A 54,979-nucleotide genomic window follows, 5' to 3' on the forward strand; every position below is an offset into this window, starting at 1 on the left:
GCCGTAAACAACGGCGCCTGCCCCGAGCTCATGTCCAACTCTTCGCGCGGGGCATCGGTCTTCGTCGAAACGGTAAAACTCATCTGTCTCCGGGCGAAGGCCCGGCGCCCCGCCCAGCCCTCCACCGCCCGTGCCAGCACGAGGCGGGCAAACCTGTTCCTCCCGCCTTCGAACTACGAAGACGTTTTCGTTCTTGCTTTGTTCCAAATCCGTGCCATCCTCCCCTCATGAAGACGGCGATGAAGGGACGCGGCGCACGCTCCAACGACTCGGGCCGGTATGAAGCCGACCGGCGCGAGGAATTCGACGACGGCTGGACGGATCAGGACGAAGCGGCCGCGCCGCTGCGCACCACCCTCTCGCCGGAACACGCGCGCACCATCATCGCCAGGAATACGAGTCCCGACGTCGGCTTCGATCGCTCCATCAACCCTTACAAGGGCTGCGAACATGGCTGTATCTACTGCTACGCCCGTCCGTCCCATGCCTGGATGGGCCTATCCCCGGGTCTGGATTTCGAGAGCCGGATCTTCTTCAAGCCCGACGCGGCGCGTCTGCTGGAACAGGAACTCGCCAAGCCCCGATACGTCTGCAAACGCATCCACATAGGGGGCAACACCGACCCCTATCAGCCGGTCGAGCGCGAGACCCTGTCCACCCGCTCGATCCTGCAGGTCATGCAGCGGTTCCATCAGCCGTTCAGCATCATCACCAAATCGGTGCTGATCACCCGCGACGCCGACATCCTGGGGCCTATGGGGCGCGAGGGACTGGCCTCGGCCATGCTCTCCATCACCAGCCTGGATCGCGGTCTGGCCCGCGCCATGGAGCCCCGCGCCTCCACGCCCGCCAGACGGCTGGAGGCCATCAGCCGTCTGGCCGACGCGGGCGTTCCGGTCGGCGTCGGCTTCGCCCCCGTCATCCCCGGCCTGAACGACCACGAAATGGAATCCATCCTTGAGGCGGCGCAAAAGGCCGGCGCCACCTCGGCCATGTATGTGACCCTGCGCCTGCCGCTGGAGATCAAGGATCTGTTCCGCGAATGGCTGGCCGACGCCCGGCCCGAGCGCGCGGCCCGCGTCATGTCCCTGATCCGTCAGACGCGCGGCGGCAAGGACTACGACCCCGACTGGGCCCAGCGCATGAAGGGAACCGGCCCCGTCGCCGAACTGATCGCCGCCCGGTTCAAGGCGGCCGTCAAACGCTACGGCCTCGCCGCCCCGCGCACGCCGCTGGACGTGACGCAGTTCCGCGTTCCGGCGGCCTCTATCCGCCAGTTGGATCTGTTCGGCTAGAAGGGCGCCATGGCACGGCTGTGGCGGCGTCCAGTCGTCAGGCCAGGAGGAACTCGATGACCGGCCGCGCGAAGGCTTCGGGCTGTTCGACATTCGAAAGATGCGCCGCATCGATCTCGGCCAATGCCCCCTGGGCGACGGCGCGCGCCAGCCATGCGCCGTCCTCGACCGAGGTCGACGGGTCCTGCGTGCCCGCGATGACCAGGACCGGCGGCGTGATCAGGGACGCCGTCGGCCGCAGGTCCATATCCCGGATGGCGGCGCAGCAGCCGGCGTAGCCGGACGGGTCGCACGCCAGCAGCATCTCCCGGATCGGCGCGATGGCCTCGGGCGACCGCGACGGAAAGCCCGGGGTGAACCAGCGAGCGATGGACGCCTCGGTCAGCGGCGCCATGCCCTTGGCCAGAACGCCCGCGATCCTCGACTGCCAGCCCGAGGGCGGCCCCATGTAGGCCGAGGTGTTGGCCAGGACCAGTTTGCGGACCCGTTCCGGCGCACGCACGCCCAGCCACTGGCCGATCATGCCGCCCTTGGACAGGCCGCAGAAATCGGCCTGCTCCACGCCCACGGCGTCCAACAATTGCACCGCATCGCGCCCCAGGCGGTCCATCGAATAGGCCCCTGCGGGCGAGTCCGACCGACCGTGGCCCCGGCTGTCGTAACGCAGCACGCGATACCGCTCCGCGAAGGCCGCAATCTGCGGGTCCCACATATGCAGGTCCGTGCCCAGCGAGTTCGACAGCAGCAGCACCGGCGCGTCCTCGGGTCCGTCGAAGCGGTAGGCGATGCGGCAGCCGTCGTCCGTCGTGAAATGTTGCATCGCCATCAGACGCGCTCCACCGCCACCGCCAGCCCCTGCCCCACGCCGACGCACAGGGTCGCCAGGCCATAGCGGCCCTGTGTCTTCTCAAGCTGGTGCACCAGGGTCATCAGGATGCGTGCGCCGGACATGCCGAGCGGATGGCCCAGGGCGATGGCGCCGCCGTTCGGGTTCACCCGCGCGTCGTCGTCGGCGACGCCGAGGCCGCGCAGCACGGCCAGCCCCTGCGAGGCGAAGGCCTCGTTCAGTTCGATGGCGTCGAACTGGTCGATGGTCAGACCGTGGCGGGCCATCAGCTTCTGCGTCGCCGGGATCGGCCCGACGCCCATGATGCGCGGAGCCACGCCCGCCGAGGCCATGCCGATGATGCGCGCGCGCGGGGTCAGACCGTGGGCTTTCACCGCCGCCTCCGAAGCGACGATCATGGCGGCGGAGCCGTCGTTGACGCCCGAGGCATTGCCCGCCGTCACCGTGCCGTCAGGACGGACGATCGGCTTCAGCTTGGCCAGGCCTTCCAGCGTGGTGTCGGCGCGGGGGTGTTCGTCCGTGTCGACGACCGTGACCGCGCCCTTGCGGCCGACGATCTCGACCGGGATGATCTCCTCGGCGAAATAGCCCGAGGCCTGGGCGGCGGCGGCGCGCTGCTGGCTCCGCAGGGCGAAGGCGTCCTGATCCGCGCGGCTGACGCCGTAGTCGGCAGCCACGTTCTCGCCGGTCTCGGGCATGGAATCAACGCCGTAGGCCGCCTTCATCGCCGGATTGACGAAGCGCCAGCCGATGGTCGTGTCGTAGATATGGGCGGCGCGCGAGAAGCCGCTCTCAGCCTTCGGCATGACGAAGGGGGCGCGGCTCATGCTCTCCACCCCGCCCGCGATCATCACGTCGGCGTCGCCCGCCCGGATGGCCCGGGCCGCATCGCCCACGGCCTGAAGCCCGGAGGCGCACAGGCGATTGACCGTATTGCCGCCGACGCTGTCCGGCAGGCCGGCCAGAAGGGCCGCCATGCGCGCCACGTTGCGGTTGTCCTCGCCCGCCTGATTGGCGCAGCCCAGGATCACGTCGTCGACGACCGCCGGATCCAGCCCCGCATTGCGGGCGATCAGGGCGCGGATCGGCAGCGCCGCCAGATCATCGGCGCGCACCGAAGCCAGGCTTCCGGCGTAGCGGCCGACCGGGGTGCGGATCGCATCGCAGATGAAGGCATCGCTCATTTTGCGTCTCCTGTCGGCGCAGCCACGGACCGCGCCTGCTTGAGAAGGGTCATTGAACCGTCCCCGCATCGAAGGCCGCGCCGGTCTTCTGGCGCACTTCGTCCAGGGTCACGCCGGGGGCCAGCTCCAGCAGGGTCAGGCCGCCCTTCTTCTTGTCGACGGCGAAGACGCACAGGTCCGAGATGATCAGGTCGATCACACCCTGACCGGTCAGCGGCAGGGTGCAGTGTTCGAGAATCTTGGGCTCGCCGTATTTGTTGCAATGCTCCAGCACCGCGACGACGCGCCTGACCCCGGCGACCAGATCCATCGCCCCGCCCATGCCCTTCAGCATCTTGCCGGGGATGGTCCAGTTGGCGATGTCGCCGTTGGCCGCGACCTCCATCGCCCCCAGGACGGTCAGGTCGATATGGCCGCCGCGGATCATGGCGAAGCTGTCGGCCGAGCTGAAGAAGCTGGAGGTCGGCAGTTCGGTGATCGTCTGCTTGCCGGCGTTGATCAGGTCGGGATCCACCTCGTCGGCATAGGGGAAGGGTCCCATGCCCAGCATGCCGTTCTCGGACTGAAGCGTGACGTGCACGCCCTCGGGAATGTGGTTGGCCACCAGGGTCGGAATGCCGATGCCCAGGTTGACGTAGTAGCCGTCCTTCAACTCGCGCGCGGCGCGGGCCGCCATCTGATCGCGGGTCCAGCCATGATCCTGGGCCATTACGACGCCTCCCTCTCGCGCGTGGTCAGCTTCTCGATGCGCTTTTCGTTGATGGTCGAGAGCACGATCCGATCAATGAAGATCCCCGGCGTGTGCACCTGGTCGGGATCAAAGGTTCCGGCCTCGACGATCTCCTCGACCTCGACGACCGTGATCTGGCCAGCCGTGGCCATGTTCGGATTGAAATTGCGGGCGGTCTTGCGGAACTGCAGGTTGCCTTCCGGGTCGGCGCGCCAGGCCTTGATGATCGACAGATCGGCGCGCAGCCAGCGCTCGCGCACGTAAAGCTCGCCGTCGAACTCCTCGACCGGCTTGCCCTCGGCCACGACGGTGCCGACGCCCGTCCTCGTGTAGAAGGCGGGGATGCCCGCGCCGCCAGCGCGAATGCGTTCGGCCAGGGTGCCCTGCGGGTTCAGCTCCAACTCCAGCTCGCCAGACAGGAACTGGCTTTCGAACAGCTTGTTCTCGCCCACATAGGACGAGATCATTTTCCGAATCTGCCGGCTCTCCAGCAGCATCCACAGTCCGAAGCCGTCGGCCCCGGCGTTGTTGGAAATGACGGTCAGATCCTTGACCCCCGCCGCGCGGATTTCCGGGATCAGGCTTTCCGGGTTCCCCGACAGGCCGAAGCCGCCGGACATGATGGTCATCCCGTCGAACAGGACGCCCTCCAGCGCCGCGGCGGGCGACGGATAGATCTTGCTGGCCATTCGAAACTCCAGGTCCAGATGCGGCGACAAGCGCCCGCCGAGGCGGACGCTTGCTTCAACGTGGTCGTCAGGCCGCAGCGCGAACGCGGTGCGAGACTTCCTCTTCCGACTCGTCCTTCGTCGGATACATGACGAAGTCGAACTCGATGTCGGCGTACCGGCCTTCCAGCCCGTATTTCTCGGCCGGTTCGCCGCCTTCGCGATGGTTCACGGCGGGGATCAGGTCCTCACGCGTGGCGTAGGCGAAGTCGTCGCGCAGGTAGGGGTCGCCGTCGATGTTGATCTGGGTCGTCAGGTGACGGTGATCGTCCGCCGAGGCGAAGAAGTGGATATGCGCCGGCCGATGACCGTGACGGCCCAGTTGCTTCAGGATGCCCTCGGTGGAGCCGCCCGGAGGACAGGCGTAACCCGACGGCACGATGGAGCGGAAGGCGTAACGGCCGTCTGCGTCGGTGATGATGGACCGGCGCAGGTTGAAGTCGCTCTGCGTCTTGTCGAAGAAGGAATAGTTGCCCAGCGTATTGGCGTGCCAGACCTCGACCTTGGCGCCGGCCAGGGTCTTGCCGTTCACGTCGCGGACCTGGCCGTGCATGTACAGCAGTTCGCCGTGGTCCTCGCCGTCGTCCAGCCGGGCATAGCCCTGCTCGACCGGGGCGCCGGCGACATAGAGCGGCCCCTCGATGGTGCGCGGCGTGCCGCCCACGACGCCTGCCGCGGCGTCTTGCGCGTCGGCGCGGATATCCAGGAAGCGCTCGATGCCGAGGCCGGCGGCCCACAGGCCGTACTCCTGGGCGCCGGTCGAAGCATAGTTCAGGGCCTGCCAGAATTCGTCATCGGTGATGTCGAACTCTTCGATGGTGGCGAACAGGTCGCCGACCATGCGTTTGACGATGGCCTTCAGGCGCGGATCGCCGCTGACGGTGTCGGCGCCGCTCAGCTTTTCCAGAAGAGCTTGAACTTCGGGGGTATCAACAAGCCGCTCGGTCATTTCATTTCCTCTTATTGCTCTGGGCGGAACGGGGTGGCGACCGCGATCAGCGGTCGTCGTCATGGATCGAGGACGGGTGCCGGCACAGCGGCGTGACCTCGATGTTCATGAAGGGGAACAGCGGCAGGGTGCTGACGATGTCGTGCAGTTCCTGCACGTCAGCCACGTCGAACACGCTGACGTTCGAATACTGGCCGGCGATGCGCCACAGATGACGCCACTTGCCCTGTTTCTGCAGATCCTGGGCGCGCTCGCGCTCGATCCGCTTCAATTCGTCGGCGCGGTCGGGGTCGTAATCGACCGGGATGCGCACATCCATGCGAACGTGAAACAGCATGATCAGGCTCCTGCGATATGGGTCTTGCGGGCGGCGTCGCGGCGGAAGAAGGCGACCTTGTCGGCGTCCAGACGGACGCCCAGGCCGGGACCGTCCGGCACCTTCAGGCCGAAGTCCGCATAGGCCAGCGGCTCCTCCAGAATCTCCTCGGTCAGCAGCAAGGGGCCGAACAGTTCCGTCTGGAACGACAGATTGGCGAAGGTGGAAAACACATGGGCCGAGGCGGCCGTCCCCACGGGCCCTTCCAGCATGGTGCCGCCGTAAAGGCCGACGCCCGCCGCCTGAGCGATGGCGCCCACGGCGCAGGCCGCGGTCAGCCCCCCCGACTGGGCGATCTTGACCGCGAAGACGTCCGCCGCCGCGCTGGCGGCGAAGTCGAAGGCGCTGGCCGGGCCGGTCAGGGATTCGTCGGCCATGATGGGGATGGTGAAGCGTTGCGACAGACGCGCCATCGCTCCCCTCAGATGAGCATCGACCGGCTGTTCGACCAGGTCGCAGCCGATGTCCTCAAGCATGCCGATGCCGCGCGCGGCGCTAGCCTCGTCCCAGGCCCGGTTGACGTCGACGCGAACACTGGCCCGGTCCCCCAGCGCCCGCTTGATGGCGGCCACGTGGGCGACGTCGTCGACCACGGCGCGCTTGCCGATCTTGAGCTTGAAGATGTTGTGGCGGCGCTCGGCCAGCATCCGCTCGGCCTCTTCAATATCCTTGGCCGTGTCGCCGCTGGCCAAGGTCCAGGCGACGGACAGACGCTCGCGACGACGACCGCCCAGCAGTTCGGACACCGGCAGGCCGACCCTCTGGCCCAGAGCGTCGAGCAGGGCCGTCTCTACGGCGCATTTGGCGAAACGATTGCCCGCGATGGCCCGGCTCAACCGGTCCATCAGTTGCGCGGGCCGCGTCGGGTCCGCCCCCAGGACCAGAGGAGCGAAATAGGTGTCCAGCGCCAGCTTCATGCCCTCGGGGCTTTCCTCGCCGTAGCTGAGGCCGCCGATGGTCGTGGCTTCGCCGACGCCCACCGTGCCGTCCGAGCAGCGGATGGTCAGCAGCAGGATGGCCTGTTGCCGCATGGTCGTCATCGACAGCACGTGCGGGCGGATCGTGGGCAGATCGACCAGACAGGTCTCAAACGCGTCGATTGTCGTGGCCATCAGGCGGGTCCTTGATGCGAGGGGGCAGAGGCGCCGCCGGCGGCCCCATGGTCCTGGGTCTTGCTGGCGGCGGCGAAGGTTTTGACCTGGGCGCGGAAGCGCGCGAGCGTCGCCGAGCGGTTGTCGCGGCGATAGGACAGGCTGAGCCGGGTCATCGGCGCCGGCGCCCGCAGAGGCCGATATGACACGCCCAGACGCTGGCCGCCCTCGACGCTGGCGGGCACCAGGGAGACGCCCGCCCCCGCCGCGATCAGACCCAGGGCGGTCTGAACATCCATGGTTTCGTGGGCGATGGTCGGGGAAAAGCCGCTCTCGGCGCAGTGCCGCAAGATGGTGTCGGCGAAACTGGGACGCGGAAAACGCGGATAGAGGACGAAGGGATGGCGCGCCAAATCGCCGAGGGCGATCTCGCTCTGGGCCGCCAGCGAATCGACGTCGGGAAGCGCGACGATCAGAGGCTCCTCCAGCACGACCTCGTCAACCACCTCGGGATCTTCGATCCCGGGTCGCGCGAAGGCGACGTCGATCGTGCGCTCGATCAGACCGACCCGAAGCTCCGCGGTATTCATCGCGTGCAGCATCAGGTCGACGTCGGGGTTTTCGGTGCGAAAGGCGTTCAACGCCCGAGGCAGCAGGGAATAGGTCGCCGACCCGACGAAGCCGACATTGAGCACGCCGACGACGCCCTCCGCCGCCCGCCGGGCGATGCGCGTCGCCTCGACGATGCTGCTCAGAATAGAGCGAGCGCGCGGCAGCAGGGCCTCGCCGGCGACCGTCAGCCTGATTTGGTTGCGGGTGCGGTCGAACAGCGCCGCGCCGATCGCCGCCTCAAGCTCGGCCATCTGACGGCTGAGGGCGGGTTGGGCGATGCTGAGTCGTTCCGAGGCGCGGCCGAAATGCAGTTCTTCGGCGATGGCCACGAAGTAACGCAAGCGGCGGACATCGACGCCCGCGGCTTCGGCGAAAGGATCGACCACCTTCACGAGCGACACCTTCTATCGGTCGCTTCTGTGCGAACGGGTCCGGCGACGTGACTGGTCATGAAGTCGCTCCTTTCACTGGACCCTGCCTCTCTCAGCGCCGTGGAACACGCGCCGCATTGAGCAAAATCTGTATGCCGGGACTGAATTCCCAATAGCATTTCTCGAATACCTGATGCCGAAACGGCATGAAAGATCGGTCAACCATGCCGTTTCCTTCTGGCCCGCCGGCACAGCGCGCAGCTTCTCCGCCACCGCGCGAACGCGGGCCCGGAGAGGATCGTTCCTTCGCGTTCGCGGTCGCCCGAAAGGGATGCGCGCCGGCCGCGCTATCGCGTCATGCCGAAAAGATATTGGTCAGTCAGGTCCTCAACCCGAAGACTGAAAAGAAAAAAACGGAGGATCCATGAAGCATTCACCATCCCGCTACAGCTATGCCCTGGCGTTGACGATCGCGGCCGTCTCGCTGTCGGCGCAGACCGTGCTGGCGAGCGAAGCCGCCCCTGCTGCGGCGGAAACGGCCAAGGATCGTCCCGCCCTGCCGCCCCAGGCCGGCCTGGGGCCCCGCGTCGGCCCCTACTACCTGCTCCGGTTCAACGACACCTCGGCGCCGGAACGTCCGGCCGGGGCGCCGACGACCGGTCTGAACGCCTTGAAATATATCCCGCTCAATGCGGCTGGCGACGTGACCCTGTCGCTGAGCGGCATGGAACGGCTCCAGTTCAACAGCTATTCCCACGAGAGCCTGAACAGCCAGAAATTCAGCGATCAACTGCTCATGCAGTTTCGCCACATCTATGGGGCCGACCTGCATCTGGGCTCCCATGTCCGCGCCTATGCCGAACTGGCCAGCGGGCAGGTCGGCGGTCGCGACATCGGCCCTCAGCCGCCGCGGCAGCGCAACGACCTGGCGCTTCAGCAAGCCTTTGTAGAGGTCGGCGGGGCGCTCGGTGATGGACGGGTCAGTGTCCGCGCCGGACGACAGGAGATCTGGCTCGGCAACGGCCTTCTGATCTCGACCCAGCCCTCCGCCAATATCCCGCAGACCTACGACGGCGTCACCGCGCAATACCGCTCCAAATCGGCGCGCGTCGATATCATCGCCGTCGAGAACGTCGCCAACAAGGACGGGGTTTTCGGCGATTTCAGCAACAGCGGCCGCAAGATCTGGGGCGCCTATGGCAGTTTCGCCCTGCCCCGTTCGCAGGACGGCGCCGTCGCGCTGAACATCGATCCCTTCTATCTCGGGTTCAAATCCACCCGCCTGGCCATGGCGGGTCTGGTCGGCGACGACGAGCGGCATGGACTGGGCATGCGGCTATGGGGCAAGGCCGGCCCGATGCAGGTCGACACCACGGTCGTCCGCCAGGGCGGGACCTTCGCCGGACGCGATGTCGAGGCCTGGGCCTTCTATGGCGACGCCGGCTATGTAATCGAGTCCTCGCCGCTGAAGCCGCGCATCGGCGCTCGCTTCGACGCGATCAGCGGCGGCCAGGGCGACGACGGCAAGGTCCGCACCTTCAACCCCCTCTACACCGGTCAGCAATACTATGCGGCGAGCGGCTATCTCGCGGGCAGCAACTTGGTCGAGGCCGGGCCGACCCTGGCGTTCAACCCGAGCAAAGATGTGCGGGTTTCGGCCTATAATCGTTGGTACTGGAAACAGGACCGGGACGACGCCGTCTATGGCCGCGGCTTCACGCCCCTGCCCGGGACCGCCGGCGACACCGTCGGCTATGTCGGCATGCAACCCGACCTGACGGTCCAGTGGTCGATCAACCCCCACCTCACGCTGACGGCCGAAGCCGCCTATTTCGACGTGTCGGACGGTTTGAAACGCGCGGGCGGGCGCGACGTTTTCTACTCGCTCGTCGATCTGACTTTCATGTTCTGAGCCCCATCGAGAAACCCGGACCCCCGCCATGAAGATCGTGAAACGCCTGCTGCCGGCCCTTCTCGGCGGCGTCTCTCTCTTGAGCCTGTCGCCCGTCGCGCTTCAGGCCCAGCCTGCATCTGCGCCTGCACCGATGACGGCGCCCGCCCCGCAGCGGGACATGCGCCCCAATATCGTATTGATCGTCGCCGACGATCTGGGCTTTTCGGATCTGAGCGCCTTCGGCAGCGAGATCGCCACGCCCAACATCGACGCTCTGGTCGAGAGCGGCGTGCAACTGACCAATTTCCACGCCTCGCCGGCCTGTTCGCCGACCCGCGCCATGCTGATGAGCGGCACCGACAATCACATCGCCGGCGTCGGGACCATGGTCGAGGTGATCGCGCCCGAGCAAAAGGGCGTTCCGGGCTATGAGGGGGTGCTCAACGACACGGTAGTCCCCTTCCCCGCGCTGCTGAGACAGTCCGGCTATCACACCTTCATGGCTGGCAAATGGCACCTGGGGATGAAGGACGAGCAGAGCCCGCAGGCGCGCGGCTTTGAACGGTCCTTCGTCTTGCTGAACGGGGGGGCCGACCATTTCACCCAAGGCGGCACCATCTACGCCGCGCCCAAGGCCAGCTATCGCGAAGACGGCGCCCTGGTCGACCTTCCCGACAATTTCTACTCGACCGACTTCTATACGAACCGCGTGCTGGCCGACATCAACGGCATCACGGACGGCAAGCCCTTCTTCGCCTATCTCGCCTACACTGCTCCGCATTGGCCGCTCCAGGCGCCCGACGCCTATCTGGCCCGATATCGCGGCGTCTATGACGTGGGCTATGAAGCCATCCTGCGCCAGCGCATCGAACGGATGAAGGCCAAGGGCGTGATCGGTCGCGATGTCACCCCGGCCGCAGCCCCGGGCGTCTGGCCCGAATGGAGCGAGTTGTCGGCCGAGCAACGCGCCTCCGAGGCCCGCCGGATGGAGATCTACGCCGCGATGATCGCCAATCTGGACGACAATATCGGCAAGCTAGTCGCCGAGCTGAAGCGCACAGGACAGTACGACAACACCATCTTCGTCTTCTTCTCCGACAACGGCGCCGAGGGCAGCGACGCCGAAGACATCAGCGAGAAGAACCGCGAGTGGATCCAGGCGACCTTCGACAACAGCCTCGACAATATGGGGCGGCGCAACTCCTTCATCGGCTATGGTCCCAACTGGGCGCGCGTCAGTTCAACCCCGTTCCGCATGTTCAAGGCCTTCAGCTATGAAGGCGGCACGCACACCCCGGCCTTCGTCGCCGGCCCGGGCATCCTCTCGGGCCTGATGAGCGACGCCTATGTCGATGTGAAGGACTGGGCGCCCACCTTCCTGCAGATCGCCGGGGCGAAACATCCGGCGGACGAAGGCGCGGCCGTGCCCCCCATGCAAGGCTCCTCGGCCCTGCCCTTCCTGAACGGCCAAACCAATCGGGTGCATGCGGCGGACGAGACCATGTGTCTGGAGTTGTTCGGCCGCGTGGCGGTGCGCCAGGGCGACCTGAAACTGACCTACAGCAACAGGCCCTGGGGTACGGGCGCGTGGGAGCTTTACAACACGCGTAGCGACCCCGCCGAAGCCAACGACCTGAGCCAGTCTCACCCCCGCGAACTGGCGGCGATGCAAGGACAGTGGGAAGGATGCCAGAGAACCAATAATATCCTCTGGACCCCCTACATCGCCGGCAAGAACGACTATGGAAACACCAGCGTCCACTTCCCCGACCACCCGGTCGACGTTCGCACCAAGGACTGACCGCCCTTGAACCGGTTCCACGACCCCGTGGCGATGGCGGCCCTTCCGGCCGGTGATTTCGTCATGGGGTCGGACCACCACTATCCCGAAGAACGGCCGGCCCAGCAGCGGCGGGTCGATCGTTTCGCCATCGACACCGTGCCCGTGACCAACGCCCGGTTCGCGGCCTTCGTCGCCGAAACGGGCCACCGGACATTGGCCGAAAGTCCGCTGAACCCGGCGGACTATCCCGGCTTTCCCGCCGAAATGCTGGTGGCGGCTTCTCTGGTGTTCACGCCGCCGCCGGGGCCTGTCCCCCTCAATGACCCCCGCCAATGGTGGAAGGTGGTTCCCGGCGCCGACTGGCGACATCCCCTGGGACCCAACTCCTCGATCGAGGGACGCGACCAGCATCCGGTCGTCCATGTCGGTTTCGCCGACGCCCTCGCCTATGCCCGCTGGGCCGGCAAGACCCTGCCCAGTGAGGCGCAGTGGGAATACGCCGCCCGCGCCGGCGGCAGCAGCGAATATGTGTGGGGCGACATGCTTGAGCCCGAGGGCCGGCACATGGCCAATCTGTGGCAGGGCGCCTTTCCCTACCACAACAGCTTGGCCGACGGCTTCGATCGGACCTCGCCCGTGGCCAGCTTTCCGCCCAACGCCTGGGGCCTGTTCGACATGATCGGCAATGTCTGGGAATGGACGTGCGACGCCTATCAGCCAGACCACGCGGCCCCGCCCGCCAAAAGCTGCTGCGGCGCCGACATCCGGCCATCAGCCAACCATTTCAAGGTGCTGAAGGGCGGATCACATCTGTGCACGCCCGATTATTGCAGGCGATACCGTGCGCCGGCCCGCCTGCCCCAGGCGACCGATACGACCGCTTCCCATATCGGCTTCCGCTGCTGCCTGTGACCGGAAGCGGCTCCCTGGTCGGGCGTCCTGAGACCTAGCGACGGAAGACGCCGACCAGTTCGACATGGGTCGACCACAGGAACTGGTCGATGGGGGAGACCTTCTCCAACCGGAAACCCGCGTCGATCAGGATGCGAGCGTCGCGGGCGAAGGTCTGGGGATTGCAGGACACGCCGACGACGACGCTGGCCTTGGTGCCGCCGATCTGTCCGGTCTGTTCCAGCGCCCCGGCGCGCGGCGGGTCCATGACGATGGCCTCGCAGCCCTTCAGGTCATAGGGCGACAGCGGACGGCGGAACAGGTCGCGCGCCTGGGCCTCGATGGTGCGCAGGCCCTGGGCCGTGCCGATCCCCGCCTTCAGCGCCGCAATGGACGCCGCCGACGAATCCGCCGCCAACACCCCGGCGACCTCGGCCAGAGGGAAGGTGAAGGTGCCCGCCCCGCAGAACAGGTCGGCGACCTTCTTGGCCCCGCGCACCGCCTCGACCGCCCGGCTGACCATCGCCGCCTCGGCCGCAGGCGCCGCCTGCAGGAAGGCCGCGGGCGGAAGGGGCACCGTCGCCCGGCCGAAGGTGATGCGTGGCTGGCGCGCCATCACCAGGGTGTCGCCGTCCAGGCTCAGCCGCGCCAGGTCGGCCTCCGCCGCCGCCGCAATGGCCCGCGCCGTCATGTCCGCCGTCAGCCCGCCAGACTTCTTCTCGACCCCGGTCACATCGACGTCCAGGCCGGTGTCGGTCAGCGTCACATGCAGGGTCGGGGCCGATTTCGGATGCCCCAGGAAGGGCGCCGCCACCTTAGCCAACGCCGGCAGGGCCGCCGTCAGCGCCGGATCGGAAACGGGGCAGTCGGTCAGCTCGACCAGCCGCCACGACCGCCGCGCCTTGAACCCCAGCAGAACGCGCCCCCCCGGACCGCTGCGAGCATGCAGCGCCAGCCGACGCCGACTGGCCTGCGGCACGGCGACGGTCGCCTCGACCTCGGTCTCGATTCCCTCGCGCGCCAGGGTCTGGATTACGATGTCCCGTTTCCACGCCAGATAGGGCGCGTCCGCCCAATGCTGCATCGGCGCGACGCCGCACTCGGCATAGGTCTCGGAATGGATGGGGCGGCGATCCGGGCTGGCTTCGATCAGGTCGAACTGCTCGACGCGCCCGTCCTTCACCTCGGCCGAAATCACGTCGCCCGGCAGGGCGCCCGGCACGAAGACAAGGCCGTTGGGCGTCTCGGCGATCCCGTCGCCCTGGTGGCCCATGCGGGCGATGGTCAGCGTTTGCATCATGACGCGGCTTCTAACCGTTCCCGCGCCGAATCTGAAACCTGAACGAAGATGAACGGGCCGATCAAAAGCCGTTCAGCTTCGGGGCCCTATCACGGGATGCAACAGACAGGGGACCGAAGCCGTTCAGCATCGGGACCTGTCAGAGGAACAAGAACGATGATCGGTCATCTGTCCAAAAAGGCTTCCGCCGCTGCAGTCGCCGCCCTCGCCGTAGCCGGCACGCTGATGCTTCCCGGCGTCTCCAGCGCCCAGACCTATGGCTACGGCTACCCGCCGGCCTATGGCTACAACAACAGCTACAGCTACGGTCAGGGCTATGACCCCTGCGTCCGTGACCAGCGTGATCGCACGACGACCGGCGGCGTGGTCGGCGCCACCATCGGCGCCATCGCCGGTTCTCAGTTGGCGGCGCGCGGCCGCCGCACCGAAGGCAGCGTCCTGGGCGGCGTCCTCGGCGCGGCTATCGGCGCGGGCGTGGGCAACAACTCGGCCGCCTGCGACAGCCGCTATCCCTCGTCCAGCTACGGCTACGGCTACGATCAATCCTACGGCCGCACCTATGTCCCGCCGGCCTACGGCTACGACAACTCCGGTTACGATCGTGGTTATGACGACAGCTACAACCGCGGTTACGGCTATGATCGCGGCTACGTCCAGCCGGCGCCGGACTACCGCTATCAGAACACCGACCCATGCCGCCTCGCCGAGAGCCGCATTCGTCTGCCCGACGGTCGCAGCGAGACGCGCTACGTGCGCACCTGCCCCGACCAGAACGGCCGCTATCGCGTCGTCGATTAAGTTTCAGCCCCCCTGTCGATCGACGACGTGACGGAAACCGCCGGTGGAGAAATCCCCCGGCGGTTTCTTTAATTCTGGATGTACCACGCTCTCTCCCTCCCCTTCATGGAGAGGGTGGCTGAGCCCGAAGGGCGAAGTCGGGTGGGGGCGCTTTTACAGATCAAGCGCTGCGCTCTGTATCGCCACGCCCTCCCCACCCGGTCGCTACGCGACCACCCTCCCCATGCAGGGGAGGGAGAAGTTCAGGCCCGCTTCGCCCAGAGCAGGAACTCGATGTTGCCGTCACCGCCGGCGATCGGGCTCTCCGCCGTCTCACGCACGGACCAGCCGACGCTTTCCAGCCAGGCGCGCACGCCCTCGACCGCCGCCGCATGGGCCTCGGGGTCCTTGACCACGCCCTTCTTGCCGGCGTCCTTGGGGCCGGCCCCTTCGAACTGCGGCTTGACCAGGGTGATCAGGTCCGCGTCCGGCGTCGCCAGCGCCAGCGCCGCCGACAGAACCTTCGACAGGCCGATGAAGCTGACGTCGCAAACGACCAGCGACGGGGCGTCCGGGATAATCGCAGGCGTCAAATCGCGCGCGTCCGTCCGCTCCAGATTGACCACGCGCGGATCGGCGGCGACCCTAGCATGCATCTGGCCGAACCCGACATCCACGGCAAAGACCTGCGCCGCGCCGCGATCCAGGCAGACCTCGGTGAAGCCGCCCGTCGAAGCGCCGACGTCCAGCACCACCCGCCCCTCGACCGCAACCGGCCACAGGTCCAGCGCCCGTTCCAGCTTCAATGCGCCGCGCCCGACCCAGCGGTGGGCGGCGACATAGCCGACCTCGGCGTCATGGCCGACGGACTGCGAGGCCGACTTGGCCGGCGCGCCGTCCACGGTGACCCCGCCGGCTTCGATCGCCGCCCGGGCCTTGGCCCGGCTTTCCGTCAGGCCCCGCGTGACCAGCAGTTGGTCCAGTCGAACCTTCCTCATGCGCCGGCCATCGCGTCCAGACGGGCCAAGGCCGCCTGAAGCTTGACCTTGCCCTCTTCGGCCTCGGCCAGTTTGGCGCGCTGCTCGTCGACGACTTCCGGCGCCGCGCGGGCGACGAAGTTGGGGTTGCCCAGCTTCTTGTTCACATGGCCGATGTCGCTGTCGAAGGCATCGATTTCCTTCTCCAGACGCGCGCGTTCGGCGGTCAGGTCGATGATCTCGGCCAGCGACAGGGCCGCCGTCGAGCCGCCCGAGACGAAGGTCACGGCCCCGGCGGGCGCGGCATCCGCCGAACCCACCTCGGACACCCGGCCCAGGGTCAGGATCAGGTCGCGGTGGCGGGCGATACGCTCGGCGGTCGTCGCGTCGGGCGCGATGAAGGCCAGGGGGGGCTTCGCCGACGGCGGCACGTTCATCTCGGCGCGCAGGCCCCGAATCTCGCCGACCAGATCGACCAGCCAGCCAATCTCGCCTTCCGCCGTCGCATCGATGAAGGCGTCAGGCAGGACGGGCCATTCGGCGCCGATCAGCAGGCTTTCACGCGCCGGGCCTTCCTTGCCCAGTTCGGCCCACAGTTCTTCGGTGATGAAGGGCATGACCGGGTGAAGCAGCTTCAGCGTCTGGTCGATAGTCCAGGCGGTCATGGCCCGCGTCTCGGCCTTGGCGGCTTCATCCGCGCCGTTGAACACCGGCTTGGCCAGTTCCAGATACCAGTCGCAGAACACGTTCCAGACGAAGCGGTACAGCAGGCTGGCGGCGTCGTCGAAACGACCGCCCTCGATGGCCTCCGACACGGCGCGCTCGGCCTTGGTCAGTTCGCCGCGGATCCAGCGGTTGATGGTCTGCTCGACGGTGGCGGGATCAAAGCCCTCGACGCGCTTGGCTTCGTTCATCTGGCTGAAGCGTGCGGCGTTCCACAGCTTGGTGCCGAAATTGCGATAACCTTCAATGCGCTGCTTCGACAACTTGATGTCGCGCGTACCCGACAGGATGGCCATGGTGAAGCGCAGCGGGTCGGCGCCCAGCTCGTCGATGATGCCCAGGGGGTCGATGACGTTGCCCTTGGACTTCGACATCTTCTGGCCCTTCTCGTCGCGGACCAGGCCATTGATGATGACCCGCTTGAACGGGACTTCGTCCATGAAGTGCAGGCCCATCATCATCATCCGGGCGACCCAGAAGAAGATGATGTCCGCCGCCGTGACCAGATCGCTGGTCGGATAGAAGCGCTCCAGGTCCTCGGTCTTCTCGGGCCAGCCCATGGTCGAGAAGGGCCAGAGAGCCGAACTGAACCAGGTGTCCAGAACGTCCTCGTCCTGCGTCAGCGCGACCTCGGAATCATAGTCCGCCATCGCCAGTTCGCGGGCGTCCTCTTCCGTCTCGGCGACGTAGATCTCGCCGTTCGGGCCGTACCAGGCCGGAATGCGGTGGCCCCACCACAGTTGGCGCGAGATGCACCAGGGCTCGATGTTGCGCAGCCATTCGAAATAGATCTTCTCGTACGACTTAGGCTCGAAGACCGTATCGCCCTGCTCCACCGCCTTCAGCGCGGGCTGGGCCAGGGTGTGGGCGTCGACGTACCACTGGTCCGTCAGCCGCGGCTCGATGACCACGCCCGAGCGGTCGCCGTGCGGGACGACGTGCTTGGTCTTCTCGATCTCGCGCAGCCAGTTCTCTTCCTCGGCGCGGGCGACAATGGCCTTGCGCGCGGCGAAGCGATCCAGACCGACCAGTTCGGCGGGGATTTCCGGCACGTCGTCGTTGGTGATGCGCGCGAAGGCGTCCATCACGTTCAGCGCCGCCAGACCGGCGCGCTTGCCGACGCCGAAGTCGTTGAAGTCGTGCGCAGGCGTGATCTTCACCGCGCCCGAACCCTTGGTCGGATCGGCGTAATCGTCGGCGACGATGGGGATGCGACGGCCGGTGATGGGCAGGATCACGGCCTTGCCGACCAGACCCGCGTAGCGCTCATCCTCGGGGTGAACCGCGACGCCGGTGTCGCCCAGCATGGTTTCGGGCCGCGTCGTGGCCACGACGATGAAGTCGCGCGTTTCGAACTCGGTGGCCTTGCCGTCCTCGTCGAAGGCGACCGGGTGCTCATAGGTCACGCCGTCGGCCAGCGGATAGGCGAAGTGCCAATAGTGGCCGTCCTGCTCGCGCTGCTCGACTTCCAGATCGGAAATGGCGGTCTGGAAATGCGGATCCCAGTTCACCAGACGCTTGTCGCGATAGATCAGGCCGTCCTGATGCAGCTTGACGAAGACCTTGCGGACGGCGGCGTTCAGCCCCTCGTCCAGGGTGAAGCGCTCGCGCGACCAGTCGCACGACGCGCCCAGACGGCGCAGCTGGCGCACGATGGTGCCGCCCGATTCCGCCTTCCATTCCCAAATCTTGTCGACAAAGGCGTCGCGGCCCATGTCGCGGCGTCCGGGGCTGCCCGCAGCAGCCAACTGGCGCTCGACCACCATCTGGGTGGCGATGCCGGCGTGGTCGGTGCCGGGCAGCCACAGCACGGCCTTGCCCTTCATCCGGTGATAGCGGGCCAGGATGTCCTGCAGCGTATTGTTCAGCGCGTGCCCGATGTGCAGCGAGCCCGTCACGTTCGGCGGCGGGATGACGATCGAATAGGCGTCGGCGGCCCCATCGGTGGCCTTGGCGGCGCGCGGCGCGAACAGGCCGCTCTCTTCCCACTGGGTGTAGAGACGCGGTTCGGCGGCCTGGGGTTCGAAAGTCTTCTCGAGCATAGGAATGTCGTTTCTTGGAATGCAAAAGGGCGGCCCCGCCGGAGCCGCCCTCAGTGACTTAGTGTCTGGTGAAGCGAAGGGCTAGCCGGCGTTGCGGGCGATGCGTTCTACTTCCTTGCGTACCTGGGCCTCGACGATGCCGGGCAGGTTGGCGTCAAGCCAGTCCTTCAGCATGGGGCGCAGCATCTCGCGGACCATGGCCTCGACCGTATTGCCGCTCATGAAGGGCAGGTCCTGCGGCGCAGCGGCGGCGGGGACTTCCGGCTTCTGGAAGGTGGCGGCCAGACCGGCGAAGGCCGAGGCGGCGCTGGCGGCGGCGCTTTCGCCGACCAGGGAATCATGGACGGGCGTCGCAGCGGGCTCGGACGGAGGCGCCGGTTCCGCAGCCGGGAACGGCGCGACATCGGCGACATCCAGATCACCGATGGACTGGGCCGCGGGCGCTTCGTAGCGCTCGGTCAGCTCCAAAACCTCGTCCTCGATGATCGTCGGTTCTTCGGCCACGGGCGCGGCCTCAACCACAGGTTCCGGCTCCGCCGCGATCTCGACGACCGGCTCAGGCGCTACGGCGGCGGTTTCGGCCGGGGCGTCGTCTTCAGAGATGATCCGGCGAATCGACGCCAGAATCTCTTCCATCGTCGGTTCTTGGGCGGTCTGGTCGGTCATGGCGAACCTTGGGCGAGCGGGGCTGAACCTTGGAGGACCGCCGACAGGCGCCAGGCGGCGCGCGACGATCAGGGCCGGGCAAACAGACTCGCCCTCCCCTTGCACCTGTCGTCGCACCAACGCTCGTCGGAATCAACGAACGTTTTTCGCCTGTCAGGCTAATATCGCCTCAGTTGCGAGGCGCGGTGCGGACGATTTCGTTCTTCAGCTGGGCGTCGATCGGGGCGTCCTCGGCGTCGGCGGCGGGAACGATGCCGGGCGACGCGACGCGGTCCAGCGCCTCGACCACGCCGTCCCACGGCAGGGCGCCGCGGTTGCGGACCGCGTTGTAGTTGGCCTCGGCGTCATAGGCGTCGATCGAGGGATCCAGGTTCGGCCCGCCCAAGCGGCCCATGGCGGCCAGCAGCTGAGCCTGAGCGACGTATTGATTGCGATAGGCGCTGGCCAGGGTCACCTGGGCGTTGCGCAGCTCCAGCTCCTGGTTCAGCACGTCCAGCGTGGTGCGCAGACCGACCTGGGCCTCCTGACGCACGCCCTCGGCGGCGACCGAGGCGGCGCGGACGGCTTCCTGGCCGGCCTGAAGCGAGGATTTGGCGGCGACGGTCTGGGCGTAGGTCGAGCTGACGGTCTGCAGCACGCCGCGACGTTCGCCCTCGACGCCGATCTGGGCGGCGTTGGCGCGCTCCAGCGCCTGGGCCACGCGCGAACGGTTCAGACCGCCGGTGAACAGGGGCACCGACACGGTCGCGCCGGCGGTGAAGCTGGTGCGGTCGGTCAGGTCAAAGCCCGACAGATCGTTCGCCGTGCCGCCATAGGAGGCCGACAGACGCGCCGACGGCAGATACTCGGACCGCGCCGCCGCGACGTTGGCTTCGGCCGCCTGCAGGGCGTAGGTCGCGGCCAGGACGCCCGGGTTCTCGACCAGAGCCACATCCAGCGCGCCTTCGAAGTTGGTCGGCAGGCCCGGCAGGACCGGCAGGGCCTGCATATTCGTCGGCGCCTGGCCGACCACGGCGGCATAGGCTGCACGCGACACGGACAACTGGGCCTGGGCGTTGGCCAGATCGGCGTCCGACTGGGCCAGACGGGCTTCAGACTGGGCTACATCGGTGCGGGTGATCTCGCCCACTTCGAAACGGGCGTTGGATTCGTCGAGCTGGCGGCGCAGGACGGTGACGTTCTCCTGACGAACCCGCAGAATTTCCATGTCGCGCACCACGTCGGCGTAGGCTTGAACGACCGAGGCCATGACCTGCTGCTCGATATCGCGCAGGTTTTCGCGACCGGCGCGGACATTGGCCTCGGCGGCGTCGATGCCGCGCGCCGTGCGGCCGGCGGTCCAGATATTTTGGGCCAGGCTGACGCTGGCGTTGGCGCCGTCGGTTTCCGTCACGCCCAGACCGCCGGCATCAATGCGGGTGTAGCTGACGCCGCCGGAGGCGCTGATGGTCGGACGCAGGCTCGAGCGAGCCTGGACGATGGTCTCATCCAGAGCCCGCTGATTGGCGCGCTGGGCCAGCAGGGTCGGGTTGGTGCGATAAGCCAGGCCGATCGCTTCCTGCAAGGTCTCGGCCCCGGCCGGAGCTGCGCCCGCTCCCATGGCGAGGGTGACCAGAGCGACCGAAGCGAGCGCGCGCGAGCGTTTCAACATGAACCTGTTCCTGCCTGACGCCCCCGACGGGTGCGCCTGTGGTGCCTTGAACGGCGTAGTTGGAGGCAAGCCTCGCCTTACGCCAGTTAAGTTTTTTTCACGCAGGCGACGCCGAACTCCGTCGCCCCTTCCCCATACTCACAACGCGAAGGCGGGAGCCGGAATCAGTTCGGTCAGAACGGGCGGCGTCGCATCGAACAACTCTCGACGCGAAACCCCGTCGCGACCGCGCACATAAAGCACCGCCTTGCCCACCGGGCCCGAACGCTCGACCACTGCCAGACGACCGCCGGGACGCAGCGCAGCCAGCCACGATTCGGGACGCGCCGGCACGGCGGCCTCGCTGACGATCAGGTCATAGCCTTCGCCTTGCGGCTGGCTCAGAGGCGCGACGACGGTCGAGACGCCTTCGTCGGCCAGGGCCGCGCCCGTGACCTCGAACACGGCGGCGTCCGAATCCTGCACCGTGACGGTCAGACCCATGCGCGCCAGGACGGCGGCGGCGTAAGGCCCAGCCAGAACCAGCGCCTTCTCTCCAGCGCGGGCGTCCAGCGCCTGTATCAGCTTGCCCAGATCGCGCGGCAGCATCAGGCGACGGTCGCCGGCCACTTCCGGTTCAATATCGGCGTAGGCGGAGAAGGCGCGGTCGGCGGCGCAGAAGCGCTCGCGTTCGACGGCGCCGAAAGCGGCCTGCAGGTCACGGTCCGTGACGTCGTTCACCCGGACTTGTGAGTCCAGCATGACCTTGCGCGCAGCGGCGAAATCCATGGTTCCGAGGTCCTTCAGGTCGGCGTAAGCGAATAAATCTGCGGCGCTTATAGGTCCGTGCGTTGCAGCCGACAATCCGATCTGATAGCTGACGCCCCTCGCGATGGTGCAGCCCACAGATTTGGGGCTCAACGGCCTGATGGCGGAGTGGTGACGCAGAGGACTGCAAATCCTTGCACCCGGGTTCGATTCCCGGTCAGGCCTCCATCGCGACAAACAGTCAGCCGCCCTTCGGGGCGGCTTTCTTGTTTCTGGTTTGCAGATTCGTTTGCAGCGCCCGCTCTCGACGCTAGCCCCCACGCTTCCAGTCGTCGTCCTCGCGCGCCCTAGCGATCTCTTCCGGCGATGGGTCCGGCTCGCCATCGGCGTCCCTATCCGTGAACCGCCGGGGCTGGACGAAGGCGAATCCGGCGCCCGCTGCCACAAAGGCCAGCACGGCAATCAAAAGCAGCGTCGCCAGGTTGCCCATGACCGTCTCCTCGGTTCAGAAAGCCAACGCCTCGCCACGCCTTTCGCTCCGGTGCCTCAGGGCAGGTCTTCAACCCTCAGGCCGTGGTCAGGTGGTGCAGCGCCACCGCGCTGGTCGTCGCGACGTTCAGGGAATCGAATCCGCCCGACATGCGGATCGCCAGCGGTCGACAGCGCGCGATAACCTCGGGCGACAGGCCCGGCCCTTCCGACCCCAGCAATATCGCGGTGCGCGGCGCGGGCTTCAGTTCCGCCAACGTCTCGGTCGCCGACGGCGTCAGGGCCAGGACCTCGAAGCCGCGCGCCTCCAGCGCCTCGACCATCGCCGCCGCCGTCACCCCCTCGACGAAGGGGGTGCGCAACACCGCCCCGACCGAGACCCGGATCGCCTTTCGGTAAAAGGGATCGCAGCAGGTTTCGTCCAGCAGCAGGCCTGCGGCCCCAAAGGCCGCCGCATTACGGAACAGGCCGCCCATATTGTCGTGATTGCCAATGCCGCAGGCCCCGACCACCACGGCGCGCTCGGGCAGCGCGTCCAGAAAGGCCTCCAGCCCCAAGGGCTCCGGCTTGCGCCCCAGCGCCAATATCCCCCGGTGCAGATGGAAGCCGGCGATGACGTCCAGCACATCCTGCGGCGCCGTATGGACCGGCACGTCACCTGGAAGACGCTCCAGCGCGTCGCGCAGCGCCTCCAGCCGCTTCTCCGCGATCAGGACCGCAACCGGCGCGCAGCGCGACGCGGGCGAGGCCAGCACGCGCAGCACCACCTCGCCTTCCGCGACGAACAGGCCCTGGCGACCGGTCAGGTCGCGCTCCTTCACATCGCGAAAGGCTGAAATGCAGGGATCGGCGGGATCAGAGACAGGGATCAGATTCATGCAGAGCCTTTTAGCCTGACCCGTTGAATAAATTTCGGCGTTTTCTGCGTTTTAGCCGTTGCATGAATCAAAAAGGCGCTGCTATACGGCGGCCTCCCCCGAGGGGATGTTCCGCGGTAGCTCAGTGGTAGAGCAGCCGACTGTTAATCGGCTGGTCGTAGGTTCGAATCCTACCCGCGGAGCCACTCGGGGTGATTATCTTGTTGTCACTGACAACTCGGCAAACTCCCCCAGAGCTATCCAGAACATCGGCGCTGACGGCATGACTTGGCCGTCTCATCCCGCCCCTCGGAAAAGCGCCGTAATCCGAGCGCACCTCAAGCCATGACCCTGCTTCAAAAGACTGGCGGACGTCTCAAGCGTCCCTTGCAGGTCGTTGGATTCGTCGTCGGCGCCAGCTTGGTCGCTATCCTCGCCTACGCCGCGGTGCTGATGGCCACGGGCAATTTTCATACCGTCGTCGCCGGCGAGCTGTATCGCTCGGCCCAGCCTTCAGGCGCCTCCATCGCGGCCTATCAACGCGAACACGGGGTCCGCGCCATCCTCAACCTTCGCGGCGAAAACCCCCACGCCGCCTGGTATCGGAACGAAGTCGCCGCCGCCCGACGCCTCGGCATCCAACATATTGATTTCAGGATGTCGGCGCGGCGAGGCATCACGAAGGAAGAGGCCTGGCGGCTGATCGACGTCATGGAACAGGCGCCCAAGCCCCTGCTGATTCACTGCGAATCCGGCGCGGACCGCAGCGGCCTGGCGTCAGCCCTGTATCTGGCGGCCGTCAAACGCTACGGCGAAGAGATCGCCGAGCGGCAACTGTCCATCCGTTACGGCCACATCGCATCGCCGGCCGCCAAGGGCTGGGGCATGACCGTGACCTTCGAGGACATGGAGCCGTCGCTCGGCTTCCCGGAAAGCTGACCCCCGCACCCGCGCGGCGCAAAAAAAAAGGCCCGACGCATTCGCGCCGGGCTTAAAGTCATTCGGTGATGGTGGGTGTCCTCGAAGAAAAAGAAGACGGGGCATTTGATCGGCGTGTTTGGTTAATCAAACGTAAACCCTCCGCCAGCCGCCCCTTCAGGCATCGGGAAACCAACTGGTCTGCCGCGCTGTCGCGGACAGGGCGCGGGTCAGTCGCCACCCCTTGCCCGCGCGCACGACCTGGCCGTCAGCCGAGGCCGCCGGCCCCGGATAGTCGAACGCGACGTCGCCGATCTCGAGCCTGAGCGGATGGTCGCCCGCGCTCGACAAGCCTGCGGTCCAGCGCCCGTCGTCGCCGGCGACGACTTGAACGGCGACGCCCGCGGCCCTTACCGTCACCCTTGCCCCGGGGTCAGCGCGCCCCGACACGACCAGGCCACGGCCGTCGCCGTCCACGGCATCAAGGGCCGGCGCAAGACCCAGCCTGCGACTGGCCCCGCCGTCGGACAGCAGGGCCGCCAGAGGCGCATCCCCGCCGATCAACAAAAGCTGCTCACGCCCTGGCGTCCGCGACTGCCCCGACTGAATTTCGGGAATCAGAACCAGGGCGGCGCCCGGCGGCGGCATCCGGATCTCAAATCGCCCGGCTCGGTCGGCGCTGGTGGCGAATCCTGCATTCTGACCCGTTCGAAGGACCACCCGCGCGCCCTGCGCCGCATGACCGCGAACGATCAGACCATCCGCTCGCCGTTCGACGCCGGTGACGAGAGGCGGCGTCACCCATCCCCCATCCTGCGGCGCTTCCTCGCCCGCCGTCCGCTTCTCGGAGGGGCTGCACGCTGTCAGCAGCAGCCCCGCGGCGAGCGTTCCCGCCAAGGTCGCCGCCTGCAACATGACATTCCGACGTTTCATCCTGCCCCGCGTAGCGATATGCCTGTCGCATCAGATAGCGCGGCCGACGCCGCCCTGTCTCCCTTCCTATATCGAGGCCCCATGTCTTTGCCGCCCGCCAACATCGCTCCTTTCGACGGCCGTTCGGTCTGCCTGTTCTGCGGTTCGTCCGACGGCGCTGATCCGCAGTACGTCCAGGCCGCCAGCGCCTTTGGCAAGGCGGCGGCCGAAGCTGGCTGGCGCCTGGTCTATGGCGGCGGCGGCGTCGGCCTGATGGGGGCCTCGGCCCGCGCCGCGCACGAAGCGGGCGGCCGGGTCGTCGGCATCATGCCGGCCTTCCTGCGCAGCCGCGAACGCCTGTTCGACGACGTGGAGACCGTGGTTGTCACCTCGATGCACGAACGCAAGCAGCTGATGTACGATCAATCCGACGTCTTCGTCGTGGCGCCCGGCGGCATCGGCACCCTGGAAGAGGCCATCGAGCTGCTGTCGTGGAAACGGCTCGACCTGCACGCCAAGCCGGTCATCTTCCTGAACCTGAACGGCTTCTGGGAAAACTACTTCGCCCTGATCCGCCACAGCGTCGAAGAAGGCATGACGCCCGCCAGCTTCCTGGACGCCTACATCAGCGTCGACACGGTCGAAGAAGCCGTCGCCGTCATGAAAATGGCCGAGGAAACGCCCCACTTGAAACATGATCGTCGGTAAGTAATCGTGGGTCACTAAACGCCGATCCGTTATCGACAGAAGGCTGCGTTGACAGTTTTCTAAAAAAATGGACTATGGCGCCGCTGGGCCGTGCGCCCGCCCCATTTTGGAGACTTGCCTATGCGTGCTCTTCTCGCCGCCGCCGTCCTGTTCGTCGCCGCGCCTGCCTTCGCCGCCGATGCCCCGGCCACCAGCCTGACGCTCGCGGATGCGGCCAAGGCCCCGGCTGGCCGCGTCATCGTCGACGGCGCCGCCTGGCGCTGCGAAGGCGCGGCCTGCACCGCCACGGGCGGAACCAGCCAACCCGCCGCGCGCGCCTGCCGCCGCGTAGTCGCCAAGCTCGGCCCGGTCACGGCCTTCAGCTACAAGGGCGAGGCCTTGGATCAGCAGGCTCTGGCCGTCTGCAACGCCGGCTGATCCAGCCTCCGCGCTGAAAACGAAAAGGCCGCCTTCGCAGGAAGGCGGCCTTTTTTGTATCCGACTGAGGCTTGGGTTAGCCCGCATCGCCCTTCAAGCGTCGCACGATGGCCTCGCGCCCGATCAGGGGGGCCATGGCCGCCATGTCCGGTCCGTGCGCCTGTCCGGTCAGCGCCAGCCGCAAGGGCATGAACAGGCCCTTGCCCTTGGCGCCGGTCTTTTCCTTCACCGCCGCCGTCCACGCCGACCAGGCGTTGGCGTCGATGACCTCGGGCAGGACCTCCAGCGCCGCGGCGGCGAAGGCGGCGTCCTCGATCACCGGCGTGACCGGGCCGGTGACGATCTTCGCCATGTCAGCGACGTCGGCGAACTTGTGCAGGTTCGGCTTCACGGCCTCCCAGAAGCCTTCACCCAGATCGACGCCCAGCGCCGCCAGACGCGGCTGGGCCTCGGCATAGGTCAGACCGTGCAGGGCCTGGGCGTTCAGACGGTCCAGGTCGGCCGTGTCATAGCGCGCCGGCGAACGGCCCATCTTGGAGAAGGCGAAGGACTGACCCAGAGCCTCGACCGAAGCCGCGATCTCCAGATTGTCCGAGGTGCCGATCTTGCCCAGGTGGCTGGTGATGGCGATCGGCTCATAGCCCTGATCGCGCATGTCGCTGATCGAAAGCGAGCCCAGGCGCTTGGACAGGGCCGCGCCGTCGGCGCCGACCAGCAGCGGCATGTGGGCGAAACCGGGAACCTTGGCGTCCAGCGCTTCGAAGATCTCGATCTGCGCGCCGGTGTTGGTGACGTGGTCCTCGCCCCGGATGATGTGGGTGATGTCCATGTCGATGTCGTCGACGACCGACGGCAGCGTATAGAGGAACAGGCCGTCCTCGCGGACCAGCACCGGGTCCGACATAGAGGCGGTGTCCACCTCGGCGTGACCACGCGCCAGGTCTTCCCAGGCGACGCGCTTGCCTTCCAGCTTGAAGCGCCAGTGCGGACGACGGCCCTCGGCTTCGTAAGCAGCCTTCTCGGCCTCGGTCAGTTCCAGCGCGGCGCGGTCATAGATCGGCGGCAGGCCGCGCGACAACTGCACCTTGCGGCGGCGATCCAGCTCGTCAGAGGTTTCATAGCAAGGATACAGTCGGCCCGACGCCTTCAGGCGTGCGGCGGCTTCCTCATAGCGGTCGAACCGCTTGGACTGGTTGTAGCGCTCGTCCCAGACCAGACCCAGCCAGGTCAGGTCGGTCTCGATGCCGTCCTCGAACTCCTGGGTGGAACGGGCCAGATCCGTATCGTCGATGCGCAGAACGAACGAGCCGCCCTGCCCCTTGGCGAACAGCCAGTTGACCAGAGCCGTGCGGACATTGCCGACGTGCAGCTTACCCGTGGGCGACGGAGCGAAACGAACCTTGACGGACATGGGGGATCAACGACCTCGATAGGAAGGCGGCTTGGTCGCGCCGCCGCCCGCTCAAGTCAAGCCGATCCGCCCAATCCGAAGCGATCCGGCGCGATCAGTCGTCGCGATGGACCCGTTCGCGGCGCTCGTGCCGCTCCTGGGCCTCAACCGACAGGGTCGCCGTCGGCCGCGCTTCCAGCCGGCCCAGGCCGATCGGTTCCCCGGTGTCCTCGCAATAGCCGTAGGAACCGTCCTCGATCCGGCGCAGCGCATCGTCGATCTTGGAGATCAGCTTGCGTTGCCGGTCGCGGGTCCGGAGCTCCAGCGCCCGGTCGGATTCCGACGAGGCCCGGTCCACCAGATCAGGATGGTTCTCGGTTTCGGCTTTCAGATTGACCACGGTGCCCTTGGACTCGCGAAGGATCTCATCCTTCCACGCCAGAAGCTTGGCCTTGAAATAGGCCAATTGCCGCTCATTCATAAACGGCTCGTCGTCGGTGGGCCGGTACACGACCGACTCCCCCTCGATCACAGACGCTAATGCGTTCATCGCACTCACGCTCAAATATGTCTGCGCCCCCCTGCGGCGCATGGGCCGTATAGGCAAGCGCGAGAGTCGCGGCAATGGCGTTCGCGAGTCCGTGATATCGTTAAGCTTCATTAACGCCGCGTCAGTGTGGCAAATTGTCCTCACCTGACGGTCGAAACCGGGATTTCGATTGCGTTTCTCGCGGCTTCTAGACCGCCGCGCGGGCAGTTTCCGCCTTGGCCATTTCCACGGCGGCACGCAGGTCGATCTGATCCAGCACGCCTTTCAGGCCCGGATCGGCGTCCTCCGGCCGCTCTTCGCGCAAGGTGCGCGCCAATCGTTCCAGGGCCGCCGCGCCGTCCTGGCCGTTCAGCAGGGCCAATTTCAGCTCGTCCAGCCGGTCCAGCAGCCCGCCTCCGCGTCGAATCGCCCGGCGGCGGCGCTCGGTCGCGTCCTCCACCCCCTGCAACGCCATCAGGGCGGACACCCCGGCGACGCTGGATGCGGACGAGGTCGCGTTGGCCGAGGCCGGTCCAGAGGCCGCGCCGCCGGCCGGCAGGCTGAAACCGCCCGCCGCGCGTGCGGGGCGCTGGCCTTGCGTCGATGTAGGGCCTGAGGGGCCGGTGACCTTCATGATCAATGCTCCCGATCAATCCCGACCATCGGTCAGGAGCGTCACCGCTTGGTTAACGCCCCGGCAGATTCTGCCGCCAGGTGATCGGCGCCCACGAGCCACGCATTGAATTTACGCATCTTTTCAGGCGGCACGAACTTCGCATGGTTAATCGCGAACGCCTCAACGGGACGTCTTTCGTATGCAGAAGTTGCTCACCGCCCTCCTCGCCTCCGCTTCCGCCGCGCTGATTCTGGCCGCGGCGACGACGGCGGCCGAGGCCCAGTCGCGAATCAAGGACATCGTCTCCATCGAGGGCGTCCGCACCAACCAACTGGTCGGTTACGGCCTTGTGGTCGGCCTGAACGGCACGGGCGACAGCCTGCGCAACTCGCCCTTCACCCGCCAGTCGCTGGAGGGGATGATGGAACGCCAGGGCGTCAACATCCGCGGCGCCAACCTGAACACCAAGAACGTCGCGGCGGTCATGATCACCGCCGATCTGCCGCCCTTCGCCACGCCGGGCTCGCGCCTGGACGTCAGCGTCTCGGCCATGGGCGACGCCAAGAGCCTGCTGGGCGGCACCCTGCTGGTCACTTCGCTTCAGGGCGCGGACGGCGAAATCTATGCGGTGGCTCAAGGTTCGGTCCAGACCGGCGCCGTCTCGGCCTCGGGCGGCTCCGGCTCCTCGGTCACGCGCGGGGTGCCGACCGCCGGCCGCATCGCCTCGGGCGGCGTGGTCGAGCGCGAGACCGGCTTCGACCTGTCGGCCATGCCCGTCGTGCGCCTGACGCTGCGCAACCCGGACTTCACCACGGCCCAGCGCGTCGCCGCCGCGATCAATCAGTCCTATCCCAACAGCGCCCTGGCCGAGAACGGCACCGTCGTCGCCGTCCGCTCGCCCCAGAACCTCGGCATGGCGGGCTTCATCAGCCGGGTCGAGAACCTGCCGGTCCGCGTCGACGCCCCGGCCAAGGTCATCATCGACGAGGTCAACGGCGTCATCGTCATGGGCGAGGCCGTTCGCGTCTCCACCGTCGCCATCGCCCAGGGCAATCTGACCGTCTCGGTTCAGGAAAACCCGATGGTCAGCCAGCCCGAGCCCTTCAGCCGCGGCGGTCAGACCGTGGTGGTCCCCCAGTCGAACGTCAGCGTCGATGAAGAAACCGGCCGCCAGATGCGGATCGTCAACGGCGGGACCTCCCTGTCCACCCTGGTCAACGGCCTGAACGCCCTCGGCGTCAGCCCGCGCGACATGATCAGCATCCTCCAGGCCATCAAGACCGCCGGCGCCCTGCAGGCCGATATCGAGGTGATGTAATGGACGCCCTCTCCGTCTCCCCCGACCTGCTGCGCCCGACCGCCGCGCCCGCCAGGAGCGGCCAGTCGCCCGAGCAGATGCGCGAAACCGCCGAGGCCTTCGAGGCCAGCTTCCTGTCGCAGATGCTCAAGCCGATGTTCGAGGGCCTGCAGACCGACGGCCCGTTCGGCGGCGGCGAAGGCGAAGCGACGTGGCGCAGCTTCCTGATCGACGCCATGGCCAAGCAGACCGTCAAGGCCGGCGGCGTCGGTCTGGCCGACAGCGTCGTCTCCCAGATGCTGAAGATGCAGGAACAAGCCGCGTGACCGCCGACGTCGAAACCTCCACTCTCCGCGCGCGCCAACTGATCAACCTGACCCAGGCGCTGACCGAACGCCTCGGCGCCGAGCGCGACGCCTTCCGCGCCCATCGCCCCCAGGACGTCGCCGCGGGCATGGCCGAGACGCAGGAACTGGCCAACCTCTATCGCCGCGAGTCGGCCCAGGCCAAGGCCGCGCCCGCCTTCCTGTCCGTCATCCCCGCCGCCGACCGCAATGCCCTAATCGAGGCGACCCAGGCGTTCGAACTCGTCCTGGCCGACCACGCCCTGACCGTCGACGCCGCCCGTCAGGTGTCCGAGGGGCTGGTCCGCACCATCGCCGCCGAGGTCGCCGGCGCCCGCGCCCAGGGCGTCGGCTACGGGTCCTCCGGCCGCGCCACCGAGGGCGACGGCCGCGCCGTGGCCTTGAACCGAAAGGCCTGATCGGCTCGAAAAATCTTCGGACGATCCGCGTTTTCTTAACGGCCTTGGCCGCAAGGACAGGCCATGAGCCTGAAATCCCGTCTTCTTGGAATGGCGTTCGCCGCCGCCGACGCCCTGGTCGAGATCGACAAGGATGGTCAGATCACCTTCGCCCTCGGCGCCGGACCCATAGCGGGCCAGGCCTCGACCGCCTGGATCGGCCAGCCGCTGGCCGACCGGCTCGCCGTCGCCAGCCGCCCGGCGGTCGCCGAGGCGACCCGCGCCCTGAGCGCCGGCGGCCGCTGCGACGCGCTCGAGGTGCTGGTGGATTGCGGCGACGGGCGCGTCCGTCGGGCCGTGTTCCGCGCCTTCATGCTGCCCGAACTGGCCCCGGCCGTGTCCTGCGCCCTCACCTATGCCGGCGCCGCGTTTGAAATGAGCGCTGCGCTCGGCGCAGCGGAAATCGCGGACGCGGCGGGCTTCATGGAGCACGCCCGTAAGAGTCTGAGCGACCAGACCGGCGCGGCTCTGCAACGGCTGGCCCTCGCCTTCATCGAGGTTCAGGGCCTGACCGCCGCCAATGACGCCGCCAATGAGCGCGTCGCCGTCCGCCTCGGCGCCCGGCTGCAACTGGCGTCCCATGACGGGGTCAGCGCGGGGCGTCTGACCGGCAATCGCTATGCCCTCGTCAAGGAAGCCGGCGACGGCCGCGACCTCCAGGCCGAAGTCCGCGAAGCCGGACTGGCCGAAGGCCTGGACCTGACCTCACGGTCCAGCGAAGTCGCCGTTGGATCCGACGCCCTGTGCGCCCTGCGCGCCATGCGCTTCGCCATCGAGGGCTGCCTCAAGGACGACGCCGCCCAGCCGGAACTCAGCTTCGCCGACTCGCTGTCGCGCACGCTGAAGGACGCAGACCGGTTCCGCGGCATCGTCCGCGACAAGGAGTTCGCCCTCTTCTATCAGCCCATCGTCGACCTGAAGACGCGGGCCGTTCATCATTTCGAGGCTCTGGCGCGGTTCGGTCAGGCCGGCGGCCCTGCCCCGGCCATCCGCATGGCCGAGGAACTGGCCCTGATCGAAGGCTTCGACCTGGCCGTGGCCGAAAAGATCGTCCACCGCCTTCGCCAACCCGGCTCGGGACTGCTCAAGGTCGCCATCAATGTCTCCGGCGCCTCGCTGGCCAATGACGCCTATGTCGCGGCCCTGCTGCGGATGACGGCGTCCGAACCCGACAACCGCCGCCGCCTGATGTTGGAAGTGACCGAAACTGCTGCTCTGGCCGATATCGCCGGCGCCAACCGTCGCCTGGGCGCGCTGCGCGACGCGGGGATCAAGGTCTGCATCGACGATTTCGGCGCCGGCTCCGCCGCCTTCGACTATCTGCGCGGCCTGTCGGTCGACGCGGTGAAGATCGACGGCGCCTTCGTGCGCGGCATCGACAGCGACGCCCGGACCCGCACCCTGATCGGCCATCTGGTCGACCTGTGCGGCTCGCTGAACCTGACCACGATCGCCGAGATGATCGAGACCGAGGACGCCGCCGGGGCGGTCCAGGCCCTGGGCGTCGGCTATGGCCAGGGCTGGCTGTTTGGCCGCCCCGAAGCCGAACCCGTCACCGTGGCCCCCGCCGCCCCCCGCGCCCGCCGTCAGGGCGTGGTCGAGGCCTGGGGCTGACTTTCCATCCAAATCCGACGCGCCGATCCCAATGAATTCCAGGGATTGCGAACGCCTCGAAACGTTTCGCTCGCCTTGGTCACGCCGTGCGCCACACTAGGGACGGTCTTTGACACGTCGATTATAGCGAACCGCCCCTCACACTCCGCTCATCCCGGCGGACGCCGGGATCCAGCGCTTTGGCTTCCAGCCGCCGGGATCAACGGAAAGTGCGGCGCTCGGCGATCTCACTGGGTCCCGGCGTCCGCCGGGATCAACGGGATCAATCTAGCCCCCCTGAAGTCCGCGCATTGCACCAATTGCACTGTTTTTTTCACCGCACCGTGCAATCGGCCCGCTCCAGCCGAACCTCCCAGCCCACCCCCACATTACCCAGAAAGTCCCGGTCGTGGCTGACCACCACCAGCGCCCCGTCGTAGGCCTTCAGCGCCGCCTCGATCGCGGCGATGGAATCCAGGTCCAGATGATTGGTCGGCTCATCCAGGATCAGCAGTTGCGGCGGCCGCGCTCCGGTCATCACACAGGCCAGCGCCGCCCTCAGTCGCTCACCGCCTGACAGCGTCCCGACCGTCCGGTGCGCCGCCGTATTCCTGAACAGGAACCGCGCCAGCGCCGCATGGGCCTCGTTCGGCGTCCCTTCCGGGTTCAGCCGCCGCCAGGCCTCGATCAGGGTCTCGTCGAGCTTCAGGATCGCCGCCGCCTGATCCAGCAGCGCCGCCGTCACAGGCCGTTCGATCCGCCCCGCCGTCGGCGCCAACTGGCCCGAGATCAGCTTCAGCAGCGTCGTCTTGCCCGCCCCGTTCGGCCCCGTGATCGCCACCCGTTCCGGCCCGGTCAGACGCAGCGACAGCGGCCCGACGATCCCCTGGCCCTCAGTCGTGGCCCATTCCACCCCGTCCAGCGCCAGCACGGCCTTGCCCGCCGCCAGCCCCGTCGTGGGCATGGGCACCGACAGCAACCGCGCCCGTTCCACCCGCTCGCGCGCCTCAACCAGTTGCGCCTCGACCTCGGCGCGGCGACGTTCAGCCAGCCGCCCTTCGCGCGCCCCGGTTTCCTCGGCCCGCTGGGCCTTGGCGTCCAGCAGGATCTTGGGATCGGACGTCCCCGCCCGGTGCGCCCGCCCCGCCTTGTCGCGCTTCGCCTTCTTCTCCAGCGCCGTCTGCGCCTCGCGCGCGACGCGTCCGACCTCGCGCTCGGCGCTCTCCAGATCGCGCTCCGCCGCTGCCCGCTCAGAATCCCGCCGCTCGACATAGAGGTCCCAGCCGCCGCCATAGACCCGCGCGCCCAGGCTCGACAGCTCCACGATCCGGTCCATGCGCCGCAACAGCGCCCGGTCATGACTGACCGTCAGCACCCCGCCCGGCCAGCGCCCCACGACATCCGCGACCAAGGCCCGCGCCTCGGCGTCCAGATGGTTGGTCGGCTCGTCCAGCACGATCAAGTCGGGCGCCGCCAGCATCAGCCCCGCCAGCTGCAGCCGCGTCTGTTCGCCGCCGCTCAGGCTCGCCGTGGGCCGATCCAACGCCAGCCCGGCCAAGCCGACCTGGGCCAAGGCCTCATCCAGCCGCGCCTCCAGCGTCCAGTCCGCTTCGGCCATATCCTCGACCGAGCCGTCCCCGGCCAGCACCCGCGCCAGCAAGGCCAGCGCCCCCGCCACGCCCAAGGTGTCAGCCACGGTCTCACCGGGCGCCGGCTCATAGGTCTGGGCCAGCCAGCCGACCGTCCCGGCGCGGGCCACCGTCCCCTCTGCGGGCGCGGCCAAGCCGGCGACAAGCCGCAGCAGCGTGGTCTTGCCCACCCCGTTGCGGCCCACGACGGCCGTGCGCTCGCGCCCGAAGGCGAGGCTCAGATTATCGAATAGGGGGTTTCCGTCAGGCGTGCGGGCCGCGACGCTGTTGAGCGTCACGATAGGTAGCCTTGGCGCGGATGCGGACGGGTTGTGGCTTGGGTTGAGCGAGGACAAGGGCGAGCACCAGCAGCGGAGCGGAAAGGGCGAAACCGATTTCCAAAGCGCTGATCATGATCGTCGTGCCTCCTCGTCAAATACGTTGGCTGGAGGAAGGATGGGTGCTGATCTTTCGCAGCGCAACCCCAATTCTCCGGTCCCGCTTTTGCGTTGCGGCGCCGAACGCCTATCTTGGCCCCATGACCGCGCCTGACCGAACCATCGCCTTCCGCATCGACAAGCCCGCCCCCGACCGCGCCGAGGCCGCCGCCCGCCGCGCCGAAGCCGTGGACCGCATCCGCGCCGAGACCGGCATCGACGAGGCCCTGATCGACGCCCTCGTCGAAGGCTTCTACGCCCGCGTCCGCGACGACGACTTCATCGGCCCGATCTTCGCCGACCGGATCGACGACTGGGGCCCGCACCTCGAACAGATGAAGCTCTTCTGGTCCTCGGTCGCCCTGTCCACCGGCATCTATCAGGGTCGGCCCATGCCGAAACACCTGCCCCTTCCTATCGACGCCCGCCACTTCGACCGCTGGCTTGAACTCTTCGAGGCGACCGCCCGCGACCTCTGCCCGCCCGTCGCCGCCGACCATTTCATCAGCCGCGCCCGCCAGATCGCCCAAAGCCTGGAACTGGGCGTCGCCAACGCCAACGGCGTCCTGGTCGGCCCCGGCGAGCGCTACCGCCGTCCCGAACCCGCCTGGACGCCCGAATCCTGAACGTAAGTTCTCATATTGTTCTTGCTGTTTCGGGCGAATTGATCCCCATATAGCGTCGTCGCCCCGACCGTTTTGGGGCCTCCCGCGTTCCCGCTTACCGTTTCCGGGCCCATGACCGAAAAGCACAACTTCATCCGCGTTCGCGGCGCTCGCGAGCACAATCTCAAGGGCGTCGACGTCGATATCCCGCGTGAGAAGCTGGTCGTAATGACCGGGCTGTCGGGGTCGGGCAAATCCTCGCTGGCGTTCGACACCATCTACGCCGAGGGCCAGCGCCGCTATGTCGAGTCGCTCAGCGCCTATGCGCGTCAGTTCCTGGAACTGATGGGCAAGCCGGACGTGGACCTGATCGAGGGCCTGTCCCCGGCCATCTCCATCGAACAGAAGACGACGTCGAAGAATCCGCGCTCGACCGTTGGCACGGTCACGGAAATCCACGACTACATGCGCCTGCTCTGGGCGCGCGTCGGCGTCCCCTATTCGCCCGCCACCGGCCTGCCGATCGAGAGCCAGACCGTCAGCCAGATGGTCGACAAGCTGACCGCCCTGCCCGACGGCGAGCGCCTCCTGCTGCTGGCCCCGGTCGTTCGCGGCCGCAAGGGCGAGTACAAGAAAGAGATGGCCGAGTGGCAGCGCAACGGCTTCCAGCGGCTGAAGATCGACGGCGAATTCTACGCCATCGAGGACGCGCCGACGCTCGACAAGAAGTTCAAGCACGACATCGACATTGTCGTGGATCGCATTGTTACCAAAGAAGGTCTTGAGCCACGCTACGCCGACAGCATCCAGACGGCGCTGAACCTGGCCGACGGCATCGCCACCGCTGAGTGGGCCAATGCGCCCGAAGGCGAAACCCCGCGCAAGATCGTCTTCTCCGAGAAATTCGCCTGCCCCGTTTCGGGCTTCACCATCAGCGAGATCGAGCCCCGGCTGTTCTCGTTCAACAACCCCTTCGGCGCCTGCCCGACCTGCGACGGCCTGGGGGTCAAGCTGGCCTTCGACGCCGATCTGGTCATCCCGGACCGCGACAAGACCCTGCACAAGGGCGCCGTCGCCCCCTGGGCGCGCGGCCCCTCGCCGCTCTACACCCAGACCCTGCAGTCGCTGGCCCAGCACTACGACTTCTCGATGGACAAGGCCTGGCGCGACCTGCCGGAACAGGCCCAGAAGGTCATCTTGCAAGGCTCGGGCGGCGAGAAGATCAAGTTCGTCTATGACGACAACGCCCGTAAATACGAGGTCTCCAAAGCCTTTGAAGGCGTGCTGCCCAACCTGGAACGCCGCTGGCGCGAGACCGACAGCGCCTGGGTCCGCGAGGAACTGGGCCGCTATCAGTCCGAAACCCCGTGCGAAGTCTGCGGCGGCAAGCGGCTGAAACCCGAGGCCCTGGCCGTCAAGATCGGCGGGGCCGACATCGCCGACGTCAGTTGGCTGTCCATCTCCAAGGCCTATCTGTGGTTCTCGACGCTGGAAGAGCACCTGACCGACAAGCAGAAGGAAATCGGCCGGCGCATCCTCAAGGAGATCACCGACCGGCTGCGCTTCCTGAACAATGTCGGCCTGGACTACCTCAGCCTGTCGCGCAGCTCCGGCACCCTGTCGGGCGGTGAGAGCCAGCGCATCCGCCTGGCGTCGCAGATCGGCTCGGGCCTGACCGGCGTCCTCTATGTGCTGGACGAACCCTCCATCGGCCTGCACCAGCGCGACAACACCCGTCTGCTGGAAAGCCTCAGGGGCCTGCGCGATCTCGGCAACTCGGTCCTAGTGGTCGAGCATGACGAGGAGGCGATCATGACCGCCGACTATGTCATCGACATGGGCCCCGCCGCCGGCGTCCACGGCGGCGAGATCTGCGCCCAAGGCACGCCCGCCGAGGTCATGGCCAACCCCAACTCCCTGACCGGCCAGTACCTGACTGGCGCGCGCGAGATCGAACTGCCGCCCGAGGGCCGCCGTCCCGTCGACCGCAAGCGGATGCTGAAGATCAGCGGCGCCACCGGCAACAACCTGAAGAACGTCACCGGCGAGATCCCCGTCGGTCTGTTCACCTGCGTCACCGGCGTGTCCGGCGGCGGCAAGTCCACCTTCACCATCGAGACCCTGTACAAGGCCGCCGCGCGCCGCCTGCACAACGCCTCGGACGCCCCCGCCAACTTCGACCGGATCGAAGGGCTGGAGTTGTTCGACAAGGTCATCGACATCGACCAGTCGCCTATCGGTCGCACCCCGCGTTCAAACCCCGCCACCTATACCGGCGCCTTTGGCCCGATCCGCGACTGGTATGCAGGCCTGCCGGAGTCCAAGGCGCGCGGCTATGGTCCCGGCCGGTTCAGCTTCAACGTCAAGGGCGGCCGCTGCGAGGCCTGTCAGGGCGACGGCCTGATCAAGATCGAGATGCACTTCCTGCCCGACGTCTATGTCACCTGCGACGTCTGCAAGGGCAAACGCTACAACCGCGAAACCCTGGAAATTGTCTTCAAGGGCAAGAGCATATCCGACGTTCTGGATATGACGGTTGAAGAAGCGGCGTCCTTCTTCAAGGCCGTGCCGCCGATCCGCGACAAGATGCTGACCCTGGCCCGCGTCGGCCTCGGCTATGTCAAGGTCGGCCAGTCCGCCACCACCCTGTCGGGCGGCGAGGCGCAGCGCGTAAAGCTGTCCAAGGAACTGTCCAAACGAGCTACCGGCAAGACCCTCTACATCCTCGATGAGCCGACGACCGGCCTGCATTTCGAGGACACGCGCAAGCTGCTGGAGGTGCTTCAGGAACTGGTCGAGAGCGGCAACACCATCGTCGTGATCGAGCACAATCTGGATGTCATCAAGGTCGCCGACTACCTGCTGGACTTCGGTCCCGAGGGCGGCGACGGCGGGGGCGAGATCGTGGCTGTCGGCACGCCTGAACAGGTGGCGGACAACGCCGCCAGCTGGACCGGCAAATATCTGAAGGAAGTGCTGGATCGCCACGAGGAGCGTCGCAAGGCGCGCGTCGCCGCCCTGCCCGAGGCCGCGAAAGCGCCCGCCAAACCGGCCCGCGTCCGCAAGAACGCCTGACCGGATCGGTCAGGCGTCTAAGACGCGGGCCGTCAAACGCGGGGCGCGTCCTTAAGGTGCAGGTAGGCGGCCGAGAACGGCGCGTACATGATGGCGATCTGCGCCGCCGACAGGATGGCGTTGACCACCAGCGACACGGCCAGCGCCGGCCCGGCCACGCGCAGCATTTCCGCGATGCCGGCGCCCTCAAGACCCGCCAGACGGTCCATGCCGCCGACCAGCAGACTGAGCGGCGCCGCCACGGCCGAGCCCAGCACGGCGACCAGCACCGCCATGATCCAGGCGATGATGCCCATGCCCAGGATCGGCCAGAAAACGCCACGCGTCAGGGCGAAGGACTCCTTCACCGCAATCCGCCGCTCGGCGAAGGTGATCGGCACGGCCAGGCTGAGCCGCACTGACAGCCAGACGATCAGCGCCACGGCGGCCAGGGACAACAAAATCACCACCAGCCAAAGAGCGGGGACGGTCATGGCGAGGCCAGCGGCCACGCTGACCACCATGAACGCCGCCATGGCGGTCAGACCGGTGATCAAGGCCACGATCACATTGACGGCCAGGACCCGCAGTTCATCCTTGCCCACCCGGAGATAGCCGAACCGCTTGTCCTCGGGTCGGATCACCGAGCGGGCGATGGCGGTGTTCAGCACCGCCCCGAGCAGGATGGCCAGGGGCACGCCCCAGGCGAACATGACGCCGTAGGCCTGCATCAACGGCTGCATTTCCTCGATGGAGGGATTGGCCTTCCCTTCGAGTTCTTTCATCAGCGACATCATCGTCACCAGATGCGGCCCGGCGACCAGGAAGAACAGGACGAAGAAGACCGCGTAGGCCAGCGCCCAGGCCAGCAGGGCCTGTGGCGCGCGCCGGGTCATCCGGAAGCCCTCAAAAGCGCAATTGGTGGCAGGAAAAGTCATGCGGATCGTCCTCGATTCCCGGTCAGCCTAGAGCATTTTCTGGATTCTGACTGGCTGCGTACGTCAGGACCGATTTGGCTCTAGCGCAACCGGGCCCGGTTCGTCCTGCGGCCCCTGCGCCAACAGCCAACGGCAGGCCTCGGCATAGGGGGCGACCATGACCGTTATCAGAAATCCCTGCAGCCACGACAGGGGCACGAAGGCCGCCAGCCCCCAACCGACGAGAGCGCCCCAATCGATGTCGGGCGGCGGCCCCTGCTCCAGCATCGCGGCCAGACTGAAGACATTGACGCCCGCCGCCAGGAACAGAACGACGGCGGCCGCCATCAGCAGTGCCAACTCGATCGCGATCACGACCACGATGATCGCCAGACTCATTCCCAGCAACCTCAGCACCTGTCCCTTGGTCAGCTTCCAGCCCGGCACAAAGGCGAAATCGCCCAGCGCCACGCTGGCCGGCATGATCAGCGACGCCCGCAGCATCACGCCCCATATGGCCAGCCCCGCCACCACGGCCACCAACAGTCCCAGCGTCACCGCCGCCACTTCCGACACGAACCACAGCGCAGCGCCGACCGCGAAGGCGATCAGCCCCACGACAATGGCGGCGGCGTAGAAGGCGACGATCATGCCCAGGCCGACGACGGCTATGCGCACTTCGTCCATGCCGACCTTCAAACCGGCGAAACGAACGCTTCTTTCGGGAAACAGCACGGCTCGGAAAATCGCTGCCGCCACGACCACCCAGATCAGGGCCTGCAGGACGTTGGCCAGGCCCGACCACGCCTGAAACTGCACCATCTGGGCGATCAGCGTGGCGGGCGGCTCCTCCGCCGCCAGTTCTTCCACGGAGATCGCGCCGAACAGCCGCAGCATCAGGGCGCCGAACATCAGCGACGGGGCGGCCAGCACCACGCCCCACGCCCAGACCCGCAGCGGCTGGCGCCGTGTCAGCCTGAAGCCGGAGCCCAGGGCCTCGCCGATTGAAAACGCCGTGGTCATGACTGGTCCCTCCGAACCGCCGTCTTAAGCCAGACCATATAGCACGCGCCACCCCGCCGCACCCTTGGTGCGCATGACAGGCTGACGGAAGCCTCCGGGACGGCTAGAAGGCCGCCATGTCGAACGCAGCGCCCTCCACCAAACCCATTCACGTCATCGGCGGCGGCCTCGCCGGCTCCGAAGCCGCCTGGCAGATCACCCAGGCCGGCGTGCCCGTCATCCTGCATGAAATGCGCGGTGTGCCGGGCATCAAGACCGACGCCCACCATACCGACGGCCTGGCCGAACTGGTCTGCTCCAACTCCTTCCGTTCGGACGATTGGGAGCATAACGCCGTCGGCCTGCTGCACGCCGAAATGCGCGAACTGGGCTCGATCATCATGGCCGCGGCCGGCGATCATCAGGTCCCGGCGGGCGGCGCCCTGGCGGTCGACCGCGACGGCTTCTCGCAAGCCGTCACCGCGCGGCTGGAAGCCCACCCCCTGGTCACCATCGTGCGCGAGGAGATCGCCGGCCTGCCGCCGGAAGACTGGGACAACGTCATCGTCGCCACCGGCCCGCTGACCTCGCCCGCGCTGGCCGAGGCCATCCTCAAGCTGACGGGCGAGGAAAGCCTCAGCTTCTTCGACGCCATCGCCCCGATCATTCACGCTGACTCGATCGACTTCGACATCGCCTGGCGTCAGTCGCGCTATGACAAGGAAGGCCCGGGCGGCGACGCCGCCGCCTACGTCAACTGCCCGATGGACAAGGCCCAGTACGAGGCCTTCATCGACGCCCTGATCGACGGTCCCAAGGCTGAGTTCAAAGAGTGGGAGAACGTTCCCTATTTCGACGGCTGTCTGCCCATCGAGGTCATGGCCGAACGCGGCCGCGAGACCCTGCGCCACGGCCCGATGAAGCCGGTCGGCCTGACCAATCCGCGCGACCCGCAGGTCAAGGCCCACGCCATCGTCCAGCTGCGTCAGGACAATGCGCTCGGCACCCTGTTCAACATGGTCGGCTTCCAGACCAAGCTGAAGCACGGGGCGCAGGCCGAGACCTTCCGCATGATCCCCGGCCTGCAGAACGCCCAGTTCGCGCGCCTCGGCGGCCTGCACCGCAACACCTATCTCAACAGCCCGCAACTGCTGGACAAGCAACTGCGCATGAAATCCATGCCGCGCCTGCGCTTCGCCGGCCAGGTGACGGGGGTCGAAGGCTATGTCGAAAGCGCCGCCATGGGCCTGCTGACCGGCCGCCTGGCCGCCGCCCAAGCCCTCGGCCGCGACCTGTCGGCCCCGCCGCCGGAAACCGCCATGGGCGCCCTGGTCGAGCACATCACCGGCGGCCATCTGGAAGGCTCCAAATTCCAGCCGATGAACATCAACTACGGCCTGCTGCCGCCGCTGGAAGCCCCCAAGATCGACGAGGACGGCAAGCGCATCAATCCCAAGGATCGCGGCCGCGCCAAGAAGCGCCTGCAGAGCATCCGCGCCATGGCCGCGCTGAAAGCCTGGCGCGACGCGGGTTAAGCCTTAGGGCCGGGTCGCCTCAGCGCAGCTTGGGCAGGCCCGGCCGGAACCCCAGAACCATCACGCCCAGCCCGACGACGCCGACGCCCATCAGGACCCAGGCCCCGGTCAGGTCGGCCATGTGGTCGCGCAGCAGGCCGGCGGCCAGCGGCGACAGGCTGGCGATGATGTAGCCGCCGCCCTGGACGAAGGCGAGCAGGTCGCCGGATCGCGCCGGGTCGTCGATCTGATCCATCGCCAGGATCAGGGTCAGGGGGAAGACAGCCCCCACGCCCAGACCCAGGGCCATGACGACCGGAACGGCCAAGCCGACCGGCGCCAGCACCAACCCCGCCAGACCGATCAGGGCCAGAACCAGCGCCGCCAAGATCGGCCCGCGCCGGTCGGGGAAACGTCCGATCAGCAGCGACACCAGGATGCCCGCCGCCACCTCGGCGCCGGTCATACCGCTGAGCAAATAGCCCGCCGTCGCCCTCGCCTGCCCCAGATCGACGTAGAAGGGCGGCAGCCAGGCCAGCACCAGCGTATAGGCCGAGGTCCCCAGCCCCATGATCAGGATCAGGCTCCACGCCCGCCCCTGACGCCAGAAGGGGATTTCAGGATGGACCACCTCGACCACGGCGCGCCGGTCGGGCTCCTCCGCCGCCGGATCACGCGCGGCCAGCAGCCAGACGACCGCCGCGACGCAGGCAGGCACGCTCCACAGCGCCAGCGTCCCGGCCCAGCCGACCGCCTCGGCCAAGCCCGCCGCCGTGGCCGCCGCAATGGCCGCTCCGCCCATGATGCCCGTAGTGTAGAGCGCCATCACCGTGCCGAACCGCGTCGGGAAGGCCCGCTTGATCACGACCGGCGCCAGGGCCTGGATCAGCGCCACGCCGACGCCGACGACCGCCGCGCTGGCGATCAGGCCCGCCGTGTCCTTCAGCGCCGCCCGGATCAGACAGGCCCCGCCAATCAGCAGCGCGCCCAACAGGATGCCGCGCCGCTCGCCCAGCCGCCGACGCAGCGGCCGAATCGACAGAGCGCCTAGGCCGATCATCAGCACTGGTAAGGTCGTCAGCAGGCTGGCGGCGGTGGAATCCATCCCCGTCGCGCCCTCGATCAGGTCCAGCAGCGGCCCGACCGCCGCCATCGCCGGGCGCAGGTTCAGCGCCAGAGCGAAAATGGCCGCCAGCAGCAGCAGCTGGGACGCGCCGCGCGCCGGTTCGGCTTCGGACCGTGCGGTCATGACAGAGGACTCCACTGGGCAATCGCGCTACTCTCTCGCCCTCAAGTATCTCGACGTCAAGATAACCTATGTCCGACAGAGCCGCCCGCGCCGCCGCCCAATGGGCCGTCCAGCGCCCCGACCTCGACATGCTGCCGATGGAGGTGCTGGGCCGGCTGAACGAGGCCTCGCAACTGGTGGTGCGCGAGCGCCAGACGCCCCTGTTCGCCCGCTACAGCTTGCAGCATGGAGAGTTCGACGCCCTGGCGACCCTGCGCCGCTCGGGCGCGGCTGAGGGCCTGACGCCGACCGCCCTGTTCGAGGCGGCGATGATGTCGTCCGGCGGCATGACGGCCCGCATCGACCGCCTTGAAAAGGCCGGTCTGGTCGAACGCCGCCCCCACCCCACCGACCGCCGCGCCACCCTGGTCCGGCTGACCGACAAGGGGTTCGACCTGATCGAATCCATCATGCCCCGCCATGAGGAAACAGCGCGCGACATCCTCTCGCCGCTCTCGCTCGATGAACAGAAAACCCTGAACGCCCTGCTGGCTCGCCTGATCGGCGGTCTCTGCGACTAGACGCGGCCGCGCAGGACCGCCCACAGCAGCCGAAGGCGCTTCACCGGTTCCGGGTGGTCAAAGCCCGCCAGGGCGGCGTGGGCCGTTGCCGGGAAAGCCGCCGCAGGCAGGTTCCTGAGCGCCTTGTTGGCGGCGGGGCGCAACGCCCTCGCCTCGTCCGCCCGACCGGTCTGCGACAGAGCCCACAGACGCCCCGCCGCCTCGACGGCTGCCTCGTGCCCCTCGCCCGCCAGCATCCGCACGGCGACCTGCATCGGAGCGATGTAGAAGGCGTCCAGGTCATGCGGCTCGCCATGCACCCGGCCGATGTGAGCCTCGATCAGGGCGTCGAAGGGCCCGCGGACCAGCCCGTGACGGGCGACGGCGGCGGTCAGGGCCTCCAGCACGGGATGGCCGACGCGCGGGGCATGGGCGAAGACGCCCTCCATCTGCTCGGCCCACCATGCGTAGCGCATCTCGGCCAGCATGGGCTGGGTGACGCGGGTGGGAATGGCCAGAAGCTCCGCCTCGAAGGCGTAGAAAGAGATCAAGTCCGCGCGCGCCTGTTCGTCGGCCACGAACCGGCTGGACAGCCAGCGGTCGGGGTCGGCGGCGCGGACCTGGGAGTCGAGATCAACAGTCATCCCGCAAGGCCATCGGCCATTGCGGCCCATACCTCAAGGGTCTGGGGTGCAAACCTCAGCCGAACAGGGTCTGATACATGGCCATCGAGGTCAGCATCGGCAGCGACAGCAGCAGGTTGGTGCGGCTGCCCAGCATGGCGATCCGCGCGGCCTTGGCCTTCTTGTCATCGTCAACGACGACGATGCCCAGGGCGCGCTTCTGGTTCGGCCAGATCACGCCCCAGACGTTCAGGAACATGACGATGGCCAGCCAGACGCCGATCCCCATCAGGGTGAACTGCTGGTCGCCCGCCTTAAGACCTCCGGCCAGGCCGAAGCTCAGCACTTCGTGAGCATAGGCGTGGCCGCGCAGGAACATGACGGTCAGACCCGCCAGCACCGTCACCAGGGCCGACCAGCGGAACCAGAACAGGGCTTCAGGGGCGATGTACTTGCCGACGGCGGGCTTCAGCTCGGCCGGGATCGACGGCATGACCCGGATCTGCACGAAGTTGAAATAGTAGAGCAGGCCGATCCACAGGATGCCCGCCACGACGTGGACCCAGCGGGCGCTCGCCTGCCAGAAGCTCATGTCGAAACCGCCTGGCGCGATACGGCCGAAGGCGAAGATCATGACGCCCGCCAGCAGGATGCTGAGCAGGAAAGTCGTTCTGAAGTTTGAAAGCAGTTTGGCCATGCGCCCCTCCCCGGGTCGGAATCAGGAAGCGTGACCTTACTCCTCCCTCCCCGTCCGGGGGAAGGAGGAGCATTTTCAGGTAGAATCCAGCCTTAAGGCCGGCTGGCCATGCCGAGCTTGATCGGCTTGGCGTCCTCGTCGATGGAGCCGCCGCGCCTGACGCCCCACAGCAGGATGATCGGCGCGCCGACATAGATCGACGAATAGGTGCCGATGACGATGCCGGCCATCAGGGCGATGGAGAAGCCGAACAGGGCCTCGCCGCCGAAGACGGCCAGAACGGCCAGAACCGCCACGGCGGTGACGCCGGTGATGATGGTCCGCGACAGGGTCTCGTTCAGCGACAGGTCGATGACCTCGCGCAGCGGCATGGTCTTGTACTTGCGCAGGTTCTCACGCAGGCGGTCGAACACCACGACCGTATCGTTCATCGAATAGCCGATGACGGTCAGGATGGCGGCCACCATGTTCAGGCTGAACTCCAGCTTGAACAGGACGATCAGACCGAAGGTCAGGATCACGTCGTGGACCAGACCGGCCACGGCGCCGAAACCGAACTGCGGTTCGAACCGGAACCAGATGTAGGCGAACATCAGGGCGATAGCCGCGCCCAAGGCCATCAGGCCATTGGTGAACAGCTCGCCCGAGACCTTGGAGCCGACGACGCTGACGCCCGAGAAGGCGACCTTGCCGACGGCGTCGGTGATGCCGCCCTGGACGCGCTGGACGACTGCGGTCTGGTCTTGGTTGTCCGGAACCTGGAAGCGGACGATGGCGCGCTGGTCGCCGTCGATGTTCTGAACCTGGACTTCGCCCAGATCGAGGCTGTTCATCGCCTCGCGGACCTTGCCCGCGTCGATCGATTGTCCAGCCGGGGCGGTCATTTCCATGACGGCCCCGCCCTTGAAGTCGATGCCCATTTCAAGGCCGGGATAGAAGCAGGCGACGATCGAGGCGACGCACAGCACGACGGAAAGGATGCCGGCCGGCACAGCGTACTTCACGAAATGGAAGTTCGTCTTGTGCGGCAGCACTTTGATGAGAGGCCATCCACGCATCGCCATCACTCCGCGATCGGCAGTTTCTTGGGCTTGGCGACTTTGAGCCAATACCCGAGCAGCACCTGGGCGACCATCACCGAGGAGAACATGGAGGTGAAGACGCCGATGGTCAGCGTCCAGGCGAAGCCGCGCACCGGGCCGGCGCCGAAGACGAACATGATCAGCGCCGCCACCAGGGTGGTCAGGTTGGCGTCGATGATAGTGCCCATGGCCTTGTTGAAGCCGGCGTCCATCGAGGCGATGACCGAGCGGCCCGCCCGCGCTTCGTCGCGCATCCGCTCATAGATCAGAACGTTGGCGTCGACGGCCACGGCGAAGGTCAGCACCAGACCGGCGATGCCCGGCAGGGTCAGCGTCGCCTGGGTCAGCGACATCGCCGCCAGGATCAGCAGGCCGTTGAGCATCAGGCCCAGGACCGAGATGCCGCCGAACAGGAAGCCGTATGTGAGCAGCATGAAGGCCACGATCACCAGGAAGCCGATGATGGTCGAAACCTGACCGGCCTGGATGGCGTCCGCGCCTAGCTCGGCGCCGACGACGCGACGCTCCTCGACCTTCAGCGGCGCCGGCAGGGCCCCGCCGTTCAGCAGGTTCACCAGTTCGGCGGCCGACTGAATCGAGAAGTTGCCGGTGATCTGACCCGAACCGCCAGTGATGGCGCTCTGGATGGTCGGGGCCGAGATGACCTTGCCGTCCAGGATGATGGCGAAGGGCTTGCCCAGGTTCTGGGCCGTAGCTTCAGCGAAGCGACGCGAACCCTGACCGTCGAAACGGAAATCGATGGCGGGACGGCCGTTCTGGTCCGAGCCGACGCCGGCGCGGGTCAGGTTCTCGCCCGACACCAGCACGCGCTTCTTGACCAGGTACGGCGTGCCATCCTCGCCCGCCAGCAGTTCGGCGTCCGGCGGCACGCGGCCGGCCAGAGCGTCCTGCAGACCGTTGGTGCTGCTGTCGACCATCTGGAAGGTCAGTTGCGCCGTCTGGCCGATGACGCGTTCCAACTGGCTCGGGTCGCTCTCGCCGGGCGCCTGGACGACGATGCGGTCGGCGCCCTGGCGGGTGATTGAGATTTCCTTGGTGCCGGTGCTGTCCAGACGACGGCGGACCACTTCGATCGACTGATCGACCGCCGTCGCGCCCATGGCGTTCAGGGCGGCGTCGGTGAAGGCGAAGCGGATGCGGTTGTCGCCTAGACGGGTGACGGCGCGGTCCGACTGGCCCTGCGGCGCACCGGTCTGCGCCAGGGTGCGCAGCGCGGTCATGGCGGCATCGAACTGGGCGGCGTTGCCGACCGTCACGACCACGCCGGCCGCTTCGCGTTGCAGGCCGCCGATGGCGATCTGTTGTTCGCCCAGCGAGACTCGGACGTCTTCGATCAGGTTGGTGACGCGCTTGGCGCGCATCTCCGGCACGTCGACTTCCAGCAGCAGGTAGGACCCGCCCTGAAGGTCGAGCCCCAGGTTCAGGCCGTTCTTGGGCAGCCAGCCGGGCAGAGCCTCGCGCTGGGCGGGCGTCAGGACATTGGGGAAGGCCAGCAGCAGCCCGAATACGAGCGACAGCACGACCAGGACGACTTTCCAGCGCGAAAGCTGAATCATGTCAGGGCTCTTTTCGGGCGGGCGTCAGCGGCGAAAGCCGCTCAGCCCTTGTCGTTGGCGGCGATGGCGGTGCGGTTGCGGACTTCGGCGATCATCGACTTGACCACGCGAACGTTCACGCCCTGCGAAATCTCGACCATGGCCTCGGCGTCCTCGACGCGGGTGACCTTGCCGACCATGCCGTTCGACAGGACGACTTCGTCGCCGCGCTTGACGCTGGCGATCAGGGCCTGATGCGCCTTCACCCGCTTCTGCTGCGGACGGATCATCAGGAAGTAGAACAGGATGAAGATCGCGACGATCGGCGCGATCTGCACCGCCATGGCCATCAGGCCGCCTTCAGAAGCAGTAGGCATGGAAACTCCCCGAACCGGGCCGACCTCGAAACGGGGGCCCCTTTAAAATGAGGCGCGGAACCTAGGGCGCGCCGTGCCGATTTGCAACGCGGCCTGACGCCAACGTGTCACAGGCGATGCCGCCCGGACACGCCGGGCGGTCTCCGTCAGCGCGGCAGAACGCTCAGGGGATCGACCGCAATCGGATCGTCGCCACGCATCTGCCGGGTCTCGAAATGGATCGAGGGGCGGCCGTCGCCTGCCGTCAGGCCGACCGTGCCGATGGCCTGACCCGCGCGAACTTCGGCCCCGTCGCGCACGGTGGCCGAGCCCAGATGACCGTAAACCGTGCGCCAGCCGTCCTTGTGAACGATCAGGACCGTCAGCCCCTGCCCCACGATGTCGTCGCCGACATAGGCGACGCGCCCGGCGGCGGCGGCCTTGACCTCGGTTCCCGCGGCCGCGCCGATATTGACGCCATTGTTGCGCTCGCCCATGCCGACCGGGCCGAAACGGCGCAGGATGTCCCCGCGCACCGGCCACTGCATGGCCAGGGCCTGGCCGACGGCTGCGCCCTGAACCGGCGAGGCCGGTTCGGAGGCTGTCACGGCCGGGGCGCGCGGCGGCGGCAGGGCGGCGTTGCCGCTGGGCGGCGGAGGCGGCGGCGGCGCCACGCCGTTGTTCGGCGTCTTCACGCCGACCGGCGACGCGCCCGTGGCGTAAGGATCCGAACCCGTGTCCACCGCGCTGTCCGGCAGAACGATGCGCTGGCCCGAAGTGATGGCGCCGCGCGGTCCCAGACCGTTCAGGTCGATCAGCGTCTGCACCGGCGTCTGGAAGCGGCGGCCGACGCCCGAAATCGTGTCGCCCGGCTGGATGACATAGGTCGCGCCCGCCATGACGGGCGAGCCGCCGGTCGATGGCGACGTGGACCCGGCGGGCGCCCCGGTCGACGGATAGGCCGGTCCGCCCGCCGGCGGCAGACCGCCGCCCTGAATGCTGCCCGACGGCGCGCGCGGCCCCTGCTCTTCATAGGGTCGCGCCGGCGGCGGCGTCTGCGGCTGCGTCGGCTGGGCGTAGTAGGGATTGTTGTTCGGATTGCCGCCCTGCCCGGGCTGCTGGGGATAGGCGCCCTGTCCGCCAACCGGCGTCGGATGGGTCGAATAGCGCGGCTCGGTCGGATAACTCGCGCACGCCGTGACCGTCAGCGCCCCGCCGACGACCGCCGCCGCCCTGATCCAGCCCGTGAAGCCGCCCATGCGCCTCTCCTTCTTAACCGTGAATTCGTTCACCCCCGGTGTGCCCCGGAAGCGTCGCCAAGCCAACCCGCCAAACAGCGCCAAAGTGGGGCGGAAAGGTTAACCTGCACAGTCATTCGTCATCCCGGAAAACGCGCAGCGTTTATCCGGGACCGCCGCCTCACCCCCGCCGTCACCCTCGGGCCTGACCCGAGGGTCGAGGTACAGCGGCGCGCTCAACGCTTCAGATGATCTGCCTGCCGACCGCCCGATCCTCGGGTCAAGCCCGAGGATGACGGTGGAATAAATGAAGGTGGCGACACAGAAGACGAGCATCGCCCCTACCCCTCCTTGGCCATCCCCTCGACCAGCGGCACGAAGCGCACTTCGCACAGGCTTTCGCGGCGGAAACTGCCGTCTTCCTGGCCGGTATAGCGGTGCAGCATCTGCACCGAGCCGCGGCCCACCGGCGCGACCAGCACGCCGCCCGGTTTCAGCTGTTTCAGCAGTTCGGTCGGTTCATGCGGCGACGCCGCCGTGACCATGATCCGGTCGAACGGCGCCTGTTCCAGCCAGCCCTGCCCGCCGTCGCCGTGGCGGGTGAAGACGTTGTCGACGCCCAGAAGCTTCAGCTTGGTCTCGGCCTCGGTCAGCAGGCTCTTGTAGCGCTCCACAGAATAGACGAAGCGCGCCAACCGGCTGAGGACCGCGCACTGATAGCCGCTGCCGGTGCCGATCTCGAGCACGCGGTGGCGCGGCCCGACCTCCAGCGCCTGGGTCATCAGGCCGACGATATAGGGCTGGCTGATCGTCTGGGCGCAGTCGATCGGCAGGGCCTGGTCTTCCCAGGCCTGATCGAGGAACTTCTCATGGACGAACAGCGACCGGTCGATGGATTCCATCGCCTGCAGCACCCGCGCGTCGGTCACCCCCTGCCGCCTCAGCGACAGGATCAGCCGACCCGCGCGGTCGTCCTTGAGGCTCATTTTTCCTGCGGTCCCTTGGGGGGCGCGCCGCCCAGCACCTTCTTCAGATCATTGACGCTGCGCATATGCGTCAGGTCGATATGCAGCGGCGTGACCGAAATCCGGCCCTCGTCCATGGCCCGCAGGTCGGTGCCCTCGGCGTGCTCCTGCGGCGCCCCGCGGAAGGCCATCCAGTAGTAGTCGCGGCCGCGCAGATCGGTGCGCCGGATCGCGTGCATCTCGCCGATGTCGCGAAAGCCCTGCTTGGTCACCTCGACCGTTTTGACCAGTTCCGGCGGCAGCTTGGGGAAGTTGACGTTCATGACCACGCCGTCCTCCCACTTCTGCTCCAGCAGCTTGGCGATGATGCCGGGGGCGAAGGCCTCGGCCGTCTCCCAATGCGCCACCACGTCGTCGTGGAACCGTTCCAGCGACTGCGACAGAGCGATGGAGCGAATGCCGAAGGCCATGCCCTGCAACGCGCCCGCCACCGTGCCGGAATAGCTGACGTCCTCGCCGACGTTGTGGCCGCGATTGACGCCCGACAGCACCAGGTCGGGCTTCCCGGGCATCAGGTCGTTGACCGCCAGGACGACGCAGTCCGTCGGAGTGCCGGTCACGGCGAACCGCTTGTCGCCCAGTTGGTTGACCCGCAGCGGCTCGGTCAGGGTGATCCCCCGCCCCTTGGCCGACTGCTCGGTCTGGGGCGCGACGATCCAGACGTCGTCCGACAGGGTTCGGGCGATTTTTTCAAGACATTCAAGACCTTCCGCCTCGATGCCGTCGTCATTGGTGAGGAGGATACGCATCATTCGCGCTCAAGCAGCCCAAAGGGCGATAGCGCACCAAACATGTCCTTCTCCCCTTGCGGGAGAAGGTGGCTGGCGCAGCCAGACGGATGAGGGGTCACGCCCCGGCCGGAAATCATGTCGTCTGAACTCGCCACTGTCATCTTCTGTCTGAGCAACCCCTCATCCGAGCCGCTGTACGGCCCACCTTCTCCCGCAAGGGGAGAAGGATTTTAGCGCTAACGCCTTCGGCCGCTTGAGCGCCGTCTCCCGCAAGAGAAGAAGGGTCAGCCAACCTTTTTCAGCCCGCCCATATAGGGCAGCAGCGCGCTCGGCACGGCGATCGAGCCGTCCTCCTGCTGATAGTTCTCCATCACCGCGACCAGGGTGCGGCCGACCGCCAGGCCCGAACCGTTCAGGGTGTGCAGGAACTCGGTCTTCTTCTCGCCGGCGCGCTTGAACCGGGCGTCCATGCGCCGGGCCTGGAAGTCGCCGCAGTTCGAGCAGGAGCTGATCTCGCGATAGGTGTTCTGGCTGGGCAGCCAGACTTCGAGGTCATAGGTCTTCTGCGCCGAGAAGCCCATGTCGCCCTTGCACAGCAGCACCTTGCGATAGGGCAGTTGCAGCGCCTGCAACACCGCCTCGGCGCAACCGGCCATGCGTTCGTGCTCGGCATCCGAATCCTCGGGGCGGCAGATGGAGACCATCTCGACCTTGCTGAACTGGTGCTGGCGGATCAGGCCGCGCGTATCGCGCCCCGCCGACCCAGCCTCGGCCCGGAAACAGGGCGTCAGCGCCGTCATCCGCATCGGCGTCGCCACCTCGTCCTCGGACAGGATCTGCTCGCGCACGAGGTTGGTCAGGGAGACTTCGGCGGTGGGGATGAGCCAAAGTTTTTGGCCAATCGCCTCTGCGTTTTTCTGCTCCAACTCCTGGCTGGTTTCCTTAAGAATATTCCAGCCTGCGCCAATCAAATTGGCGATATCACTGCCCAACCCGAGAATGGGACCTTTGGCATCAGTCTCGCTTTTCCACGGGTTATCTTCGAAGTGCTTCCGCGCATTTTCGGTGAACACATCTTGAAACCACTTGGATTTAAGCGTGACGTGAAATTCCTCAGGAGATTTGCCCGTTTTGAAGAGATCCTCTTCGAACTTCGGTAACTGCCCTGTCCCGAACATCGCATCGTCCTTGACCAAGAACGGCGGGTTCACTTCCAGATACCCGTGCTTGTCCGTCTGCAGGTCCAGCATGAACTGGCCGATGGCGCGTTCCAGACGCGCCAGCTGCCCCTTCAGCACGGCGAAACGCGAGCCGGACATCTTGGCCGCAGCCTCGAAGTCCAGCAGACCCAGGGCCTCGCCCAGGTCGGCGTGATCCTTGGCCGGACCAGTCGTGCGGGGCTCCCCCCACTTCAGGACTTCGACGTTGTCGTTCTCGTCCGCGCCGTCCGGCACATTGTCGGCGGCCAGGTTTTTCAGCCCCGCCAGCAGGTCGCGCAGTTCGGCGCCCTTGGCGGCTTCCGCCTCGCCCGCCTCGGCGATCTCGGTTTTCAGGGTTTCGACCTCGGTCTTCAGCCGGTCGGCCTCGGCCATGTCCTTCTTGCCCATGGCGGCGCCGATGGCCTTGGAGGCGGCGTTGCGCTTGGCCAGGGCTTCCTGCCCCCTGGTCTGGGCGGCGCGCAGGTCGACGTCCAGCGCCAGGATGCGCGCGACCACCTCGGCGGCGTCCTCCACCCCGCGCGACGACCAGCCGGCGACGAAGGCTTCGGGGTTGTCGCGGATGGCTCTGATGTCGTGCATGGCGTCAATCTTCGGACGGTCAGGAAGAAGCCGAAGGCTGTAACGCCCCGCGCGGAGTCGGGCAAACCCCTAAGCGCCTTCTCCTTCGGCATCACCGCAACTCAACAAGCCCTCCCCCTCGATGGGGGAGGGTTGGGTGGGGGTGCAGACAGATTGTTTGCAGTCGTGCTCAGGAGACACAACGCCTCGCATGCTCCGTCAGAAATGTTGAGCGCACACCCCCATCCCTACCCTTCCCCCATTGAGGGGGAAGGGTAAGAAGGTTCAGCTCGTCCGCTTCGCCTTCACCTTGATCTCGACGCCAATCGCATTCGACACCCAGTCGCCGCCCGCGTCGGACATCATGCCGAGGTCCAGCGATGTGCGGTCCAGCTCCAGCCTGCCCTCCACCGTCGCCGTCCCGTTCGCCTCGTCAAAGGTGAAGGGCAGGACCACAGGCACCGTCGTCGTCTTGATCCGCAGCGTCCCCGTCGCCTCATAGCGATTGCCGCCCAGGGCCTTGAACGAAGTCGTCTCGAACCGCGCGGTCGGATAGCCCGTCGGGTCCAGCCATTCCGCGCCGGTCAGACTGCCTTCCTGCGTCGCGTCGCCCGTCTTGGCCGTGCCGGTCTTCACCAGAACCACGGCCTTCGACCCCGCCAGATCGGCCGGGTCGAACCAGACCTGCCCCTCCCACTGCTCGAACCGGCCCTTGAAGGCCTTGCCGGCATGGGTCCCGGTAAACGCGATGTTCGAGGCCGCCTTGTCGATGGTCCAGGCGGTCGCCGTCCCCGGCGTGACCGCAGCCTCGGCCTGAGCGGGCGCCGCCGCAGCGTGCGCCTCAACCCCTGCTCCGTCCGCCAGCGGCGCAGGCTTGGCCGCGATGCCGCCCGCGACGGCCAGGGCGGCGATGAAGCCCAGTCCCGCCAGACGCTCAGCGCGGCGCAGCAGCGGCTTGGGCTCCGGCGCAGTCCGCCCCTCGCCGTGCTTCAGCAGCGGGATCATATGCGCCAGAACCCCGTCGCGATTGATGAACTGATGCTTCAGCGCCGCCCCGACGTGCATGGCGATCAGGACCACCGCGCCCCAGGCCAGCAGGCTGTGCGCCCCCATGGCCTGATAGGCCACGGTCCGGCGGACGCCCGCCGCCGCCTCGCCGATGAAGGGCAGGTGCGGCACGGCGAACAGGCCGAACCAGCTGGTCGCCACGGCCAGCGGCTGATCCGTCGCCACGGCCCAGCCGGTCGAAACGTAAAGCCAGCCAGTCAGCGGCAGGGCCAGCATCAGGCCGTAGAAGGCCGCATGGGTCGCCCGCGCCGCGAACGTTTCCCAGGTCTTCATCTCGGCCGGCATCCCCGGCGTCCGGTGCGTCAGCCGCCAGACGATGCGCAGCGCCGTCAGCGCCAGGATCAGAAAGCCGACCGACTTGTGAATCTGGAACACGCGATAGGCCAGCGCCTGACTTCCCGGCTCGTTGATCGCGTCGCTCATCCACCAGCCCATCGGGATCATGGCGATGATAGCGACCGCAATGGCCCAGTGCAGGGCGATGGCGACGGGGGTGTAGCGGCTGGCGGACGCGGTCATCACAAAACTCGCAAAAAATATCCGTCATCCCGGACGCTCCGCAGGAGCGATCCGGGACCCAGGCGGCAGAGCACAAGCACCGAAGCCTCGAGCCCATATCCAGCGCCTGGATCCCGGATCAGCCTGTCGGCTGTCCGGGATGACGGCAGAAAAGTCAGCGATTAGGCAGCCGGAGCAGCCGGAGCGACCTGCTGCAGGAACTCGCCGTCGAAGCGGATGGTGGTTTCGTCGCCGACCGGACCGACCGGCATGCCGAAGTCCGAACGGTTGAACTTGCCTTCAGCCGAGAAGCCGATGGTCGGCACCTGCATGAAGGGGTGCTTCTCGATCTCGCCGCCGAAGGTGGCGTCCAGGGTCACCGGCTTGGTCACGCCCAGGAAGGTCAGATCGCCCGTCACCTTGGCCGTGCGCGTGCCGGTCAGTTCGACCTGGGTCGACTTGAAGGTGATCTGCGGGAAGGCGACGCCGTTCAGGAAGTTCTTGCTCTTGGCGATGTCCTCGCTGAAGCTCTTGAAGCCCGTCGCCGCGTGGGTGCCGAGGTAGTCGCCCGGATAGTTAGCGTCGACCGACAGCGGATCGATGGTCGCCTCGACCGAGCTGTTGGCCAGGTTGGCCGGGTCCAGGGTGATCTTGGCGTCGAACTTGTTGAAGCGCGCGGTGTAGTTCGAAATCGTGTTGTGCGGGACCGACCACTGCAGCGAGGCGTGGGTCGGGTCCATGACGTAGACGCCGGCCGGGGCCTTCAGCTCGACCGGAGCGGTCGAGGCGGCGTCGGCGGCCGGGGCGGCGGACTTGTCGCCGGCTTGACCGCAGGCGGCCAGCAGGGCGAAGGCGGAAACCGCCAGGATATGTTGCATCTTCATGGGGAGGACCTCGTTGGAGTTCAGGACTGGACACGAGGCCCAGAAACGGTTCGTCTGTCCGTCGGCGCGCCGCTCGGACTGCAACAGTATAAGTTGCGATTGCTGACCTTCAAGCCCCGTTCGTGCAAAAATGCGGATTGAGGTGCGCCCTGCGCGCCGCCCGCCTATCCTGCGACTCACATGCCCATCCGTCGCCTCCCCCCCGAAACCGTCAACCGCATCGCCGCCGGCGAGGTGGTCGAACGTCCCGCCAGCGCCATCAAGGAGTTGGTCGAGAACGCGCTGGACGCGGGGGCCTCGCGCGTCGAGATCCAGGCGGACGGCGGCGGCCTGACC

The 54,979-nt window shown here is 67.2% G+C and carries 53 protein-coding genes and 2 tRNA genes (1 of these 55 cut by a window edge); 20 read left to right on the plus strand and 35 right to left on the minus strand.

From position 1 onward, the window contains the following. The coding region (locus tag AB4Y68_RS12950) for a hypothetical protein (protein ID WP_441456170.1) at window positions 1–231 on the plus strand (231 nt) is incomplete at its 5' end. Beyond that, on the plus strand, window positions 228–1,295 hold the full coding sequence (locus AB4Y68_RS12955; protein WP_441456171.1) for a PA0069 family radical SAM protein: 1,068 nt from the start codon (window positions 228–230) through the stop codon (window positions 1,293–1,295). The genes AB4Y68_RS12950 and AB4Y68_RS12955, both read left to right, overlap by 4 nt. A 37-nt stretch (window positions 1,296–1,332) precedes the next feature. Here AB4Y68_RS12955 and pcaD read toward each other — a convergent pair whose 3' ends face one another. From pcaD to AB4Y68_RS12995, 8 genes are read right to left on the minus strand one after another with little or no spacing between them, the layout of a single operon-like run. After that, the gene (pcaD, locus tag AB4Y68_RS12960; protein WP_441456172.1) at window positions 1,333–2,121 is read right to left on the minus strand and encodes a 3-oxoadipate enol-lactonase; all 789 of its coding nucleotides are present in this window, start codon (window positions 2,119–2,121) and stop codon (window positions 1,333–1,335) included. Beyond that, entirely contained in the window at window positions 2,121–3,326 is a 1,206-nt protein-coding gene (gene pcaF, locus AB4Y68_RS12965; RefSeq protein ID WP_441456173.1) for a 3-oxoadipyl-CoA thiolase, read from the minus strand. The genes pcaD and pcaF overlap by 1 nt, the downstream gene beginning before the upstream one ends. Before the next feature lie 49 nt (window positions 3,327–3,375). After that, complete coding sequence (locus AB4Y68_RS12970) at window positions 3,376–4,035, minus strand: 3-oxoacid CoA-transferase subunit B (protein ID WP_441456174.1); 660 nt, start codon at window positions 4,033–4,035, stop codon at window positions 3,376–3,378. Beyond that, window positions 4,035–4,757: a CoA transferase subunit A gene (locus AB4Y68_RS12975; protein ID WP_441456241.1), complete on the minus strand. Its 723-nt coding sequence runs from the start codon at window positions 4,755–4,757 to the stop codon at window positions 4,035–4,037. The genes AB4Y68_RS12970 and AB4Y68_RS12975 overlap by 1 nt, the downstream gene beginning before the upstream one ends. 55 nt (window positions 4,758–4,812) lie before the next feature. Continuing rightward, window positions 4,813–5,733 (minus strand): catechol 1,2-dioxygenase, encoded by a 921-nt coding sequence (gene catA, locus AB4Y68_RS12980; RefSeq protein ID WP_441456175.1) that lies wholly within the window; start codon window positions 5,731–5,733, stop codon window positions 4,813–4,815. 46 nt (window positions 5,734–5,779) lie between these two features. Then, the gene (gene catC, locus AB4Y68_RS12985; RefSeq protein ID WP_441456176.1) at window positions 5,780–6,070 is read right to left on the minus strand and encodes a muconolactone Delta-isomerase; all 291 of its coding nucleotides are present in this window, start codon (window positions 6,068–6,070) and stop codon (window positions 5,780–5,782) included. 2 nt (window positions 6,071–6,072) lie between these two features. Beyond that, complete coding sequence (locus AB4Y68_RS12990; RefSeq protein WP_441456177.1) at window positions 6,073–7,221, minus strand: muconate/chloromuconate family cycloisomerase; 1,149 nt, start codon at window positions 7,219–7,221, stop codon at window positions 6,073–6,075. After that, on the minus strand, window positions 7,221–8,213 hold the full coding sequence (locus AB4Y68_RS12995; RefSeq protein WP_441456178.1) for a LysR family transcriptional regulator: 993 nt from the start codon (window positions 8,211–8,213) through the stop codon (window positions 7,221–7,223). Before AB4Y68_RS12995 ends, AB4Y68_RS12990 begins: the two co-directional genes overlap by 1 nt. 394 nt (window positions 8,214–8,607) lie before the next feature. Here AB4Y68_RS12995 and AB4Y68_RS13000 point away from each other — a divergent pair, with 394 nt between their 5' ends. From AB4Y68_RS13000 to AB4Y68_RS13010, 3 genes are read left to right on the plus strand one after another with little or no spacing between them, the layout of a single operon-like run. Next, window positions 8,608–10,095, plus strand: coding sequence for an alginate export family protein (locus tag AB4Y68_RS13000; RefSeq protein ID WP_441456179.1), 1,488 nt, complete (start codon window positions 8,608–8,610; stop codon window positions 10,093–10,095). Between the two features lie 28 nt (window positions 10,096–10,123). After that, a complete protein-coding gene (locus AB4Y68_RS13005; protein ID WP_441456180.1) occupies window positions 10,124–11,878 on the plus strand; it encodes an arylsulfatase in 1,755 nt (584 codons plus the stop codon). 6 nt (window positions 11,879–11,884) lie between these two features. Continuing rightward, complete coding sequence (locus tag AB4Y68_RS13010; protein ID WP_441456181.1) at window positions 11,885–12,772, plus strand: formylglycine-generating enzyme family protein; 888 nt, start codon at window positions 11,885–11,887, stop codon at window positions 12,770–12,772. Between the two features lie 34 nt (window positions 12,773–12,806). Here the strand turns inward: AB4Y68_RS13010 and AB4Y68_RS13015 are convergent, their stop codons facing one another. Beyond that, window positions 12,807–14,048, minus strand: coding sequence for a class I SAM-dependent RNA methyltransferase (locus tag AB4Y68_RS13015; protein ID WP_441456242.1), 1,242 nt, complete (start codon window positions 14,046–14,048; stop codon window positions 12,807–12,809). A gap of 159 nt (window positions 14,049–14,207) precedes the next feature. Between AB4Y68_RS13015 and AB4Y68_RS13020 the strand changes: the two genes are divergently transcribed. Beyond that, a complete protein-coding gene (locus tag AB4Y68_RS13020) occupies window positions 14,208–14,849 on the plus strand; it encodes a glycine zipper 2TM domain-containing protein (RefSeq protein ID WP_441456182.1) in 642 nt (213 codons plus the stop codon). Window positions 14,850–15,091: 242 nt separating this feature from the next. Here the strand turns inward: AB4Y68_RS13020 and AB4Y68_RS13025 are convergent, their stop codons facing one another. The 5 genes from AB4Y68_RS13025 to AB4Y68_RS13045 all read right to left on the minus strand — a co-directional run bounded on the left by AB4Y68_RS13025 (window position 15,092) and on the right by AB4Y68_RS13045 (window position 21,655). After that, a complete protein-coding gene (locus AB4Y68_RS13025) occupies window positions 15,092–15,826 on the minus strand; it encodes a TlyA family RNA methyltransferase (RefSeq protein ID WP_441456183.1) in 735 nt (244 codons plus the stop codon). Next, window positions 15,823–18,570 (minus strand): valine--tRNA ligase, encoded by a 2,748-nt coding sequence (locus AB4Y68_RS13030; protein ID WP_441456184.1) that lies wholly within the window; start codon window positions 18,568–18,570, stop codon window positions 15,823–15,825. Before AB4Y68_RS13030 ends, AB4Y68_RS13025 begins: the two co-directional genes overlap by 4 nt. 81 nt (window positions 18,571–18,651) lie before the next feature. Further along, complete coding sequence (locus AB4Y68_RS13035) at window positions 18,652–19,236, minus strand: DUF2497 domain-containing protein (protein ID WP_441456185.1); 585 nt, start codon at window positions 19,234–19,236, stop codon at window positions 18,652–18,654. Between the two features lie 169 nt (window positions 19,237–19,405). Beyond that, on the minus strand, window positions 19,406–20,887 hold the full coding sequence (locus AB4Y68_RS13040; protein WP_441456186.1) for a TolC family outer membrane protein: 1,482 nt from the start codon (window positions 20,885–20,887) through the stop codon (window positions 19,406–19,408). A gap of 138 nt (window positions 20,888–21,025) precedes the next feature. Further along, window positions 21,026–21,655, minus strand: coding sequence for a protein-L-isoaspartate O-methyltransferase family protein (locus AB4Y68_RS13045; protein ID WP_441456187.1), 630 nt, complete (start codon window positions 21,653–21,655; stop codon window positions 21,026–21,028). Window positions 21,656–21,788: 133 nt separating this feature from the next. Here AB4Y68_RS13045 and AB4Y68_RS13050 point away from each other — a divergent pair. Further along, window positions 21,789–21,862, plus strand: a tRNA-Cys gene (locus tag AB4Y68_RS13050). A gap of 82 nt (window positions 21,863–21,944) precedes the next feature. Here AB4Y68_RS13050 and AB4Y68_RS13055 read toward each other — a convergent pair. Both AB4Y68_RS13055 and AB4Y68_RS13060 read right to left on the minus strand, forming a co-directional pair. Then, the gene (locus AB4Y68_RS13055; protein ID WP_441456188.1) at window positions 21,945–22,124 is read right to left on the minus strand and encodes a hypothetical protein; all 180 of its coding nucleotides are present in this window, start codon (window positions 22,122–22,124) and stop codon (window positions 21,945–21,947) included. 76 nt (window positions 22,125–22,200) lie between these two features. After that, complete coding sequence (locus AB4Y68_RS13060) at window positions 22,201–23,001, minus strand: TrmH family RNA methyltransferase (RefSeq protein ID WP_441456189.1); 801 nt, start codon at window positions 22,999–23,001, stop codon at window positions 22,201–22,203. A 110-nt stretch (window positions 23,002–23,111) separates the two neighbouring features. On the opposite strand from AB4Y68_RS13060, the gene AB4Y68_RS13065 reads away from it, so the two are divergent. Both AB4Y68_RS13065 and AB4Y68_RS13070 read left to right on the plus strand, forming a co-directional pair. Next, window positions 23,112–23,186, plus strand: a tRNA-Asn gene (locus AB4Y68_RS13065). Window positions 23,187–23,325: 139 nt separating this feature from the next. Beyond that, on the plus strand, window positions 23,326–23,919 hold the full coding sequence (locus AB4Y68_RS13070) for a dual specificity protein phosphatase family protein (protein WP_441456190.1): 594 nt from the start codon (window positions 23,326–23,328) through the stop codon (window positions 23,917–23,919). A 156-nt stretch (window positions 23,920–24,075) separates the two neighbouring features. Here the strand turns inward: AB4Y68_RS13070 and AB4Y68_RS13075 are convergent, their stop codons facing one another. Then, window positions 24,076–24,831 carry a hypothetical protein gene (locus tag AB4Y68_RS13075; protein WP_441456191.1) on the minus strand — a complete coding sequence of 252 codons (756 nt, stop codon included), beginning with the start codon at window positions 24,829–24,831 and terminating at the stop codon, window positions 24,076–24,078. 81 nt (window positions 24,832–24,912) lie between these two features. Here AB4Y68_RS13075 and AB4Y68_RS13080 point away from each other — a divergent pair, with 81 nt between their 5' ends. Then, window positions 24,913–25,518 (plus strand): TIGR00730 family Rossman fold protein, encoded by a 606-nt coding sequence (locus AB4Y68_RS13080; RefSeq protein WP_441456192.1) that lies wholly within the window; start codon window positions 24,913–24,915, stop codon window positions 25,516–25,518. Window positions 25,519–25,638: 120 nt separating this feature from the next. Continuing rightward, window positions 25,639–25,935 (plus strand): CC_3452 family protein, encoded by a 297-nt coding sequence (locus AB4Y68_RS13085; protein ID WP_441456193.1) that lies wholly within the window; start codon window positions 25,639–25,641, stop codon window positions 25,933–25,935. Between the two features lie 76 nt (window positions 25,936–26,011). On the opposite strand, the gene gltX is transcribed toward AB4Y68_RS13085, so the two are convergent. From gltX to AB4Y68_RS13100, 3 genes are all read right to left on the minus strand, one after another. Then, a complete protein-coding gene (gene gltX / locus AB4Y68_RS13090) occupies window positions 26,012–27,346 on the minus strand; it encodes a glutamate--tRNA ligase (protein WP_441456194.1) in 1,335 nt (444 codons plus the stop codon). A gap of 94 nt (window positions 27,347–27,440) precedes the next feature. Continuing rightward, complete coding sequence (gene dksA, locus AB4Y68_RS13095) at window positions 27,441–27,875, minus strand: RNA polymerase-binding protein DksA (RefSeq protein ID WP_441456243.1); 435 nt, start codon at window positions 27,873–27,875, stop codon at window positions 27,441–27,443. Window positions 27,876–28,062: 187 nt separating this feature from the next. After that, a complete protein-coding gene (locus AB4Y68_RS13100) occupies window positions 28,063–28,488 on the minus strand; it encodes a flagellar assembly protein FliX (protein WP_441456195.1) in 426 nt (141 codons plus the stop codon). Between the two features lie 181 nt (window positions 28,489–28,669). Between AB4Y68_RS13100 and AB4Y68_RS13105 the strand changes: the two genes are divergently transcribed. From AB4Y68_RS13105 to AB4Y68_RS13120, 4 genes are all read left to right on the plus strand, one after another. Continuing rightward, window positions 28,670–29,788: a flagellar basal body P-ring protein FlgI gene (locus tag AB4Y68_RS13105; RefSeq protein WP_441456196.1), complete on the plus strand. Its 1,119-nt coding sequence runs from the start codon at window positions 28,670–28,672 to the stop codon at window positions 29,786–29,788. Further along, on the plus strand, window positions 29,788–30,093 hold the full coding sequence (locus tag AB4Y68_RS13110) for a rod-binding protein (RefSeq protein WP_441456197.1): 306 nt from the start codon (window positions 29,788–29,790) through the stop codon (window positions 30,091–30,093). The genes AB4Y68_RS13105 and AB4Y68_RS13110 overlap by 1 nt, the downstream gene beginning before the upstream one ends. Beyond that, on the plus strand, window positions 30,090–30,530 hold the full coding sequence (locus AB4Y68_RS13115; protein ID WP_441456198.1) for a flagellar basal-body protein FlbY: 441 nt from the start codon (window positions 30,090–30,092) through the stop codon (window positions 30,528–30,530). The genes AB4Y68_RS13110 and AB4Y68_RS13115 overlap by 4 nt, the downstream gene beginning before the upstream one ends. 63 nt (window positions 30,531–30,593) lie before the next feature. Further along, window positions 30,594–32,183 carry an EAL domain-containing protein gene (locus tag AB4Y68_RS13120; protein ID WP_441456199.1) on the plus strand — a complete coding sequence of 530 codons (1,590 nt, stop codon included), beginning with the start codon at window positions 30,594–30,596 and terminating at the stop codon, window positions 32,181–32,183. Between the two features lie 313 nt (window positions 32,184–32,496). Here the strand turns inward: AB4Y68_RS13120 and AB4Y68_RS13125 are convergent, their stop codons facing one another. Beyond that, a complete protein-coding gene (locus tag AB4Y68_RS13125) occupies window positions 32,497–34,089 on the minus strand; it encodes an ABC-F family ATP-binding cassette domain-containing protein (RefSeq protein ID WP_441456200.1) in 1,593 nt (530 codons plus the stop codon). 239 nt (window positions 34,090–34,328) lie between these two features. Here AB4Y68_RS13125 and AB4Y68_RS13130 point away from each other — a divergent pair, with 239 nt between their 5' ends. Together AB4Y68_RS13130 and uvrA are read left to right on the plus strand one after the other, a co-directional pair. Next, window positions 34,329–34,853: a group III truncated hemoglobin gene (locus AB4Y68_RS13130; protein ID WP_441456201.1), complete on the plus strand. Its 525-nt coding sequence runs from the start codon at window positions 34,329–34,331 to the stop codon at window positions 34,851–34,853. 111 nt (window positions 34,854–34,964) lie between these two features. Beyond that, window positions 34,965–37,907, plus strand: a complete 2,943-nt coding sequence (gene uvrA, locus AB4Y68_RS13135; RefSeq protein WP_441456202.1) for an excinuclease ABC subunit UvrA — start codon at window positions 34,965–34,967, stop codon at window positions 37,905–37,907. Window positions 37,908–37,939: 32 nt separating this feature from the next. On the opposite strand, the gene AB4Y68_RS13140 is transcribed toward uvrA, so the two are convergent. Both AB4Y68_RS13140 and AB4Y68_RS13145 read right to left on the minus strand, forming a co-directional pair. Then, window positions 37,940–38,824 carry a hypothetical protein gene (locus tag AB4Y68_RS13140; protein WP_441456203.1) on the minus strand — a complete coding sequence of 295 codons (885 nt, stop codon included), beginning with the start codon at window positions 38,822–38,824 and terminating at the stop codon, window positions 37,940–37,942. 63 nt (window positions 38,825–38,887) lie between these two features. After that, window positions 38,888–39,826 (minus strand): hypothetical protein, encoded by a 939-nt coding sequence (locus tag AB4Y68_RS13145; protein ID WP_441456204.1) that lies wholly within the window; start codon window positions 39,824–39,826, stop codon window positions 38,888–38,890. Window positions 39,827–39,942: 116 nt separating this feature from the next. Here AB4Y68_RS13145 and trmFO point away from each other — a divergent pair, with 116 nt between their 5' ends. Then, the gene (trmFO, locus tag AB4Y68_RS13150; RefSeq protein WP_441456205.1) at window positions 39,943–41,340 is read left to right on the plus strand and encodes a methylenetetrahydrofolate--tRNA-(uracil(54)-C(5))-methyltransferase (FADH(2)-oxidizing) TrmFO; all 1,398 of its coding nucleotides are present in this window, start codon (window positions 39,943–39,945) and stop codon (window positions 41,338–41,340) included. Window positions 41,341–41,359: 19 nt separating this feature from the next. Here trmFO and AB4Y68_RS13155 read toward each other — a convergent pair whose 3' ends face one another. Then, complete coding sequence (locus AB4Y68_RS13155; protein ID WP_441456206.1) at window positions 41,360–42,568, minus strand: MFS transporter; 1,209 nt, start codon at window positions 42,566–42,568, stop codon at window positions 41,360–41,362. Between the two features lie 68 nt (window positions 42,569–42,636). Between AB4Y68_RS13155 and AB4Y68_RS13160 the strand changes: the two genes are divergently transcribed. Then, window positions 42,637–43,128 carry a MarR family winged helix-turn-helix transcriptional regulator gene (locus AB4Y68_RS13160; protein WP_441456207.1) on the plus strand — a complete coding sequence of 164 codons (492 nt, stop codon included), beginning with the start codon at window positions 42,637–42,639 and terminating at the stop codon, window positions 43,126–43,128. On the opposite strand, the gene AB4Y68_RS13165 is transcribed toward AB4Y68_RS13160, so the two are convergent. The 11 genes from AB4Y68_RS13165 to AB4Y68_RS13215 form a co-directional block, all read right to left on the minus strand. Further along, window positions 43,125–43,751, minus strand: a complete 627-nt coding sequence (locus AB4Y68_RS13165) for a squalene/phytoene synthase family protein (RefSeq protein ID WP_441456208.1) — start codon at window positions 43,749–43,751, stop codon at window positions 43,125–43,127. The genes AB4Y68_RS13160 and AB4Y68_RS13165 overlap by 4 nt on opposite strands. 55 nt (window positions 43,752–43,806) lie before the next feature. After that, on the minus strand, window positions 43,807–44,427 hold the full coding sequence (locus tag AB4Y68_RS13170) for a hypothetical protein (RefSeq protein ID WP_441456209.1): 621 nt from the start codon (window positions 44,425–44,427) through the stop codon (window positions 43,807–43,809). Window positions 44,428–44,519: 92 nt separating this feature from the next. After that, window positions 44,520–45,491 (minus strand): protein translocase subunit SecF, encoded by a 972-nt coding sequence (gene secF, locus AB4Y68_RS13175; protein WP_441456210.1) that lies wholly within the window; start codon window positions 45,489–45,491, stop codon window positions 44,520–44,522. After that, entirely contained in the window at window positions 45,491–47,086 is a 1,596-nt protein-coding gene (gene secD, locus AB4Y68_RS13180; protein ID WP_441456211.1) for a protein translocase subunit SecD, read from the minus strand. The genes secF and secD overlap by 1 nt, the downstream gene beginning before the upstream one ends. A 41-nt stretch (window positions 47,087–47,127) precedes the next feature. Beyond that, a complete protein-coding gene (yajC, locus tag AB4Y68_RS13185) occupies window positions 47,128–47,442 on the minus strand; it encodes a preprotein translocase subunit YajC (RefSeq protein ID WP_441456212.1) in 315 nt (104 codons plus the stop codon). 146 nt (window positions 47,443–47,588) lie between these two features. Then, window positions 47,589–48,680: a peptidoglycan DD-metalloendopeptidase family protein gene (locus tag AB4Y68_RS13190; RefSeq protein ID WP_441456213.1), complete on the minus strand. Its 1,092-nt coding sequence runs from the start codon at window positions 48,678–48,680 to the stop codon at window positions 47,589–47,591. 320 nt (window positions 48,681–49,000) lie between these two features. Then, on the minus strand, window positions 49,001–49,645 hold the full coding sequence (locus AB4Y68_RS13195; RefSeq protein WP_441456214.1) for a protein-L-isoaspartate(D-aspartate) O-methyltransferase: 645 nt from the start codon (window positions 49,643–49,645) through the stop codon (window positions 49,001–49,003). Continuing rightward, window positions 49,642–50,433, minus strand: coding sequence for a 5'/3'-nucleotidase SurE (gene surE, locus AB4Y68_RS13200; protein ID WP_441456215.1), 792 nt, complete (start codon window positions 50,431–50,433; stop codon window positions 49,642–49,644). The genes AB4Y68_RS13195 and surE overlap by 4 nt, the downstream gene beginning before the upstream one ends. A gap of 266 nt (window positions 50,434–50,699) precedes the next feature. After that, window positions 50,700–52,214, minus strand: coding sequence for a serine--tRNA ligase (gene serS / locus AB4Y68_RS13205; protein ID WP_441456216.1), 1,515 nt, complete (start codon window positions 52,212–52,214; stop codon window positions 50,700–50,702). Between the two features lie 264 nt (window positions 52,215–52,478). Continuing rightward, window positions 52,479–53,780, minus strand: a complete 1,302-nt coding sequence (locus AB4Y68_RS13210; protein WP_441456217.1) for a YceI family protein — start codon at window positions 53,778–53,780, stop codon at window positions 52,479–52,481. Between the two features lie 161 nt (window positions 53,781–53,941). Next, complete coding sequence (locus tag AB4Y68_RS13215) at window positions 53,942–54,643, minus strand: YceI family protein (protein WP_441456218.1); 702 nt, start codon at window positions 54,641–54,643, stop codon at window positions 53,942–53,944. A 180-nt stretch (window positions 54,644–54,823) separates the two neighbouring features. Here AB4Y68_RS13215 and mutL point away from each other — a divergent pair, with 180 nt between their 5' ends. Then, a protein-coding gene (gene mutL / locus AB4Y68_RS13220) for a DNA mismatch repair endonuclease MutL (RefSeq protein WP_441456219.1) crosses the window boundary here: on the plus strand, window positions 54,824–54,979 show its 5' end (the start). Its footprint extends 1,767 nt past the window's final position; 156 of the gene's 1,923 nt are visible here — the first part of the coding sequence; it begins with the start codon at window positions 54,824–54,826; the stop codon falls past the right edge of the window.

Source organism: Brevundimonas sp. 2YAF1 (genome assembly GCF_052114745.1).
Lineage (GTDB): Bacteria > Pseudomonadota > Alphaproteobacteria > Caulobacterales > Caulobacteraceae > Brevundimonas.

What these genes read in the sequence shown, in the direction of transcription:
- AB4Y68_RS12955 (WP_441456171.1), top strand. Translation starts at nt 228, where the DNA reads ATGAAGACGGCGATGAAGGGACGCGGCGCACGCTCCAACGACTCGGGC.
- pcaD (WP_441456172.1), bottom strand. Translation starts at nt 2,121, where the DNA reads ATGGCGATGCAACATTTCACGACGGACGACGGCTGCCGCATCGCCTAC.
- pcaF (WP_441456173.1), bottom strand. Translation starts at nt 3,326, where the DNA reads ATGAGCGATGCCTTCATCTGCGATGCGATCCGCACCCCGGTCGGCCGC.
- AB4Y68_RS12970 (WP_441456174.1), bottom strand. Translation starts at nt 4,035, where the DNA reads ATGGCCCAGGATCATGGCTGGACCCGCGATCAGATGGCGGCCCGCGCC.
- catA (WP_441456175.1), bottom strand. Translation starts at nt 5,733, where the DNA reads ATGACCGAGCGGCTTGTTGATACCCCCGAAGTTCAAGCTCTTCTGGAA.
- catC (WP_441456176.1), bottom strand. Translation starts at nt 6,070, where the DNA reads ATGCTGTTTCACGTTCGCATGGATGTGCGCATCCCGGTCGATTACGAC.
- AB4Y68_RS12990 (WP_441456177.1), bottom strand. Translation starts at nt 7,221, where the DNA reads ATGGCCACGACAATCGACGCGTTTGAGACCTGTCTGGTCGATCTGCCC.
- AB4Y68_RS13000 (WP_441456179.1), top strand. Translation starts at nt 8,608, where the DNA reads ATGAAGCATTCACCATCCCGCTACAGCTATGCCCTGGCGTTGACGATC.
- AB4Y68_RS13005 (WP_441456180.1), top strand. Translation starts at nt 10,124, where the DNA reads ATGAAGATCGTGAAACGCCTGCTGCCGGCCCTTCTCGGCGGCGTCTCT.
- AB4Y68_RS13015 (WP_441456242.1), bottom strand. Translation starts at nt 14,048, where the DNA reads ATGCAAACGCTGACCATCGCCCGCATGGGCCACCAGGGCGACGGGATC.
- AB4Y68_RS13020 (WP_441456182.1), top strand. Translation starts at nt 14,208, where the DNA reads ATGATCGGTCATCTGTCCAAAAAGGCTTCCGCCGCTGCAGTCGCCGCC.
- AB4Y68_RS13025 (WP_441456183.1), bottom strand. Translation starts at nt 15,826, where the DNA reads ATGAGGAAGGTTCGACTGGACCAACTGCTGGTCACGCGGGGCCTGACG.
- AB4Y68_RS13030 (WP_441456184.1), bottom strand. Translation starts at nt 18,570, where the DNA reads ATGCTCGAGAAGACTTTCGAACCCCAGGCCGCCGAACCGCGTCTCTAC.
- AB4Y68_RS13035 (WP_441456185.1), bottom strand. Translation starts at nt 19,236, where the DNA reads ATGACCGACCAGACCGCCCAAGAACCGACGATGGAAGAGATTCTGGCG.
- AB4Y68_RS13040 (WP_441456186.1), bottom strand. Translation starts at nt 20,887, where the DNA reads ATGTTGAAACGCTCGCGCGCGCTCGCTTCGGTCGCTCTGGTCACCCTC.
- AB4Y68_RS13045 (WP_441456187.1), bottom strand. Translation starts at nt 21,655, where the DNA reads ATGGATTTCGCCGCTGCGCGCAAGGTCATGCTGGACTCACAAGTCCGG.
- AB4Y68_RS13055 (WP_441456188.1), bottom strand. Translation starts at nt 22,124, where the DNA reads ATGGGCAACCTGGCGACGCTGCTTTTGATTGCCGTGCTGGCCTTTGTG.
- AB4Y68_RS13060 (WP_441456189.1), bottom strand. Translation starts at nt 23,001, where the DNA reads ATGAATCTGATCCCTGTCTCTGATCCCGCCGATCCCTGCATTTCAGCC.
- AB4Y68_RS13070 (WP_441456190.1), top strand. Translation starts at nt 23,326, where the DNA reads ATGACCCTGCTTCAAAAGACTGGCGGACGTCTCAAGCGTCCCTTGCAG.
- AB4Y68_RS13075 (WP_441456191.1), bottom strand. Translation starts at nt 24,831, where the DNA reads ATGAAACGTCGGAATGTCATGTTGCAGGCGGCGACCTTGGCGGGAACG.
- AB4Y68_RS13080 (WP_441456192.1), top strand. Translation starts at nt 24,913, where the DNA reads ATGTCTTTGCCGCCCGCCAACATCGCTCCTTTCGACGGCCGTTCGGTC.
- AB4Y68_RS13085 (WP_441456193.1), top strand. Translation starts at nt 25,639, where the DNA reads ATGCGTGCTCTTCTCGCCGCCGCCGTCCTGTTCGTCGCCGCGCCTGCC.
- gltX (WP_441456194.1), bottom strand. Translation starts at nt 27,346, where the DNA reads ATGTCCGTCAAGGTTCGTTTCGCTCCGTCGCCCACGGGTAAGCTGCAC.
- dksA (WP_441456243.1), bottom strand. Translation starts at nt 27,875, where the DNA reads ATGAACGCATTAGCGTCTGTGATCGAGGGGGAGTCGGTCGTGTACCGG.
- AB4Y68_RS13100 (WP_441456195.1), bottom strand. Translation starts at nt 28,488, where the DNA reads ATGAAGGTCACCGGCCCCTCAGGCCCTACATCGACGCAAGGCCAGCGC.
- AB4Y68_RS13105 (WP_441456196.1), top strand. Translation starts at nt 28,670, where the DNA reads ATGCAGAAGTTGCTCACCGCCCTCCTCGCCTCCGCTTCCGCCGCGCTG.
- AB4Y68_RS13110 (WP_441456197.1), top strand. Translation starts at nt 29,788, where the DNA reads ATGGACGCCCTCTCCGTCTCCCCCGACCTGCTGCGCCCGACCGCCGCG.
- AB4Y68_RS13120 (WP_441456199.1), top strand. Translation starts at nt 30,594, where the DNA reads ATGAGCCTGAAATCCCGTCTTCTTGGAATGGCGTTCGCCGCCGCCGAC.
- AB4Y68_RS13130 (WP_441456201.1), top strand. Translation starts at nt 34,329, where the DNA reads ATGACCGCGCCTGACCGAACCATCGCCTTCCGCATCGACAAGCCCGCC.
- uvrA (WP_441456202.1), top strand. Translation starts at nt 34,965, where the DNA reads ATGACCGAAAAGCACAACTTCATCCGCGTTCGCGGCGCTCGCGAGCAC.
- AB4Y68_RS13140 (WP_441456203.1), bottom strand. Translation starts at nt 38,824, where the DNA reads ATGACTTTTCCTGCCACCAATTGCGCTTTTGAGGGCTTCCGGATGACC.
- AB4Y68_RS13145 (WP_441456204.1), bottom strand. Translation starts at nt 39,826, where the DNA reads ATGACCACGGCGTTTTCAATCGGCGAGGCCCTGGGCTCCGGCTTCAGG.
- trmFO (WP_441456205.1), top strand. Translation starts at nt 39,943, where the DNA reads ATGTCGAACGCAGCGCCCTCCACCAAACCCATTCACGTCATCGGCGGC.
- AB4Y68_RS13155 (WP_441456206.1), bottom strand. Translation starts at nt 42,568, where the DNA reads ATGACCGCACGGTCCGAAGCCGAACCGGCGCGCGGCGCGTCCCAGCTG.
- AB4Y68_RS13160 (WP_441456207.1), top strand. Translation starts at nt 42,637, where the DNA reads ATGTCCGACAGAGCCGCCCGCGCCGCCGCCCAATGGGCCGTCCAGCGC.
- AB4Y68_RS13165 (WP_441456208.1), bottom strand. Translation starts at nt 43,751, where the DNA reads ATGACTGTTGATCTCGACTCCCAGGTCCGCGCCGCCGACCCCGACCGC.
- AB4Y68_RS13170 (WP_441456209.1), bottom strand. Translation starts at nt 44,427, where the DNA reads ATGGCCAAACTGCTTTCAAACTTCAGAACGACTTTCCTGCTCAGCATC.
- secF (WP_441456210.1), bottom strand. Translation starts at nt 45,491, where the DNA reads ATGGCGATGCGTGGATGGCCTCTCATCAAAGTGCTGCCGCACAAGACG.
- secD (WP_441456211.1), bottom strand. Translation starts at nt 47,086, where the DNA reads ATGATTCAGCTTTCGCGCTGGAAAGTCGTCCTGGTCGTGCTGTCGCTC.
- yajC (WP_441456212.1), bottom strand. Translation starts at nt 47,442, where the DNA reads ATGCCTACTGCTTCTGAAGGCGGCCTGATGGCCATGGCGGTGCAGATC.
- AB4Y68_RS13190 (WP_441456213.1), bottom strand. Translation starts at nt 48,680, where the DNA reads ATGGGCGGCTTCACGGGCTGGATCAGGGCGGCGGCGGTCGTCGGCGGG.
- AB4Y68_RS13195 (WP_441456214.1), bottom strand. Translation starts at nt 49,645, where the DNA reads ATGAGCCTCAAGGACGACCGCGCGGGTCGGCTGATCCTGTCGCTGAGG.
- surE (WP_441456215.1), bottom strand. Translation starts at nt 50,433, where the DNA reads ATGCGTATCCTCCTCACCAATGACGACGGCATCGAGGCGGAAGGTCTT.
- serS (WP_441456216.1), bottom strand. Translation starts at nt 52,214, where the DNA reads ATGCACGACATCAGAGCCATCCGCGACAACCCCGAAGCCTTCGTCGCC.
- AB4Y68_RS13210 (WP_441456217.1), bottom strand. Translation starts at nt 53,780, where the DNA reads ATGACCGCGTCCGCCAGCCGCTACACCCCCGTCGCCATCGCCCTGCAC.
- AB4Y68_RS13215 (WP_441456218.1), bottom strand. Translation starts at nt 54,643, where the DNA reads ATGAAGATGCAACATATCCTGGCGGTTTCCGCCTTCGCCCTGCTGGCC.